The sequence below is a fragment of the Mycetohabitans endofungorum genome (genome assembly GCF_037477895.1).
Lineage (GTDB): Bacteria > Pseudomonadota > Gammaproteobacteria > Burkholderiales > Burkholderiaceae > Mycetohabitans.
This window is the reverse complement of sequence record NZ_CP132744.1, coordinates 1845490-1903160: the sequence shown is the minus strand read 5'-3', so window position 1 is coordinate 1903160 and position 57671 is coordinate 1845490. Positions and strand designations below refer to the sequence as shown.

At 60.5% G+C, this 57671-nt stretch carries 39 protein-coding genes, 3 tRNA genes, 3 rRNA genes and 8 pseudogenes (2 of these 53 only partly in view); 35 read left to right on the top strand and 18 right to left on the bottom strand.

Annotation, left to right across the window (positions count from 1 at the left end; translation table 11 throughout):
- Together RA167_RS08235 and RA167_RS08230 are read left to right on the top strand one after the other, a co-directional pair.
- A protein-coding gene (locus tag RA167_RS08235) for an ornithine carbamoyltransferase (protein ID WP_076785170.1) crosses the window boundary here: on the top strand, positions 1–56 show its 3' portion. Its footprint begins 154 nt before the window's first position; only the last 56 of its 210 coding nucleotides appear in the window; its start codon lies beyond the left edge, outside the window; the stop codon is at positions 54–56.
- Positions 57–90: 34 nt separating this feature from the next.
- A pseudogene (locus RA167_RS08230) lies at positions 91–267 on the top strand (gamma-glutamyltransferase); the annotation flags it as partial.
- Here RA167_RS08230 and RA167_RS08225 read toward each other — a convergent pair.
- Positions 234–365, bottom strand: a complete 132-nt coding sequence (locus RA167_RS08225; protein WP_217697085.1) for a CoA transferase — start codon at positions 363–365, stop codon at positions 234–236. The pseudogene RA167_RS08230 and the gene RA167_RS08225 overlap by 34 nt on opposite strands.
- 161 nt (positions 366–526) lie before the next feature.
- On the opposite strand from RA167_RS08225, the gene alaS reads away from it, so the two are divergent.
- Positions 527–3151 (top strand): alanine--tRNA ligase, encoded by a 2625-nt coding sequence (alaS, locus tag RA167_RS08220; protein WP_076785169.1) that lies wholly within the window; start codon positions 527–529, stop codon positions 3149–3151.
- Between the two features lie 80 nt (positions 3152–3231).
- On the opposite strand, the pseudogene RA167_RS08215 reads toward alaS, so the two are convergent.
- Positions 3232–3545, bottom strand: a pseudogene (locus RA167_RS08215) (LysR family transcriptional regulator); the annotation flags it as partial.
- A 177-nt stretch (positions 3546–3722) separates the two neighbouring features.
- Here RA167_RS08215 and RA167_RS08210 point away from each other — a divergent pair.
- From RA167_RS08210 to RA167_RS08190, 5 genes are all read left to right on the top strand, one after another.
- Positions 3723–5000, top strand: coding sequence for a YbfB/YjiJ family MFS transporter (locus RA167_RS08210; protein ID WP_083705969.1), 1278 nt, complete (start codon positions 3723–3725; stop codon positions 4998–5000).
- Positions 5001–5309: 309 nt separating this feature from the next.
- Positions 5310–6257 carry a branched-chain amino acid ABC transporter permease gene (locus RA167_RS08205; protein WP_076787272.1) on the top strand — a complete coding sequence of 316 codons (948 nt, stop codon included), beginning with the start codon at positions 5310–5312 and terminating at the stop codon, positions 6255–6257.
- Positions 6254–8515 (top strand): ABC transporter permease subunit, encoded by a 2262-nt coding sequence (locus tag RA167_RS08200; RefSeq protein WP_083705968.1) that lies wholly within the window; start codon positions 6254–6256, stop codon positions 8513–8515. The genes RA167_RS08205 and RA167_RS08200 overlap by 4 nt, the downstream gene beginning before the upstream one ends.
- Positions 8512–9222, top strand: coding sequence for an ABC transporter ATP-binding protein (locus RA167_RS08195; RefSeq protein WP_076785168.1), 711 nt, complete (start codon positions 8512–8514; stop codon positions 9220–9222). Before RA167_RS08200 ends, RA167_RS08195 begins: the two co-directional genes overlap by 4 nt.
- 146 nt (positions 9223–9368) lie before the next feature.
- Positions 9369–9599, top strand: a complete 231-nt coding sequence (locus RA167_RS08190) for a sulfurtransferase TusA family protein (RefSeq protein ID WP_076785167.1) — start codon at positions 9369–9371, stop codon at positions 9597–9599.
- Between the two features lie 37 nt (positions 9600–9636).
- Here RA167_RS08190 and galU read toward each other — a convergent pair whose 3' ends face one another.
- Together galU and RA167_RS08180 are read right to left on the bottom strand one after the other, a co-directional pair.
- Positions 9637–10518, bottom strand: a complete 882-nt coding sequence (gene galU / locus RA167_RS08185; protein ID WP_076785166.1) for a UTP--glucose-1-phosphate uridylyltransferase GalU — start codon at positions 10516–10518, stop codon at positions 9637–9639.
- A 105-nt stretch (positions 10519–10623) separates the two neighbouring features.
- A complete protein-coding gene (locus RA167_RS08180; protein ID WP_076785165.1) occupies positions 10624–13485 on the bottom strand; it encodes a valine--tRNA ligase in 2862 nt (953 codons plus the stop codon).
- Positions 13486–13692: 207 nt separating this feature from the next.
- Between RA167_RS08180 and RA167_RS08175 the strand changes: the two genes are divergently transcribed.
- On the top strand, positions 13693–16068 hold the full coding sequence (locus RA167_RS08175; RefSeq protein WP_076785164.1) for a UvrD-helicase domain-containing protein: 2376 nt from the start codon (positions 13693–13695) through the stop codon (positions 16066–16068).
- Positions 16069–16219: 151 nt separating this feature from the next.
- Here RA167_RS08175 and RA167_RS08170 read toward each other — a convergent pair whose 3' ends face one another.
- The 3 genes from RA167_RS08170 to RA167_RS08160 form a co-directional block, all read right to left on the bottom strand.
- Complete coding sequence (locus tag RA167_RS08170; protein ID WP_076785163.1) at positions 16220–17014, bottom strand: BPSS1780 family membrane protein; 795 nt, start codon at positions 17012–17014, stop codon at positions 16220–16222.
- A gap of 10 nt (positions 17015–17024) precedes the next feature.
- Positions 17025–17993: a homoserine kinase gene (locus tag RA167_RS08165; protein ID WP_076785162.1), complete on the bottom strand. Its 969-nt coding sequence runs from the start codon at positions 17991–17993 to the stop codon at positions 17025–17027.
- 93 nt (positions 17994–18086) lie between these two features.
- Entirely contained in the window at positions 18087–18479 is a 393-nt protein-coding gene (locus tag RA167_RS08160; RefSeq protein WP_076787268.1) for a hypothetical protein, read from the bottom strand.
- Between the two features lie 255 nt (positions 18480–18734).
- On the opposite strand from RA167_RS08160, the gene RA167_RS08155 reads away from it, so the two are divergent.
- Positions 18735–20240, top strand: coding sequence for an AMP nucleosidase (locus tag RA167_RS08155; protein WP_076785161.1), 1506 nt, complete (start codon positions 18735–18737; stop codon positions 20238–20240).
- A 384-nt stretch (positions 20241–20624) separates the two neighbouring features.
- Here the strand turns inward: RA167_RS08155 and RA167_RS08150 are convergent, their stop codons facing one another.
- Positions 20625–21335 (bottom strand): hypothetical protein, encoded by a 711-nt coding sequence (locus RA167_RS08150; protein ID WP_139336977.1) that lies wholly within the window; start codon positions 21333–21335, stop codon positions 20625–20627.
- A 277-nt stretch (positions 21336–21612) separates the two neighbouring features.
- Positions 21613–21879 (bottom strand): annotated as a pseudogene (locus tag RA167_RS08145) (IS30 family transposase); the annotation flags it as partial.
- 70 nt (positions 21880–21949) lie between these two features.
- Here RA167_RS08145 and RA167_RS08140 point away from each other — a divergent pair.
- Positions 21950–22303 (top strand): annotated as a pseudogene (locus tag RA167_RS08140) (IS110 family transposase); the annotation flags it as partial.
- A gap of 72 nt (positions 22304–22375) precedes the next feature.
- On the opposite strand, the gene RA167_RS08135 reads toward RA167_RS08140, so the two are convergent.
- Complete coding sequence (locus RA167_RS08135) at positions 22376–23125, bottom strand: TIGR00730 family Rossman fold protein (RefSeq protein ID WP_076785160.1); 750 nt, start codon at positions 23123–23125, stop codon at positions 22376–22378.
- Between the two features lies 1 nt (position 23126).
- On the opposite strand from RA167_RS08135, the gene polA reads away from it, so the two are divergent.
- On the top strand, positions 23127–25901 hold the full coding sequence (gene polA, locus RA167_RS08130) for a DNA polymerase I (RefSeq protein ID WP_076785159.1): 2775 nt from the start codon (positions 23127–23129) through the stop codon (positions 25899–25901).
- Positions 25902–25962: 61 nt separating this feature from the next.
- The gene (locus RA167_RS08125; protein WP_076787266.1) at positions 25963–27414 is read left to right on the top strand and encodes an NAD(P)/FAD-dependent oxidoreductase; all 1452 of its coding nucleotides are present in this window, start codon (positions 25963–25965) and stop codon (positions 27412–27414) included.
- Positions 27415–27426: 12 nt separating this feature from the next.
- On the opposite strand, the gene RA167_RS08120 is transcribed toward RA167_RS08125, so the two are convergent.
- The gene (locus RA167_RS08120) at positions 27427–28296 is read right to left on the bottom strand and encodes a sulfurtransferase (RefSeq protein ID WP_076785158.1); all 870 of its coding nucleotides are present in this window, start codon (positions 28294–28296) and stop codon (positions 27427–27429) included.
- A 107-nt stretch (positions 28297–28403) separates the two neighbouring features.
- Entirely contained in the window at positions 28404–29510 is a 1107-nt protein-coding gene (locus RA167_RS08115) for an aromatic ring-hydroxylating oxygenase subunit alpha (RefSeq protein WP_076785157.1), read from the bottom strand.
- A gap of 261 nt (positions 29511–29771) precedes the next feature.
- Between RA167_RS08115 and RA167_RS08110 the strand changes: the two genes are divergently transcribed.
- The 4 genes from RA167_RS08110 to folE2 all read left to right on the top strand — a co-directional run bounded on the left by RA167_RS08110 (position 29772) and on the right by folE2 (position 33931).
- On the top strand, positions 29772–30044 hold the full coding sequence (locus tag RA167_RS08110) for an exodeoxyribonuclease VII small subunit (RefSeq protein WP_076787264.1): 273 nt from the start codon (positions 29772–29774) through the stop codon (positions 30042–30044).
- Complete coding sequence (locus RA167_RS08105) at positions 30041–30931, top strand: polyprenyl synthetase family protein (RefSeq protein WP_076785156.1); 891 nt, start codon at positions 30041–30043, stop codon at positions 30929–30931. Before RA167_RS08110 ends, RA167_RS08105 begins: the two co-directional genes overlap by 4 nt.
- A gap of 141 nt (positions 30932–31072) precedes the next feature.
- Positions 31073–32986 carry a 1-deoxy-D-xylulose-5-phosphate synthase gene (gene dxs, locus RA167_RS08100; protein ID WP_076785155.1) on the top strand — a complete coding sequence of 638 codons (1914 nt, stop codon included), beginning with the start codon at positions 31073–31075 and terminating at the stop codon, positions 32984–32986.
- 135 nt (positions 32987–33121) lie between these two features.
- Entirely contained in the window at positions 33122–33931 is an 810-nt protein-coding gene (gene folE2, locus RA167_RS08095) for a GTP cyclohydrolase FolE2 (protein WP_076785154.1), read from the top strand.
- Here the strand turns inward: folE2 and RA167_RS08090 are convergent.
- On the bottom strand, positions 33928–34059 hold the full coding sequence (locus RA167_RS08090) for a hypothetical protein (RefSeq protein ID WP_255710689.1): 132 nt from the start codon (positions 34057–34059) through the stop codon (positions 33928–33930). The two genes, folE2 and RA167_RS08090, sit on opposite strands and share 4 nt — an antisense overlap.
- Positions 34060–34171: 112 nt before the next feature.
- A pseudogene (tsaD, locus tag RA167_RS08085) lies at positions 34172–35188 on the bottom strand (tRNA (adenosine(37)-N6)-threonylcarbamoyltransferase complex transferase subunit TsaD); the annotation flags it as partial.
- 145 nt (positions 35189–35333) lie between these two features.
- On the opposite strand from tsaD, the gene RA167_RS08080 reads away from it, so the two are divergent.
- From RA167_RS08080 to RA167_RS08055, 6 genes are all read left to right on the top strand, one after another.
- Positions 35334–36557, top strand: coding sequence for an NAD(P)/FAD-dependent oxidoreductase (locus RA167_RS08080; RefSeq protein WP_255710690.1), 1224 nt, complete (start codon positions 35334–35336; stop codon positions 36555–36557).
- A gap of 106 nt (positions 36558–36663) precedes the next feature.
- Complete coding sequence (gene rpsU, locus RA167_RS08075) at positions 36664–36876, top strand: 30S ribosomal protein S21 (protein ID WP_013434742.1); 213 nt, start codon at positions 36664–36666, stop codon at positions 36874–36876.
- A 219-nt stretch (positions 36877–37095) separates the two neighbouring features.
- On the top strand, positions 37096–37545 hold the full coding sequence (locus tag RA167_RS08070) for a GatB/YqeY domain-containing protein (RefSeq protein ID WP_076785152.1): 450 nt from the start codon (positions 37096–37098) through the stop codon (positions 37543–37545).
- Positions 37546–37561: 16 nt separating this feature from the next.
- Positions 37562–39466 carry a DNA primase gene (gene dnaG / locus RA167_RS08065; RefSeq protein WP_076785151.1) on the top strand — a complete coding sequence of 635 codons (1905 nt, stop codon included), beginning with the start codon at positions 37562–37564 and terminating at the stop codon, positions 39464–39466.
- 261 nt (positions 39467–39727) lie between these two features.
- Positions 39728–41929: an RNA polymerase sigma factor RpoD gene (gene rpoD / locus RA167_RS08060; protein WP_076785150.1), complete on the top strand. Its 2202-nt coding sequence runs from the start codon at positions 39728–39730 to the stop codon at positions 41927–41929.
- A gap of 29 nt (positions 41930–41958) precedes the next feature.
- Positions 41959–42037, top strand: a tRNA-Ile gene (locus RA167_RS08055).
- A gap of 467 nt (positions 42038–42504) precedes the next feature.
- Here the strand turns inward: RA167_RS08055 and RA167_RS08050 are convergent.
- Complete coding sequence (locus RA167_RS08050) at positions 42505–42840, bottom strand: AfsA-related hotdog domain-containing protein (protein ID WP_083705966.1); 336 nt, start codon at positions 42838–42840, stop codon at positions 42505–42507.
- A gap of 1269 nt (positions 42841–44109) precedes the next feature.
- Here RA167_RS08050 and RA167_RS08045 point away from each other — a divergent pair.
- The 8 genes and pseudogenes from RA167_RS08045 to RA167_RS08010 all read left to right on the top strand — a co-directional run.
- Positions 44110–45642 (top strand): 16S ribosomal RNA (locus RA167_RS08045).
- 68 nt (positions 45643–45710) lie between these two features.
- Positions 45711–45787, top strand: a tRNA-Ile gene (locus RA167_RS08040).
- A 53-nt stretch (positions 45788–45840) separates the two neighbouring features.
- Positions 45841–45916, top strand: a tRNA-Ala gene (locus tag RA167_RS08035).
- Positions 45917–46177: 261 nt separating this feature from the next.
- Positions 46178–49062, top strand: a 23S ribosomal RNA gene (locus tag RA167_RS08030).
- A 109-nt stretch (positions 49063–49171) separates the two neighbouring features.
- Positions 49172–49285, top strand: a 5S ribosomal RNA gene (rrf, locus tag RA167_RS08025).
- Together the 16S, 23S and 5S rRNA genes with 2 tRNA genes alongside form the textbook arrangement of a ribosomal RNA operon.
- Positions 49286–49788: 503 nt before the next feature.
- Positions 49789–49935 (top strand): annotated as a pseudogene (locus RA167_RS08020) (IS66 family transposase); the annotation flags it as partial.
- A 245-nt stretch (positions 49936–50180) separates the two neighbouring features.
- A complete protein-coding gene (locus tag RA167_RS08015; protein WP_139336974.1) occupies positions 50181–51077 on the top strand; it encodes a hypothetical protein in 897 nt (298 codons plus the stop codon).
- A 330-nt stretch (positions 51078–51407) separates the two neighbouring features.
- Positions 51408–51659: pseudogene (locus RA167_RS08010) on the top strand (transposase); the annotation flags it as partial.
- Between the two features lie 71 nt (positions 51660–51730).
- On the opposite strand, the gene istB reads toward RA167_RS08010, so the two are convergent.
- Together istB and istA are read right to left on the bottom strand one after the other, a co-directional pair.
- Complete coding sequence (gene istB / locus RA167_RS08005; protein ID WP_139336973.1) at positions 51731–52516, bottom strand: IS21-like element helper ATPase IstB; 786 nt, start codon at positions 52514–52516, stop codon at positions 51731–51733.
- Positions 52517–52528: 12 nt separating this feature from the next.
- Positions 52529–54052, bottom strand: coding sequence for an IS21 family transposase (gene istA, locus RA167_RS08000; protein WP_076785148.1), 1524 nt, complete (start codon positions 54050–54052; stop codon positions 52529–52531).
- A 284-nt stretch (positions 54053–54336) separates the two neighbouring features.
- Here istA and RA167_RS07995 point away from each other — a divergent pair, with 284 nt between their 5' ends.
- The 4 genes from RA167_RS07995 (at position 54337) to RA167_RS07980 (ending at position 56834) form a co-directional block, all read left to right on the top strand.
- On the top strand, positions 54337–54876 hold the full coding sequence (locus RA167_RS07995) for a glycoside hydrolase family 108 protein (protein ID WP_076785147.1): 540 nt from the start codon (positions 54337–54339) through the stop codon (positions 54874–54876).
- 409 nt (positions 54877–55285) lie between these two features.
- The gene (locus RA167_RS07990) at positions 55286–55858 is read left to right on the top strand and encodes a lysis system i-spanin subunit Rz (RefSeq protein WP_076785146.1); all 573 of its coding nucleotides are present in this window, start codon (positions 55286–55288) and stop codon (positions 55856–55858) included.
- A gap of 215 nt (positions 55859–56073) precedes the next feature.
- Positions 56074–56460 carry a putative holin gene (locus RA167_RS07985; RefSeq protein ID WP_083705964.1) on the top strand — a complete coding sequence of 129 codons (387 nt, stop codon included), beginning with the start codon at positions 56074–56076 and terminating at the stop codon, positions 56458–56460.
- Complete coding sequence (locus RA167_RS07980; RefSeq protein WP_076785144.1) at positions 56457–56834, top strand: hypothetical protein; 378 nt, start codon at positions 56457–56459, stop codon at positions 56832–56834. Before RA167_RS07985 ends, RA167_RS07980 begins: the two co-directional genes overlap by 4 nt.
- A gap of 412 nt (positions 56835–57246) precedes the next feature.
- On the opposite strand, the pseudogene RA167_RS07975 reads toward RA167_RS07980, so the two are convergent.
- Positions 57247–57671, bottom strand: a pseudogene (locus tag RA167_RS07975) (IS5 family transposase) (it continues 382 nt past the right edge of the window).

The following is a 57671-nucleotide window of genomic DNA, read 5'->3' as shown; positions in this document are numbered from 1 at the left end:
CGCTGGGCACGGTAGTGGGTGCGGCCGCCGGTGGCCTGGTTGGCGCGGGCCATTGATGCGTGATCCGGGGTGATAAAAACGTAGTCCTTACTCCTCATGCGGGACGGCAAGCTCGCGCTGGTGATCGGCACGCCAGGCGGCTCGTGCGTCTTCACGTCCGTGTTTTAGGTCATTATCGACCTGTACGGCTTTAAGACGCCGGCCAATGAGACCATTGCCGCGATGCGCTTTCATCATGAGTTGTTGCCGCCGAACACGAACTTCTGGATCACATCCGCGCTGAAGTCCGCCACCGTTTGTGCGGACCCGGGATCGGCGAGCACGCGCGTCGGGGCCAATACGCGCAGGTAAGTCAGGGCTCCCATAAACCGAGCATGTCTCCTTGCAAGTGCAACGGTTGCAGCGATGATACGGGGGTGGGCCGGTACGCCCATCCCGTATAATCAATTGTTTAAACGGGCGCGTCCGTGTCCGGATTCACACCCGATGCGCTGGCGCGCCAGCGACAGACTACTCGAAGCACGCTATGAAAGCCGCTGAAATCCGCGAGAAGTTCCTGAAGTTCTTTGAATCGAAGGGCCATACGATTGTTCGCTCGTCGAGCCTGGTGCCTGCCAACGATCCAACGCTGCTATTTACCAATTCCGGCATGGTGCAGTTTAAGGACGTGTTTTTGGGCACCGAGACGCGACCGTACTCGCGGGCCACGACCGCGCAGCGCAGCGTGCGAGCCGGCGGCAAGCACAATGACCTGGAGAACGTCGGCTATACCGCTCGGCACCATACGTTCTTCGAGATGCTGGGCAACTTCTCGTTCGGCGACTACTTCAAGCGCGACGCGATTCACTATGCGTGGGAGCTGCTCACGCGTGTTTACCAGTTGCCGCCAGAGAAGCTGACCGTGACCGTCTACCACGAGGACGACGAGGCGTACGACATCTGGGCCAACGAAATTGGCGTGCCGCTCGAGCGGATCATCCGCATCGGTGACAACAAGGGTGCGCGCTATGCCTCGGACAATTTCTGGCAAATGGCCGAGACCGGTCCCTGTGGCCCGTGCTCGGAGATCTTCTATGATCACGGCCCGCAGGTGTGGGGCGGGCCGCCCGGATCGGCCGACGAGGAGGGCGACCGCTTCATCGAGATCTGGAACCTTGTGTTCATGCAATTTAACCGCGATGCGCAAGGCAACCTGACGCCGTTGCCCAAGCAGTGTGTCGATACCGGCATGGGCCTGGAGCGGCTCGCCGCGGTATTGCAGCACGTGCACAGCAACTACGAGATCGATTTGTTCCAACGGCTGATTGCCGCGGCGGCTCGCGAAACCGGCGTGTCGGATCTCGCGCACAACTCGCTGAAGGTGATCGCCGACCATATCCGCGCGTGCGGCTTCATGATCGTTGACGGTGTGATCCCGGGCAATGAGGGGCGCGGCTACGTGCTGCGCCGCATTGTACGCCGCGCGATCCGCCACGGCTACAAGCTGGGTCGCAAGCGCCCGTTCTTTCATCGACTAGTCGAGGATCTGGTCGGCGAGATGGGGACCGCGTATCCGGAACTGAAGGCGGCGCAGCAGCGCGTGACTGACGTACTGCGCCAGGAAGAGGAGCGTTTTTTTGAGACGATCGAGCACGGGATGTCGATTCTGGACGCCGCGTTGTCCGAGCTTGCGGCGCGCGGTGCGAAAGTGCTCGACGGTGAACTTGCATTCAAACTGCACGATACGTACGGCTTCCCGCTGGACCTGACAGCGGATGTGTGCCGTGAGCGGGGCATCGGCGTCGATGAGGTGGCGTTCGACGAAGCGATGGCGCGCCAGCGCGAGCAGGCGCGTGCGGCGGGCAAGTTCCGGATGGCCCAGGCGCTCGACTACACGGGCGGTAAGACGACATTCCACGGCTACGACAAGCACGTGTTCGACGATGCCAAGGTCGTTGCGGTGTATGCCGATGGCACGGCGGTGCCGTCGCTGCGGGCGGGCCAGCAGGGTGTGGTCGTGCTTGACCAAACGCCTTTCTATGCGGAGTCGGGCGGCCAGGTTGGCGACCAGGGGACGATCAGCAATGCGACGGTGCGCTTTGCCGTGTCCGACACGTTGAAGGTCCAGGCCAACGTGGTCGGCCACCACGGTATCCTCGAGCAGGGTGAGCTGAAGGTCGGCGATGTCGTCAGCGCCCGTATCGATGCCGAGCGGCGCGCCCGCACCGCACGCAATCACTCGGCGACGCACCTAATGCACAAGGCGCTGCGCGAGGTGCTGGGTCCGCATGTGCAGCAAAAGGGCTCGCTGGTCGATCCAGATAAGACCCGTTTCGATTTCTCGCACAATGCGCCGCTCAGCGACGACGAGATTCGTCGCATCGAGGCGTTAGTCAACGCCGAGGTGTTGGCCAATACGCCGGGCATCGCGCGGGTGTTGCCGTTCGACGATGCGGTCAAGTCGGGTGCGATGGCGCTGTTCGGCGAAAAGTATGGCGACGAGGTTCGCGTGCTCGACCTGGGGTTCTCGCGAGAGTTGTGCGGCGGCACGCATGTGCAGCGCACTGGCGACATCGGTTTGTTCAAGATCGTGTTCGAAGCAGGGGTGGCGGCCGGCATCCGTCGTGTCGAGGCGATCACCGGTGACAATGCGCTGCGCTATGTGCAGGACCTGGAGTCGACGCTCGCGGGGGCTGCTGCGGCATTGAAAGTCCAGCCGGCGGAACTGACGCCGCGCATCGCGCAGGTGCAGGACCAGCTCAAGGCGCAGGAAAAGGAGCTCGCACAACTCAAATCGAAGGTCGCGTCGAGCCAAGGCGACGAACTGGCGAGCCAGGCGGTCGACGTGGCGGGCATGCGCGTGCTGGCGGCTCAGCTCGAAGGCGCCGATGTGAAGACGCTGCGCGAAACGGTCGACAAGCTGAGGGACAAGCTCAAGCATGCCGCGATCGTGCTGGCGAGCGTTGACGGCGGCAAGATTAGCTTGATCGCCGGCGTGACGACCGACGCGAGCCAGAAGATCAAGGCCGGCGAGTTGGTCAACTTTGTTGCGCAGCAGGTCGGCGGCAAGGGCGGCGGCCGTGCGGACATGGCGCAGGCGGGCGGCACCGATCCGTCGAAGCTGTCGGCGGCGCTCTCCGGCGTCAGGGAATGGGTCCAGGCGCAGCTGTAAGCATGCTGCGGAAATAACCGCCGTGTCGCGGCGGCGGTGCGGTGGCGCTCACGCAGCGCGGCCCGCGGACGCAGTGGGGGCGGCAAGCGCGTTGCGGCAGTGCTCTCCATTGCTCCTAGCCGCAGCCTGCCGTGGGGACGCTCGTCGGCGAGCGCATCGCGTGCTTCGTCGGCCAGCGCAAGCAGGCGCTCGGCATAGTCGAGCAATGTATGGCCCGTCGGCGTCAGCACCAGCTTGCGACCTTCTCGAACGAACAGCTGCACGCCGAGTGCCTCTTCGAGCTGCTTGATCCGCGTCGTCACGTTTGACTGCACCCGATGCAGCTTCGCTGCGGCGCGTGTGATGCCTTTTCACGAACGACGGTGCGAAAGATCGACAACGCAGCAAGATCCATTGTTATTTTATGAAGATGTGAAATATCTGGATAATTCATTTTTTGAGATAGTGCGATACTGCTACGCTCGAATCGTCTCATTGGTTTTCCTACGGAGGTGTTGCCGTGTCCTTGTCCCATCCCGACCAGACTTCACCGTCTGCCGAATCCACGCACGCTCCGTGTGCCAGGGCAGCCATGCCGAGCCCGCTGCCGTCCCAAGCGCCGGACTCGCGCGTGGGCGGGCATCGGGTGCGGCCGTTGGCGCAGGCCCCAGCGGACACCGCGCCGGCATGGACGGCATTGGCCTGCGCGATGGCCCTCGCGGTGGCGCTTGGCGTCGGACGGTTCGCGTTCACGCCGCTGCTGCCGGTGATGCTGCATGACGGGCTGATCGACATCGCCGGCGGCGGCTGGCTCGCGTCGTTCAACTACGCTGGCTATTTCGTGGGCGCGGTGACGTGTGCGGCGCTGCGTGCGGACCCCGCGCGGATGATACGCGGCGGGCTCGTTGCTACGGTCGTGCTGACTGCAGCGATGGGCCTGACCGATGCGTTCTGGGCGTGGGCGGCGCTGCGCGCGATGGCGGGCGTGATCAGCGCATGGACGGTCGTGTTTGCATCGCAATGGGGCTTGCGGCAGCTGGCCCGTACCGGTGCCGTGCGCTGGAGCGGGGTGATCTATACCGGGCCGGGTGTCGGGATTCTGATCACCGGGCTGGCAACCCGTGCCGTGACGCACGACGGCGCGGCGACCGGCTGGCTGAGCTTTGCCTTGCTGTCGGCGGCGCTGTCCGCGCTCGTGTGGCGGCGATTCGCGGCCGAACGCCCAACGGGCGACGGCCGGATGGGGGCCACGTCCCACGGATCCGCGGCGTCTCAACTCGTGCCACCGTCACCGTCCATGCGCATCGCGCGTGCCGACGCGTACTGGTTGTGCGGGCTCTATAGCTTGGCTGGATTCGGCTACATCATGACCGCGACGTTCCTGCCGGTCATCGCGCGACAGGCGCTGCCCGCCGGCTCGCCATGGCCTGATCTGTTTTGGCCGGTGTTCGGGGCGGCGATTATTCCGGGCGCGCTGCTGGGCGCACGGCTGCCGGCACACTGGGACAATCGGCTGTCGCTGGCGATCTGCTACGTGATGCAGGCCGCGGGCATCGGGCTTGGCATCGCATTACCGACGCTCGCGGGTTTCGCGCTCGGTAGTTTGCTGGTCGGGCTGCCGTTCACGGCGATCACGCTGTTTGCGATGCGCGAGGCGCGCCGCCTGCACGGCGAAAGGGCCGCTGGACTGATGGGCTATGCGACCGCCGCCTATGGCCTCGGGCAGATCGCTGGGCCGCTGGTGGCCGCGCCGATCGCTGCGCGCACAGGATCGTTCTCGCCCGCACTCGGGCTCGCGCTGGCGGCGCTGTTGCTCGGCGCGGCCCTGTTGGTGGCGGTGGCCCGTGCGGCAGGGGCGCGCGAGCGCTAACCGGCCACGCGCCCACCGGCCCGTTGCATCGTTGGTCCGTTGCGTTGTTGGCCCGTTGCGTCGTCGGCGTGCGGCAGACAATGCACGGCGCGGCCAGGCGGCGCCTCAAAACCGATACAATAGGCGGCTCTTTCGCGCATTTCAAACGATGATGGGATCGACACCCGCAGGTGCGCTGGGCAGCGACTACCGGTATTGTCCGCGCTGCCGCGCCGAACTGATTGACCGACCCGTTGCGCGCGGTGCTCGAACCACTGGTTCGATAGCGGGGCGGCGGACGCGATACGTCGAATGCCCGCGGATTTAGCGATGCAATCGTTCGTTGTCGTATTGCTCAATGGCCTGAGCTATGGGTTGCTGTTGTTCCTGTTGTGTGCCGGGTTGACACTTGTGTTCAGCTTGATGGGCGTGATGAACTTTGCGCATGCGAGTTTCTACATGCTCGGTGCCTACATCGGCTACACGGTCGCGCGCTACGGTGGCTTTGCCGCCGCGTTGATCCTCGCGCCGGCCGCGGTGGCCGGCCTGGCTGCCGCTTTCGAGCTTGGCGTGCTGCGCCGCGTGCACCGTCACGGGCCACTTGCCCAGTTGCTGGCGACCTTTAGCCTGGCGTATCTGATCGCCGAGTTTGTGCAATTGGGATGGGGCCGCTCGCCGTTGCCCGCCGTCGTGCCGCAGTGGCTCGATGGCGCACTGGTGAATTGGCATGCGGTGGCATTCTCTCGTCTTCGCGCCTTCATGATGGCGATCTCCGCTGGCGTGCTCGGCCTCTGTGCGCTGCTGCTGCGGTATTCCCGCATCGGCCTGGTGATCGCGGCCGCGCGCACGCATCCGCACGCCGTGCAGGTGCTGGGCCATGACGTCGCTCGTGTGCAAACTCAGGTGTTCGCGGGCGGCGCGGCGCTTGCCGCGGTGGCCGGCGTGCTCGGCGGCGTGGCATTCGTTACGGATACGTCGATGGCCGAAACGCTGGGTTCGATCGTGTTCGTGATCGTCGTGGCTGGTGGAATGGGTTCGTTGGCTGGTACATTCGTCGCGTCGTTATTGTTCGGCATCGTGCAGACGCTGCTTGTCGGACTCGACATACGGCTCGGCGCACTGCTCCATTGGGTGTTGCCGATGGTAGGCGACGCCGGCGCATGGAGCCGTATCACGTTAGCACAGCTCGCGCCAGTGACGCCCTTTGTATTGCTGATCATCGTGTTGGCATTGCGTCCGGGCGGGCTAGTGCGTGGTCATGCGGAGCCGGACACATGATGACGCATCGCGAGACCCCGCGTGGCGTATGGCTTGACCGCAATATGCGGCGACCGCCGTGGGGTGGGCTGATATTGGCGACCGTGCTCACCGCGCTGCCGCTGCTGCCGCTGGCGCACGGCGAACCGAGCGGCGCGGCGCTGGCGCTCGCGTCTCAGGCGGCCGTGCTGATTGTATTCGCGCTGTCGTACGATTTGTTGCTCGGTCAAACCGGCTTGCTGTCGTTTGGCCACGCGATGTATTACGGCATCGGCGCGTTAGCGGCGGCGCGTGCGGCCAACGCGTGGGCATTGTCCGCGCCGTGGCTGCCGGTTGTCGGCGGCGCAGGTGCGGCGCTTGTGGCAGTCCCGGCCGGGTGGCTCAGTGCGCGCCGGGGCGGCGTGACCTTCGCGATGGTGACGCTAGGGCTCGGCGAACTGGTCGCAACTGCCGCGAGCACGGTGCCGGAATGGTTTGGCGGCGTGGGTGGCGTGATGATCGACCGCGGAGCCGTCCCGGGCTGGCTCGGTATCGATTTCGGTTCGACGCGTTCGGCCTACGGCCTGGTGGTCGCGGTCGCACTGGCCTCGTGCATGCTGATTGCCTGGTTATTGCGCACGCCGCTCGTGCGGGTAGCCAATGCGGTGCGCGACAATCCGCGACGGGCGGCATTCGTCGGCGTAGATCCATCGCGCGTGAGATGGGCGATGACGGTCATCGCCGCGTTTTTTGCCGGCGTCGCCGGCGCGCTGTCAGTGGTGACCTTTGAGATCGCCACTGCGGACAATGCGAGCGTTGCAACATGCGCGACTGTGTTGATCGCCGTGGTGATCGGCGGCACCGGCACGTTTGCTGGTCCTGTACTGGGTGCCGTGATTTATGTGTCGATCGCGAACGGCTTGGCGTCGATCACCCGCGCGTGGCCGATGTACGTTGGCTTCTTTTTCCTGTTCGTTGTGGTACTCGCGCCCGGCGGGCTGGTCGGTGCATGGTTGCATCGCCGGGTGTCGCCATCACTGGCAGACAGCCGGCGTGCGCGATGCGCGCTACCGGGGTTCAGCGGGCGACGCATGGCACGTGTTCTGGCAGTGCTTGGCATGCTGGCCGGCGGTATCGCTGTGATTCAGTCGGTTTATGCATGGCGATTCGGCGATACCGGCGCGGATATCAGTCCGGGCTGGCAGGCCGTCAATGGGTGGGGCATAGCGGTGGCCGGTGTGGTATTGATGGCGGTGTCGTCGTTCGCGCTGCGTGCCACGGTGCCGCGTTCGTCGCGCCGGGTTGCGGCGGGCTTGCGTTCGACCTCTGCTGCTGCGGCAGCCATGGCTTCGGCTCATGCTTCTTTGGCAGCGATGGCTTCAACCCATGCTTCTGCGGCAGCCACGGGGCCAGCCGTATCCGAAGTCACCGCACCAGTCATCGTCGCAGGCGCTGCCATCAGTGCGCAGGGGCAAGCAGCCAGTACGGCGAAACAAGTGAAACCAGTGGATCCCGTGCCGGCGATACGGCCGGAAGTGCCGAGCAGCCCGGCGCTCGATGTGACGCTGGACGACGTCCATGTCAGTTATCGCGCGACACCTGTGTTGCGCGGCGTGCGACTGCACGTGCAGGCCGGCGAGATCCATGCGTTGATCGGTCCGAATGGCGCAGGCAAGTCAACGGTATTCAACGTGCTCAGCGGCGTCACGCAGGTCGATCGGGGCACCGTGCGCCTCGACGATAGGGCGATCCGGCGGTTGGCGGCGCATCGGATCGCCCGCCTCGGCGTCGCGCGGGGCTTGCAGACCCCCAGCTTGTTCGCGCAATTGTCGGTACTGGATAATATGTGCTGTGCGATGCTTTGCCCGCGCGGCGGGCCGCTTTGTCGCTGGCTACAGCCTGCTGCATGGCGCGGTCTGCGTAAGCGCGCACTCGACTGGCTACAGGTGGTGGGCATGGGCGATGAGGCTAGCGCCCGTGCCGCGCAACTGAGCTATGCCCGACAACGCGCGCTTGAGTTGGCCATGGCCACGGCCAGTGGTGCACGACTGCTGTTGCTGGACGAGCCGACTGCCGGCATGAGCCGGGCAGAGGCCATCGAGGCGCTTGCCTTGATCCGCCGGATGGCAGACGGACGCACGGTCCTGCTAATCGAGCACGACATGGACATAGTGTTCGATCTTGCAGATCGGATTTCGGTGCTGGTCGATGGCGTGGTCATTGCCACCGGTACGCCGGCGCAGATCCGCGCCAATCCGAGCGTGCGCGAGGCCTACCTGGGCCCTGCGCGTGCGCCATGAGGCTCGACGTACGCCACCTGGAGGCCGGATACCAGGGCGTGCGAGTCATTCAGCACGTATCAATGCACGTGGACGGCGGAGAGATCATCGCCGTATTCGGCCGCAATGGCGTGGGCCGTTCGACGCTGGCCAAGGCCATCGTCGGTCTGGTTGAGCGGTGTGGCTCAATCGAACTCGATGGCATGCAGATCGGCACGCTACGCACCGTGGACATCGCCCGCGCCGGCGTCGGCTATGTCGCCGAGACCCGCGATGTGTTCCCGACATTGAGCGTCGCGCAGAATTTGCTGCTCGGCCTGCCGCGACGCGCACGGAGTCCGGCGGTGATCGAGTCGCTGTACGCGTTGTTTCCTCGCTTGCGTGTCCGTGCCGACGTGAAGGCGGGCGTGCTCTCCGGTGGGGAACAGCAGATGTTGGCCATTGCCCGCGCGTGGGCCGCGCAGCCCCGCGTGTTGATCATCGACGAGCCGACCGAGGGTCTCGCGCCGCGTGTTGTCGATGAGCTTGGCGTTGCACTGGCGACGCTGGCTGCGCGCGGCACTGCGATTGTGCTGATTGAGCAGCGTGCCGCAATGGCGTTGGAGCTGGCGCGACGCGTCTACGTGATGGGACGCGGTCCGTCGGGTTTTGGCGAGATCGTCTTCGCCGGTGAGCGCAGCGAGTTCGAGGCGACGCCGGCGATTGCTCGGCAATGGCTGTCGGTGTAGCGCCGCGCGAGTCGCAACGGCGGCATGGCGTGATAGCGCTGTAGCCTAGTCAGCATGCCGGCGATGTAGGCTGCCAGCGCCGTTTCCCGCTACAATTCATAGGCGGTGCGGACCCGCATCGCGTTTGAGCCAACGGTAGGGATTCGATGGAAGTCCACAAGGAAGTCGACGCGCGGGGGCTGAATTGCCCATTGCCGATTTTGCGCGCGAAGAAAGCATTGGCCGACATGCAGAGCGGCCAGATCCTGAAAGTGCTGGCGACGGATCCCGGCTCGCAGCGGGATTTCGCCGCGTTTGCGAAGCAGACCGGCAACGAACTGGTCGAAACCAGCACCGGCGCCGACAAGACATTCGTATTTCTGATGCGTCGGCGTTGAGCAAATGCACCGCAAGCTGCGGCGCCGTGCCGCGGCGTTAGCCTTCGAGTACCGGCGACCGGGTGCGTAAGTATTCGGCGAACTCGTCGCGAACCTCCGGGTGCTGCAGCGCGAACTCGACGGTTGCCTTCAGGTAGCCGAGCTTGCTGCCGCAGTCAAAGCGCGTGCCATGGTACTTGTACGCGAGCACCTGCTCGTCGCCGAGCAGCGACTGGATCGCATCGGTCAATTGCAATTCACCGCCCGCGCCTGGCTTCAGTGCACGCAAGTGACTGAAGATGCGCGGCTTGAGTACATAGCGGCCGACCACGCCAAAATTGGATGGCGCGACCTCCGGGGCCGGCTTCTCGACGATGCCCGACATCTTGACGATGTTGTCTTCCCATTCCTTGCCGTCGACGATGCCGTACGACTTCGTTTCCTCGTGCGGCACTTCCTCGATGCCGATCACCGAGCTGTGGTAGTGATCGAATACCTCGATCATTTGCTTCATCACGGGCGGGCGACCGTACAGTAGATCGTCGGCGAGGATGACCGCGAACGGGTTGTCGCCGACGAGCTTTTCCGCGCACAGCACCGCATGGCCGAGTCCGAGTGCCTCGGGCTGGCGAACGTAGAAGCAGTCAACGTGGCTAGGCTTGATCCCGCGCACCAACTCGAGCAACTTGTCCTTGCCGCGAGCCTCGAGTTCTGATTCGATCTCATACGACTTGTCGAAGTGATCCTCGATCGCGCGCTTGCTGCGGCCCGTCACGAAAATCATTTCGGTGATCCCCGCGGCAACCGCCTCCTCAACCGCATACTGAATCAGCGGCTTGTCGACCACTGGGAGCATTTCTTTCGGGCTCGCCTTGGTGGCCGGGAGGAACCGTGTGCCAAGACCTGCCACGGGAAACACTGCCTTAGTAACTTTGAGCATCTTCGATTACCCTGTTCGTTTCCGGTTGTACTACGTTAGCCCGAGATGGGGAAATGGATAGCGCGACAAGAATGATTGCCTCGCTATAGCCGATAACCCTGCACTTTATGCCGAAAGCCGCCCGAGTTGGGTGGTCAATTTTGCCAACATCGACTCAAAATCTGCCAATCTTTTGCGCTCCTGGTCGACGACGGCGGCCGGTGCGCGGGCCACAAAACGCTCGTTTTGCAGCTTCGCATTGCATTTGGCCAGTTCACCGCCGATGCGGTTGATTTCGCGGGTCAGCCGCTCACGTTCAGCGGCAACGTCAATCTCGACCTTCAGTACCAGCTTGTTCGAGCCGACAAGGGCAACAGGCGCGCCATGCGCCTGTTGGTCGAGCGCGGCTTCGTCTGCGAGCACCTGGACTTCCGACAACCGCGCAAGCGCTTGGGCATAGGGCGCGAATTCGCGCAGGCGCGTGGCATCGCCGGCCACCACCAGCGGCACGCGGGCGGCGGGCGACAGATTCATCTCGCCGCGCAAATTACGACATGCATCGACTACTGCCTTCAGTTCGGCAACCCACTGTTCTGCCCGCTCGTCGATCTTCGACGGCGTGCTGCGTGGATAGGGCTGCATCATCACGGAGGCGTCGCCGGCTGCGGTTCCGGCCGGATACCGACCCGCCAGCGGCGCGACTTTCTGCCACAACGCCTCGGTAATGAACGGCATCAGCGGGTGCGCGAGTCGCAGAATGGTCTCGAGCACGCTGAGCAGCGTGCGCCGCGTGCTGCGCTGCTGCGCCGGCGTGCCGGTTTGCAACTGAACCTTGGCCAATTCGACGTACCAGTCGCAATACTCATCCCAGACGAACTTGTAGATCGCGTTTGCAATGTTGTCGAAGCGATAGTCAGCAAAGCCCTTCTCGACGTCGGCCTCGACCCGTTGCAACAGCGACACGAGCCACCGGTCGGCGGGCGAAAAGTCGAGCGTGCCGTGCGGCCCGCAATCACCTTGGCATGGCACGATACCGCAATCATGCCCTTCGCAATTCATCAGCACGAAGCGCGTGGCGTTCCATAATTTGTTGCAGAAGTTGCGATAGCCCTCGCAGCGCGCCAAATCAAAGTTTACGTTGCGCCCGAGCGTGGCCATCGACGCCATCGTGAAGCGCAGCGCGTCGGTGCCGTAGGCGGGAATCCCATTCGGGAATGCCTTGCGCGTCTTTTGCTCGATCGATGCCGCCTGTTTCGGATTCATCAACCCGGTTACGCGCTTAGCGACGAGTGTTTCCAGGTCAATGCCGTCGACGATGTCGATCGGATCGAGCGTGTTGCCGCGGCTCTTGGACATCTTCTGGCCTTCGGCGTCGCGCACCAGGCCGTGCACATACACGGTGTGGAACGGCACTTTGCCGGTGAAATGGGTGGTCATCATCACCATTCGGGCGACCCAGAAGAAGATGATGTCGAAGCCCGTCACCAGCACCGATGAAGGCAGGAAGTGCTCGAGTTCCGGCGTCGATTGCGGCCATCCAAGCGACGAGAATGGCACGAGCGCGGACGAGAACCACGTGTCGAGCACGTCCTCGTCGCGCTTGAGCGCGCCGTTATAGCCCTGTGTGCGGGCCTGTGCCAGGGCGTTGGCCTCGCTATGCGCGACGAACACCCGACCATCGTCCGCATACCAAGCGGGAATCTGGTGGCCCCACCAGAGTTGGCGCGAGATGCACCAGTCCTGGATATTCTCTAGCCACTGGTAGTACGTAGTGGTCCAGTTCTCCGGCACGAACTTGATCTGGCCGTGGCGCACCACGTCCAACGAGGTTTGCGCGATCGACTTGCCCGGATGCAACGTACCTTCGGGCGCTGGCCGGCTCATCGCGACGAACCACTGATCGGTGAGCATTGGCTCGATGATGGATTGCGTGCGATCACCACGCGGCACGACCAACCGGTGCGGTTTGACCGACTCGAGTAAGCCGAGCGCGTCCAAGTCTGCGACGATGCGCTCGCGCGCGTCGAAACGGTCCAGCCCGCGGTAGGCGGCCGGTGCGTTGTCGTTAATCTTCGCATCGAGCGTGAGCACAACGATCTGCGGCAATCCGTGGCGTTGCCCGACCTGGTAGTCGTTGAAATCGTGCGCTGGCGTGACCTTGACCACGCCGGTGCCAAACTCGCGTTCCACATAGTCGTCGGCGATCACTGGGATCTCGCGTCCCACCAGCGGCAGTGTGACGCTCTTGCCGATCAGCGCTGCGTAACGCTCATCCTGCGGATGGACCATGACCGCGACGTCGCCGAGCATCGTCTCGGGCCGTGTGGTCGCCACGCTCAGGTGGCCTGAGCCGTCAGTGAGCGGATAGCGGATGTGCCATAGCTTGCCGTCCTCCTCTTCGCTGACCACCTCCAGGTCCGATACCGCGGTTCTCAGCTTCGGATCCCAGTTCACGAGCCGTTTGCCGCGGTAGATCAGCCCTTGCTGGTAGAGGCGCACGAACACGTCGGTGACGACGCGGGACATGCGCTCATCCATCGTGAAATACTCGCGCGACCAGTCGGTGGACGCGCCGAGCCGCCGGATTTGCCGCGTGATCGTGGAGCCTGATTCCTGTTTCCATTGCCAGACTCGCTCGACGAAGCGCTCCCGCCCCAGTTCGTGCCGTGATTGCTTTTGTGCGTCGAGTTGGCGCTCCACGACGATTTGTGTGGCGATGCCCGCATGGTCCGTGCCGGGCACCCACAACGTGTTCTCGCCGCGCATCCGATGGTAACGCGCCAATCCATCCATGATGGTCTGGTTGAACGCGTGGCCCATGTGCAGCGTGCCAGTCACGTTCGGCGGTGGCAGCTGAATCGCGAAGTCGGGCCGCTGTGGGTCTAAGGTTGCCTTCGCGTAGCCACGCTTTTCCCATTCTGGGCCCCAATACGCCTCGATCGTCGAAGGCTCAAAACTTTTTGCAAGCGTGGTATCGCTGTCGCTCATTGTCGAAATCTGCCGGAAAGACGGTGAAAATGCGGTGGAATAAATCGTCATAGTCAATTATAAGGGAGCCGGTGATGCGCCAGCGCCGGTTGCGCCGTCGCATGCTGCGGCACCTGTCGCTGTGGGGCTGCATGCCGTGCGCATCCTCCGCGTGCCCGGGCCGACTGCGGCCGTATAATGACAAGCTTGTTGTGACCAAGGCCGCTCATGTCTGATTTGCTTGCCAAACTGAATCCCGAACAATATGCAGCGGTGACGCTGCCGAACGAGCCGGCCCTGATTCTTGCCGGCGCGGGCAGCGGCAAGACGCGCGTGCTCATTACCCGCATTGCATGGTTGATCTCGCGCGGCGAGGCGAGCCCTGCCGGTATCCTGGCCGTCACCTTCACGAACAAGGCGGCGCGCGAGATGCTGATCCGCCTGGACGCAATGCTGCCGATCAATACGCGCGGCATGTGGATCGGCACGTTCCACGGATTGTGCAACCGGATGCTGCGCGCCCATTACCGCGATGCCGGGTTGCCGCAGGCATTCCAGATCTTGGACACGGCAGATCAGTTGTCGGCCATCAAGCGGCTGATGAAGGGCCTGAACGTCGACGATGAGAAATATCCGGCAAAGAGTCTGCAGTACTTCATCAATAATGCGAAGGAGCAAGGTTTGCGGCCTGAGCAGGTTGATGCGAGCGACAATTTCAATCGCAAATGCGTCGAGCTGTATGCCGCCTACGAGCAACAATGCCAGCGCGAGGGGGTCGTCGATTTTGCGGAATTGCTGCTGCGCTGCCATGAGCTACTGCAACGCAATCCGACGCTACGGGCACATTACCAGGCCCGTTTCCGGCATATCCTGGTCGACGAATTTCAGGACACCAACAAGCTGCAGTATGCGTGGCTGAAGCTGCTGGCTGGCGGGCATAATGCGATATTCGCGGTCGGCGACGACGATCAGTCGATTTACGCGTTCCGCGGCGCCAACGTGGGCAACATGCTTGATTTCGAGCGCGAGTTCAACGTCCGGCACCTGATCAAGCTCGAGCAAAACTATCGTTCGCACGGCAATATTCTCGATGCCGCCAATGCGCTGATCGCACACAATTCGAAACGGCTCGGCAAGAACCTGCGTACCGATGCTGGCCACGGTGAGCCGGTGCGGGTCTATGAAGCGACGACCGATTCGCAGGAGGCCGGCTGGATCGTCGAGGAAATCCGCGCCCTGATCGACACGGGCCTGTCGCGCGATGAGATCGCGGTGCTTTATCGCAGCAACGCGCAGTCGCGCGTGGTCGAGCACACGCTGGTTAATGCCGGGATTGCGTACCGGGTCTACGGTGGACTGCGCTTTTTCGAGCGTCAAGAAGTCAAACATGCGCTCGCGTACCTGCGGCTGATCGACAATCCGAGCGATGACACCGCGTTTGCGCGGGTGGTCAATTTTCCGACCCGTGGCATTGGCGCACGTTCGCTTGAGCAACTGGCTGATGCCGCGCGGCTGTACAACTGCTCGATGGCACAGGCAATTCCCTACGTGACCGGCAAGGCCGGCCAGGCGCTTGGCGGGTTTCTCGCGTTGATTGAGCGGATGCGTGGCGAGACCCGTGCGATGAGCTTGCCGGAGACGGTCGAGGCGGTGATTCGGCTCAGCGGGCTGGAGCAATTCTATGCCAACGAGCGTGAAGGTCAGGAGCGCATCGAGAACTTACAGGAATTAGTCAACGCGGCCAGCGCGTTCGTGTCCGAGGAGGGCTATGGCCTCGATACGCCGGCGCGCTCGATCCCGCTCGCGCCGGGCGCGGGCCGCGCTGCCGCGCTGCGGGGGCCGGACGAGGATGGCGAGCAGGCTGTACTGGAGGCGTCGCGCATCGACGCACCGGCGCAGAATCCCGAGCAGATGACGCCGCTTGCCGGCTTCCTGTCGCATGCGTCGCTCGAGGCGGGCGACAATCAGGCGCAGGCCGGCGAGCACGCGGTGCAATTGATGACGGTGCATGCCGCCAAGGGGCTCGAATTTGCCGCTGTGTTCATCACCGGACTCGAGGAAGGCCTGTTCCCGCATGAGAACAGCGTGACGGAACAAGATGGGCTCGAGGAAGAGCGGCGCCTGATGTACGTTGCAATCACGCGTGCCAAGGAGCGGCTCTATCTGTCGTTCGCTCAAAGCCGGATGTTGCACGGCCAGACGCGCTACAACGTGCGCTCGCGTTTCTTTGACGAATTGCCGGCCGAGGTGTTGAAGTGGCTCACGCCCAAGCTGGAGCCCGGTTCACGCTGGGGTCAGCGTGCCGGTTTCGGCGACAATGCTGGATGGGGCCGCGATTGGTTCGGCCGCAGCGTCCGGCGCGACGACGCGCCGTATGGCAATGCGCGCTTTGACGACGGGGCGCCGGCGCCGGCGTTCGCGGACCAGCAGCGCGCCGCGCAAAGCGGCTTCCGGATCGGCCAATCCGTCTTCCACGCGAAATTCGGCGAGGGCATGATCACCGCGCTGGAGGGGGGCGGCACGGACGCGAAGGCACAGGTCGCATTTAAGCGGCACGGCACCAAATGGCTTGCGCTCGCGGTTGCGAAACTGCAGTCAGTGTGACGAACCGGCAGAGGTGGGTACGACGGGCCCGGTGGTGAGTACGACGGATCGCAAGCGGTGAGTATCATGAATCCCAGCGGTGGTCGAACGGTGCCGTTGCACGGTCGCGCGACAGCACTGCGATGGGCGATGCTGCGAATGCCGCGACGGCTTATGCGGTAGGCGGCGGCCCGGCGTGCTGCTCGGCGCTGAAGCAGCCGCGATAGGTCGCGTAGAACGAGCAGTAAATCATCGTCCACAGGATCACGCTGACCGGCAACAGCGCGGTCAACGCGCCGCTCGTTAGGCCGAACACGCTCAGCACGAAACCGAGCACCAGCGACACGCCCATCACAATTGCGAACCACGTGGCTAGATAGACGAGGAACGCGCCGCGGTTGCGCCAGCAGGCCACGAAGCTGAAGAACATCGCCTTGACTGGCGGCACGCGATGCCAGGCGGTCAGCAGTGGCGCGAACCAGAACAGCATCATCGTCGGCACGTAGATGACGAAGCCGAGCGCGATACTGGAAAGGAACAGGCGACTGGAGGCGACGTCGTCATTCGGCTTCGCTTCGCTGACGACGGTTTTCAGCAGCGAGCCGCCGTCGATCAGCGACGTCAAGAACAGGCCCGCGGTGACTAGCACAAGGTAGATCAGCCCGAGTTGCAACAGCTGCCGCGCGACGCCGCCGCCATGCGCGCGAAAGCCGGTAAACAGCGCGAGCGGCAACACGTGCTTGCCGGCGATCACGTCGCGGCATGCACTCATGAACCCGACGGACAAACCCGGCACGAGTATCAGCCACAGCGCGGAGCCGACCACCGGCACATGCGCGACGAGCATCATCGAGAACAAATAGGTAAAGAAAATCGCCAAGAAGCTCAGCGGGTTCTTGCGGAACAGCCAGATGCCTTGGCGGAACCAGATATAGCCGGATTTCGCGGGTGCCTCGATCAGTCGCATAGCAGAGGAGTCAAAGCCACGGCAACGCGTCGGCGCCGATGCGCTCGCGCAACACACGCTCGAAATGAGCGGGGTCGTGCGGCTTGAGCAGGTGAGCGTCGCGTGGCAAGTAAAAGTCATAGAGTCGGGACAACCAGAAGCGCAACGCACCGGCACGCAGCATATCGCGCCAATGTTGCGTCTCGGCAGGGGTAAACGGTCGCACGGTGTGGTACGCGCGCAGCAACGCCTGGGTTCGCGCCTGGTCCAGGTGACCGGTGTCCAGGTCGACACACCAGTCGTTGACGGTCACGGCGACATCGAACAACCACTTGTCGCAGCCAGCGAAATAGAAGTCGAAGAGGCCGCCGAGCGTATCGCGCCCGTCGCGCAGCGCGAACAGCACGTTGTCGCGGAATAGATCGCAGTGGCATGGCCCGCCGGGCAGCGCTGCATAGTCGGGCGACGCGAAGAACGCCTGCTGATACGCTAATTCGCTGACCAGCAGCTGGTGCTGCGCATCGGTCACGTAGGGCAACACCGCTGGGACATTGTCTCGCCACCAGGGCAGGCCGCGCAAATTCGGCTGGTGCATCGGGAAATCTCGTCCGGCAACGTGCATCCGCGCCAGCATGTGTCCGACTTCGGTGCAGTGCGTAACCTGCGGCGCTAGCCGCGGCGAGCCGTCCAGCCGCGTCACGATCGCGGCGGGCTTGTCCATCAGTATGCCGAACAACGCGCCGTCGTCGCGGCGCATCGGGTCGGGCACCGGCACGTGATGCGCCGCTAGATGCCGCATCAATTCTAGGTAGAACGGCAACTCGTGTGCGGCAAGCTTCTCGAAGATCGTCAGCACGTACTCGCCAGTGGTTGTCGTCAAGAAAAAATTGCTGTTTTCGATTCCCGACGCAATGTCGCGGAAATCGATGATCTCGCCTATCTCGTAGTGCTGAACCCAGGCGGCGAGCCGGGCTTCGGGAACGGCGGTGAAAACGGCCATGCAGACGTCGTTGGACAGGTTCGAAGGCTGCCGCCAGTGGGGCGCGACAGGGGGGCGCGTGCGGCCGGCATCGCATGCCGGCCGCCGAGGCGGTCAGTACTTGAGTTGCAAGGACGGCAGCCGCGTGGACGGCTTGCCGCTCTCGTGCACTTGCGGTGAAACGTCCGGCGAGGCGCTCATCTGGTAGCGCGTGCCGAAGTTCGAATGGACCTGGATGTCGACCGGTTTGCCACGATCGCGATATTCGGTGATCGATGTGCCGTTCGGACTCTTTTCGTAAAAGCTCGGTGTGCGGGGCGCGTTGAATTCTACTGTCGAATGCGCGACGCCGGCCGGCCGGTTGATTGCCTTCAGATTCGGCAAGCCGACGGCCTCGTTCACATCCTGCGACGCGGCGGTGTCCGGCGTTGCCGCGGCGTCCGATTGTGGCGCGCTCGCCGCAGCGACCATCGTGGCAGCCAGTGCCAGGGTGGCCGCCACCAGCATGGTCGCGAACCGGGTCGCGCCGCGAGGGGTTGCGCCAAGCGCAGTGTGGAACGGCTTCATGACAATTCTCCGAGACGGTAAAGCGATTTTATCAAACCAGCGTGCGTCATAGGTGCCAGCGTGACGCCGTTGCCGCGTTTTTTTCGCGCCCCGCATCGCAGCCGTGTTTCGTGATAATGTGGATTGGCGCCGATCGGCACGGCCCTGTGCGCTCCCGCACCCAGGCTGTCGTGCCTGCTCCGAGGAAATCGAATAATGAATGTGATTAATGCGTCTGCCACGTTTTGCACCGAAGCTTTTGATGATCCCGCCGCGGCCGTCGAGCGGCTGTCCACCATTTATGATGCCAGCAGTGCATCGCTGCGCGATGCATTCGAACGGTATCGGCGCGGTGAACGTATCGAGGCGCATATCCGCGCCTGCTATCCGTTCGTGCGGATTCGCACGGACATCAATATGCATATCGATTCACGCCACTCGTATGGCTTCGTCGCGGGCCCCGGCGTCTATGAAACCACGGTGACCCGGCCGGACTTGTTCGCCGACTACTATCGCGAACAACTGGGACTGCTCGTGAAGAACCATAAGGCGTCGATCGAGATCGGGGTGTCGCGGCAGCCCATTCCGATTCACTTTGCGTTTGCGGAAGGCATCCACTTGGAGGGCGAGCTGGACGTGGACCGCTTACGGCAGATGCGCGACCTCTTCGACATGCCGGATTTGTCGCTGCTGGACGACCGCATTGTCAACGGCACGTACGAGACGCCGCCTGGTGAGCCGCATCCGCTGGCCCTGTTCACCGCGGCGCGAGTGGACTTTTCGCTGCACCGGCTGCGGCACTATACGGCGACGTCGCCGACGCACTTCCAGAACTACGTGCTATACACGAACTACCAGTTCTACATCGACCAGTTCGTCAAGCTTGGCCGTTCGCTGATGGCACGCGCCGACGATGCGCGCGAGCGCGCGTATCGCAGCGAATACGTCGCGTTCGTTGAACCCGGCGATGTGATCACGTACAACGCGAACCTGGGCGAGCAGCCGGAACAGGGGCTACCGGTGGCACGCATGCCGCAGATGCCTGCGTACCACTTGAAGCGCGCCGACGGCAGCGGCATCACGATGATCAATATCGGCGTGGGGCCGTCCAATGCGAAGACGATCACCGATCACGTTGCGGTGCTGCGCCCGCACGCGTGGATCATGCTCGGGCACTGCGCCGGTTTGCGCAATACGCAGCGGCTCGGGGACTACGTGCTCGCGCACGGCTATGTGCGCGAGGACCACGTGCTCGACGACGACTTGCCGCTGTGGGTGCCGGTGCCCGCGTTGGCCGAAGTGCAGGTGGCGCTGGAGCGGGCCGTCGCGCAGGTCACGCGGCTCGATGGTGCCGAGCTTAAGCACGTAATGCGCACCGGCACGGTCGCCACCACCGACAATCGCAACTGGGAACTGCGCGATCATCGCGAACCGGTGCTGCGGCTGTCGCAGAGCCGGGCGATCGCGCTCGACATGGAGAGCGCGACGATCGCGGCGAACGGTTTTCGCTTCCGCGTGCCGTACGGCACGTTGCTGTGTGTATCTGATAAGCCGCTACACGGTGAACTGAAGTTGCCGGGCATGGCGGATCGGTTCTACCGTGCGCAGGTGGACCAGCACCTGCAGATTGGCGTGAAGACGATGGAGCTGCTGCGCACCAACGGACTGGACCGGCTGCACAGCCGCAAGCTGCGCAGCTTTGCTGAGGTGGCATTTCAGTAGCAAAGCCTGATGAGGCGGGGAATTGGCGGCTTCGCCAACTGCTACTAACGGTTAAAGCCGTCGCTGTAAGCAATTCGCACATCAGGATACAACCATAATTTCGCATCATTGCCATTGCCCCAGCATGGATGTGCGGTGGCTCACGTGGCATCCCTTCGTCCGAATAGAAGCAAAGCGTCCAACTGAGAAATGCATGAACTGCACTTGGAAAGTTGGACGCCTACTGGCATTCACACACCAGACGACAAAAGCAATAATGGCTCAACGTTTGGCGTACCAATACATGAAGCTGTCGCCAAAGTACACGAGAGAGACCCGCTGTCGATATCTGGCGGACATTCGGTAAATAAGGTTACCACAAGCCAGATTTGGCAGGCCTATTAATTACTGCTTCATGCAAATTGCAAACCCTTGTAGATTATCACCTAGCGACTTGTCATGCATGCCACCGATCCACCATCCCGTCATGTCGCTAGTCGGTTGCGAAACGTCAAGTCCGACAGACATCCAAAAACCTCTACCGTCACTTGTTCCACCGGTTGGTTGTGCACCGCATTGGGGTGCCCATACGTTTCCGCCGCCACTTATAACTTGCCAGCCGGCTGGACACGAGATGATCAAATTGTCGACTCCACACGCATAGTCGGAGACAATTTGATATTGTGGAATTTGATGTTGCGGAAGTGAAACGGCCAGCCGCCACACACCGGATTGACAAAAAAGTGGTGTTCCATTGGCGTTCCTAGCTTGGCGACCGTTCTCAGGACATTTAGTGCCTTCTTCCACGACGTTTGTCACTTGAATGTCTTGAGCTTGCATTGTGCTATCCAGATAAGATTGTGCTGGCTTCCATATACCAGATTGACAAAAAAGTGGTGCTCCGTTGGCATTTCTTGCTTGGCGACCATTTTCAGGGCATCCAGCGCCTTCTTCCACGACGTTTGTCACTTGAACATCTTGGACCCGTATTGTGCTAGTTTGATTTGGGATAACCATAGAGTATCCTTCAGTATCAACGTCCCCGACATCGGACCAAGCTGACGATGCCACAAGCGAGAACAAAAGCACCAAAATAAGTTTGATTGTTTTGCGCATGGTTAACCTCACCTCTGCAAAGAAGTTTACTAATTCACAATTTGAACGGTCCCATAAAACGAGTGGTCCCGCAAAAAATATAGCTTATTCCCAGTCAAACTACAATTTTTAATTAAATGGCTTATGGGTGAAACAATAATGCAAAATCATGGATTATTATTGCAATAGATTTTGTAAGGTCGCTTAAAGTTAGGGATTTTGACATTGCCAGCTTCGCACTGGCGGGTTCAACCGGGGAATGCAGCAACGATGCTGGCGTTTAATTTATTTGCTGGCCTCATGAACCCAATGTCTTTCTGAGTCGCTGATTCAATTGCAAAGCGATATTGTTCAGATCGCCTCGCGAGTAGCCGGCCAGGCTGGTGCCTTTGGAAAAGTACTGTCGAGGCAACCCGTTGGTATTCTCATTCTTGCCTCGCTGCCACGGGCTTTGTGGATCACAGAAGTAGACCTGCGCGTCGATCGCAACTGCGAATTGCTTGTGCTATGCGAGTTCCATGCCTTGATCCTATGCGACCGATTTGCGCAGTTCCGCAGGCAGCTTTCCCCACCTGCCAGAGAGTTATGCCCAGTGGGGTTACGCTAAACAGATTCATCAACTGGAGGCCTATGTCATGCAAGACGTGGCGATCATTGGAATTGATCTCGGCAAGCGTTCATTTCACCTCCACGGGTAGAATAAATCTGGCCTGGCTTGCTTCGCAAGAAGGTGTCGCGTCAGCAACTGATCAAATTCTTCAGTAACTTTCACGCCTGTATCGTAGCAATGGAAGCCTGCGCAGGGGCCCATTACATGGCTCGGGAACTGACTGGTTTCGGCCATTAGGTCAAGCTTATTTCGTCCCAGTTTGTCCGCCCCTTTGTAAAATCAAACAAAAAACGATTTCGTCGACGAAGCGATCTGTGAAGCTGCCTCACGACCAGCCATGCGATTTGTGACGCCAAAGACGGAATCACAACAGACGTTGTAACCCACTGATACCAAAAAGAAGTGCAGCTTCAAGCTGCGCAGCTTTGCCGAAGTCGCGTTCCAGTAGCGCCTACAGGTAGAACATTCGGTCTTCATCGCTCTTGGCCGGAGGCTGTGCACCTTCGGCCGGCGCCCGCTCCTCGTAGAATGCGAGCACGGCCTCGAGCACCTTGTCCGGCTCGTCGATCACCTGCATCAAATCGATGTCGTGTGGGCCGATCAGCCCCATCGGTTCAAGCGCGTCGCGGAACCAGTCCAACAGACCTTTCCAGAACGTGGAGCCAACCAGGATAATCGGCACATGGCGCGATTTTTTCGTCTGGATCAGCGTCAGCACTTCCGCGAGCTCGTCGAGCGTGCCAAATCCACCGGGCATCACGATCACCGCGTCAGAATTTTTTACGAACGTGACCTTGCGGGTGAAGAAATGTCTGAAGCGCAGCGAGATGTCCTGATACTGGTTGCCGCTTTGCTCATGCGGCAACTCGATGTTCAGGCCGACCGAAGGCGCCTTGCCCGCGTGCGCGCCTTTGTTGGCGGCTTCCATGATGCCGGGGCCGCCGCCGGAGATCACTGCAAAGCCGGCATCGGACAGCTTGCGGGCAATCTGCATGGCGAGCTTGTAGTATGGCGAGTTCGGCTTAAGCCGGGCAGAACCGTAAATGCTGATGGCCGGGCGGATTTCCGACAGGTACTCGGTCGCCTCGATAAACTCTGCCATAATCGTGAACATCTGCCACGATGCGCGGGCCTTCTTGGCTGTCGCGCGCTCTTGATCTGCGAGTGAACGCAGACTCGGAATCACTTTTCTCTTGGTCATAATGCTTGAAAATCAGAACCTCGAAGGCAAGACCCTGCTATTGGTCGATGGTTCGAGCTATTTATACCGGGCCTACCATGCGATGCCGGACTTGCGCGGGCCGGACGGTGGTCCGACGGGTGCGCTGTACGGTCTCATCAACATGATGAGGCGATTGCGTCGCGACATTCCCGCAGAGTATAGCGCGTGCGTGTTCGATGCGAAGGGCAAGACGTTTCGCGACGACTGGTATCCGGACTATAAGGCGCACCGCCCGCCGATGCCCGAGGACTTGTCCCGTCAGATCGAGCCAATCCACGTCGCGGTGCGCGCGCTCGGCTGGCCGCTGCTGATGATCGAGCGCGTGGAGGCCGACGACGTGATCGGCACGCTGGCGGTGCGCGCTGCGCAGGCTGGCATGAACGTGGTGGTGTCTACGGGCGATAAGGACCTCGCGCAACTGGTGAACGAGCGCGTCACGTTGATCAACACGATGACCAATGAGCGGCTCGACCGCGACGGCGTGATCGCGAAGTTCGGCGTGCCCCCCGAGCGTATCGTCGACTATCTGACGTTGATCGGCGATACCGTCGACAACGTGCCGGGCGTGGATAAGTGCGGACCGAAGACCGCGCTCAAATGGCTCGCACAGTATCAGACGCTGGACGGTATCATCGAGCACGCGAACGATATCAAGGGCGCGGTTGGCGACAACCTGCGTCGTGTGCTCGCGTTCCTGCCCACCGCGCGCCGGCTCGTTACCGTGCATACCGAATGCGACTTGTTCCCGCAAGTGCAGTCCATAGCCGAGTCGCTGCAGGCACGGGCAGAAGCTAAGGACGAATTGCGCGACATTTATTTGCGGCACGGCTTCAAGACGTGGTTGCGCGAGCTCGATAGCGAGGCCGGGCCCGACATGTTCACGGCCACGGCCGACGGCGGGGTCGCGCTCGGCCCCGGCGTGGTCGAGCCGGCGCCGGCGACCGACATCGAGCGACAGTACGAAACCGTCAATGCATGGGAGCAGTTCGAGCGGTGGCTGACGGTGATCGAGGCGGCGCCCCTCACGTCGTTTGACACCGAGACCACATCGCTGGACCCGATGCGCGCGCGTATTGTCGGCATATCGTTTGCGACCGATCCCGGGCGCGCCGCATATATTCCGCTCGCGCACCGCGGGCCGGATCATCCGGTGCAACTGCCGCGCGACGAGGTGCTCGCGCGGCTCAAGCCGTGGCTGGAGAGCGCCGCACATAAGAAGGTTGGCCAGCATCTGAAGTATGATGCACAGGTCTTGGCGAATCATGGCATCACGCTGGCCGGCATTGAGCATGACACGCTGCTCGAATCGTATGTGCTCGAATCGCACCGTCCGCACGACATGGACAATCTCGCGACGCGGCATCTCGGCGTAAAGACGATTAAGTACGAGGACGTCGCCGGCAAAGGTGCGGCGCAAATCGGCTTCGACGAGGTCTCGGTGGACGTGGCCACCGAATATTCCGCCGAGGATGCCGACATCACGTTGCGGTTGCACCAGGTGCTATATCCGCAGATCCAGGTCGAGAAAGAGCTAGACTACGTTTATCGATCGATTGAGCTGCCGACGGCGCGCGTGCTGCAGATCATCGAGCGCAACGGCGTGCTGATCGATAAAGACCGGCTCGTTGCGCAGAGCAACGAGCTTGGCATCCGGATGCTGGAGTTGCAGGCCGAGGCGTATGCCCTAGCTGGCGGCGAGTTCAATTTGAATTCGCCGAAGCAGATCGGCGAGATCTTCTTCCAGCGGTTGCAGTTGCCGGTGGTCAAGAAGACCCCGTCAGGCGCGCCGTCCACCGACGAGGACGTATTGCAGAAGCTCGCCGAGGACTATCCGCTGCCGAAGGTGTTGCTCGACTACCGCGCGTTGACCAAGCTCAAGTCGACCTATACGGACAAGCTGCCGAAGATGATCAATCCGGACACTGGCCGCGTGCATACCAACTATGCACAGGCAGTAGCCGTGACCGGGCGGCTTGCGTCCAATGATCCGAATCTGCAGAACATTCCGGTTCGCACGCCGGAAGGGCGGCGTATCCGTGAAGCGTTCATCGCGCCGCCGGGCAGTAGCATCGTCTCGGCTGATTACTCGCAGATCGAGTTGCGCATCATGGCGCACATCTCGGGCGACGCGTCGCTGATGGCGGCCTTCGAGCACGGCGAGGACGTGCACCGCGCGACTGCGTCGGAAATCTTCGGCGTGACGCGGCAGGAGGTCACGAGCGAGCAGCGGCGCATCGCGAAAGTGATCAATTTCGGCTTGATCTATGGCATGAGCGCGTTTGGCCTTGCATCGAATCTGGGCATTGCGCGCGACGCGGCCAAACTTTATATCGACCGCTATTTTGCTCGCTATCCGGGGGTCGCGCGGTATATGGACGAGACGCGGATGGAGGCGAAGTCGCGCGGTTTCGTCCAGACCGTGTTTGGTCGCCGGCTGTGGCTGCCGGAGATCAACGGCGGCAATGGCCCGCGCCGTCAGGCCGCCGAGCGCGCCGCGATTAACGCGCCGATGCAAGGGACCGCGGCCGATCTGATCAAGCTGTCGATGATCGCTGTGCAGGATTGGATCGAGCGCGCGCGCGTGAAGTCGCGATTGATCATGCAGGTCCATGACGAATTGGTGCTGGAGGTGCCCGACGATGAATTGGAGATTATCCGCGCCAAGGTGCCCGAGCTGATGTGTTCGGTCGCTCAACTCAACGTGCCGCTGGTCGCTGAATTGGGTGCGGGTGCCAACTGGGAGGAAGCGCATTGACGCCGGGTGGTCCGGCGTTGTCGGCGCCATGCGAATGACGGTTAACGACGGAGGTATCGGCATGCATCGGATCATTGTGGTCGGCGGCGGCGCTGGCGGATTGGAACTGGCTACGCGGCTCGGCAACCGGGTCAGGTCGCAGCGCGTCAGCGTGGTACTCGTGGACCGCTATCCGACCCACATCTGGAAGCCGTTGTTGCACGAAGTGGCGGCCGGCAGCATGGATCCGTTTACGCACCAGATTGAGTATGCGGCGCAGGCGCGCTGGCACGGTTTCGAATTCCAGCAAGGCGAGTTGCTTGGGTTGAATCGCACCGCAAAGACGATTCGCGTGAGCGCGGTGCGCGACGAGGATGACATCGAGCTGCTGCCTGAGCGCACGCTCGCCTACGACACGCTGGTGATCGCAATTGGCAGTACCACGCATTTCTTTGGCGTAACCGGCGCCGCGCAGCACGCGATCGCGCTCGATACGGTCGCGCAGGCAGAACGCTTCCGACGCCGTCTGATCGCCGCGTGCATGCGCGCGCAGCGGCCGCTGTCCAGCGCTGACGTGGCGGCCGACGGTACACCCGCGGCCGCCGTGCCGCACCCGCAAGCGGTGGGGCACGGGCCTCTGCCCGGCGGCGCTGCCAGCCCGGCGTACGGCGGGCCGGCCAGCGCTGCACATGGCGGGGCGGTCAGTGTTGCGCAGGGTGGGGCGGTCAGCCCGCGGATCCAGATCGCGATCGTCGGCGGGGGCGCCACCGGCGTCGAGCTGTCGGCCGAACTGCGCAACACGGCGCATGTACTGGCCGCGTATGGTTTGCACAAACTCGATCCCGTCACCGACATCGGCATCGTGTTGATCGAGGCCGGCCCGCGGATCCTGCCGGCGTTGCCGGAACGCGTTTCAGCCGCAACGGCGGCGCTGTTGCAACGGCTCAACGTCTCGGTGATGACCGGTGAAGCGGTATCGGAAGTGCGTGTCGGCGAGGTCGTCACGGGCAGCGCAAAGGTGTTGCGCGCCGATTTGACCGTGTGGGCGGCCGGCATCAAGGCGCCGCCGGTGCTCGCGTTGCTTGATGGGCTGGCCATCAACAAACTCGGCCAGCTGGTCGTGCGTTCGACGTTGCAAACCGAGAGCGACGACGACATTTTTGCGCTTGGCGATTGCGCGGCATGCCCGTGGCCCGAGGCCAAGCGGACGGTGCCACCCCGTGCCCAGGCGGCGCACCAGCAAGCGAGTTTCCTGCTCAAAGCGCTGCGTGCGCGTCTGGACGGGCGCGCTTTGCCCACCTATACGTATCGCGACTTCGGCTCCCTCGTCTCGCTGGGCCACAACGCAATCGGTAATTTGATGGGTGGCCTGATCGGCAAGAGCCTATTCGTCGAGGGGCTCTTTGCGCGATTCATGTATCAATCGCTGTACCGGATGCATATTGCCGCATTACATGGCTATGGCCGGATGCTACTCGACATGCTGGCGCACGGGCTGCGGCGCACCACGCGGCCGCGGGTCAAGCTGCACTGAGCCCGTGGCCAATCAGGGCTGCGCGCCGGTGGCAACAGGCCTGGCCGGGTCCGCGACCCATTCGCTCCAGGACCCGGCGTACAGGACCGCGCCGTGCAATCCGGCGATTTCCATCGCAAGCACATTGTGGCACGCGGTGACGCCGGAGCCGCAGTACAGAATCGTGTGCTCCGGCGCAGTATCGTCGAGCAACGAGCACAATTCGTCGCGCAACGTGTGGGCGGGCTTGAAGCGGCCGTCTGCGGCGAGGTTGTCTTTGAAAAAGCGATGGCGAGCGCCCGGAATGTGGCCGGCGACCGGATCGATCGTCTCGTTCTCGCCGCGATAGCGGTCCGGCGCCCGAGCGTCGAGCATCCGGCACGCGGCCGCGTTCATCTGTTGCTGCACGCCATGGACGTCGATGCTGATCGACAGCGGCTGCGATGGTGTGAACGTGCCGGGGGTGATGGCCGGTATCGCGTTGTCCAACGGCTGCCCGGCGGCTTGCCACGCCTGCAGCCCGCCATCGAGCAACGCCACCTCCTCGTGGCCCAGCCAGCGCAGCAGCCACCACAGCCGTGCGGCGAACATGCCGCCTTGCGCGTCGTAGGCGACTACCTGTACGCCGCGGCTCAAGCCCCGCTGCGCGAGCCGGCGTGCGAGCGTCTCACGTTCAGGCAGCGGATGGCGCCCGTTGGTGCCAGTCTTTAGTCCGGACAGGTCGCGGTCGATATCCAGGTACTGTGCCCCCGGGATGTGCGCAGCGTCATACGCGGCCGCGCCGGCCGACGTGTCGGCCAAATCGAAGCGGCAGTCGAAAATGAGTGTGGTTACGCTGGGTGTGGCGAGCCGGGTGGCCAAATTCTCGGTGGAAATCAGCGTGGTGTAGCGATGCTGCGGCATGGCGAATCTCCTGGCGAGGCGGTCATGACATCGACCTTGGGCGAGCTAACCCTAGTCTAAACAAAAAAGCCGGATCTTAGTCCGGCTCGACTAGTCGCAAGCGTGTGTCAAATCGTGCCGAGCTCGCGACGCAGGAACTCGTGGAAGTGCTGCATGCCGTCTTCCATCGGGCTTTGGTACGGCCCCACTTGGGATTCGCCGCGTGCGAGCAGCGCGCGACGTCCGGCATCCATTCGCTCGGCGATCTCGTCGTCCTCGACGGCGGTCTCCAGATAGGCCGCGCGCTCGGCTTCAACCATCTCGCGCTCGAACAGCGCCACTTCCTCCGGATAGTAGAACTCGACGATGTTCGTCGTGCGCTGCACGCCGCGCGGGATCAGATACGACACGATGAGTACGTGCGGGTACCATTCGATCATGACGTTCGGGTAGTACACCATCCAGATCGCACCGAAATCCGGTGGCGCGCCGTTGCGGAACTTTAGCAACTGGTCGTGCCACTTGCGGTATGTCGGCGAACCCGGATTCGCGAGGGCGCTGTGTACGCCGACTGTCTGCACGCTGTACCAGTCGCCGAACTCCCATCGCAGATCATCGCACGAAACGAAATTACCGAGTCCAGGATGGAACGGGACGACGTGATAGTCCTCGAGATAGACCTCGATAAACGTCTTCCAGTTGTAGTTGCACTCGTGGACTTCGGTGTGGTCGTACAGGTACCCGGAAAAGTCGAAGTGGCTCGCCGGGCCCAGGCGCGCGAGATCGCTTGCGACGTCCCGGCCGTTGCGCTCGAACAGCATGCCGTGCCAGGACTGCAGTGGCGTGGCGCCCAGGTTCAGGCACGGATTGTCTGAAAAGTGCGGCGCGCCGAGCAGCTCGCCGCCCAGGTCGTATGTCCAGCGGTGCAGCGGGCAGACAATGTTCTCGACATGCCCGCGACCGTTGAGCATGATGGCCTGCCGGTGCCGGCATACGTTTGACAGCAGTTCGATACGACCGTGCGGATTACGCACCAGTAGACGGCCCTCATTCTCTGCGGGCAGCGCAAAATAGTCCCCCGCTTCTGGCACCATCAGTTCATGGCCGATGTAGCGTGGACCGCGTTTGAACAGGACGTCGAGCTCGCGTGCGAGGAGCGCCTCGTCGAAATAGGCTGAAACAGGCAGCTGGCCGTGAATAGACTTGAGCTGCAGAGCATTGCTCAGATTGGACATTCCCACTCCCGTGCAGACGTGAAAGCAGTGAACAACCCAACCATCGAAAAATCGATTTAGGGAAACTCAAGATTATACCCGCTCCGAGCAAACGGGGTATCTAAATCTTTGATCCGGATCGTATTTATGACGCGAACCCGCGTCATCGGAGTATATTTGCCGGCCCGGCGTATTCGGCGCGCAGCACGCTGAGGCCGCATTCGCTGCCGGCCGGCCGGCGTTTGCCGTAAAATAGGTGACTTGCCAGAACACATGTGCATGATGCCCAACACCGCTTCCCAAGCCCCTGACGGGGCAGATGTCCCGTTGCCGGACAATTACGAAACAGCGCTCGGCGAACTCGAGTCCCTGGTCGAGCGAATGGAAGGGGGCGCGTTGAGTCTCGAAGCGTCGCTTGCGGCATATCGTCGCGGTGCAGCCCTTGTTGCGTATTGCCAACAGCAGCTCGAGAAAGTCGAGCAACAGGTTCGCGTACTCGATGGCGAGACGCTCAAGCCCCTCGATCCAGCGATTGACGACGGAGAGTGTGCATGAGCGCCACGGCATTTGACGAATGGGTACACAACGTACTAGTGCGAACCGAAGCGGCGCTCTCGGCGGTGCTGCCGCCGGCGGACGTCGAGCCGATGCGGCTGCATCAGGCGATGCGCTATGCGGTGCTGGACGGCGGCAAGCGTGTGCGCCCGATGTTGTGCCACGCAGCGGGCCAGGCGCTGGGCGCGCCTGCTCAGCGGCTTGACGCGGCGGCCTGCGCGCTCGAGTTGATTCACGTGTACTCGCTGGTTCACGACGATTTGCCGTCGATGGACGACGATGATATGCGTCGCGGCAAGCCGACGGTGCACGTGCAGTACGATGAGGCAACAGGGTTGCTCGTCGGTGATGCGCTGCAATCACAAGCGTTCATCGCGCTCGCCTCGGACGCGCTCGACGCGCACCGGCAGGCCGCGTTGATGCGCGAACTCGCTTGCGCGAGCGGCTCGCTCGGCATGGCGGGCGGGCAGGCGATCGATCTGGCGAGCGTGGGCATGCGGTTGTCGCGGACGCAGTTGGAGACGATGCATCGGATGAAGACCGGCGCGCTGCTGCGCGCGGCGGTCAAGATGGGAGCGCTGTGCGGTGACGGACTGTCGGCCGACATCGAGGCCGGGCTCGATGCGTATGCGAAGGCGGTGGGTCTGGCGTTCCAGGTGGTCGACGACATCCTGGATGTGACCGCCGACTCGGCCACGCTTGGCAAGATAGCCGGTAAGGATGCGGCCAACGACAAACCGACCTACGTATCGATCATCGGGCTGCAGGCGTCGCGGGAACTCGCGGCGCAGCTGCGTCGCGACGCGCGTGCGGCGCTTGCGCCGCTGGGCGAGCGTGGGCTACGGCTTGCGCAAATCGCTGACCTGGTAGTGGAGCGTGTGAATTGAGCTGACGCGCCGGCGGCGGGCGTGGCGTGGCGCCCGCGATCGCAGCGGCGGCCCGCCTGGTGGCCGGCGACATACAGCGCGACACACATTGGCCAGGAGCGTCGGCGTATGCGCCGCAGAATTGTCTGGAATGGAACGACGATGTACGACTTGCTGAAAACCATCGATGACCCCGCCGCTCTGCGGCGCCTAGAACGCCGGCAGTTGCAGCCATTGGCCGATGAGCTGCGTGCCTTCGTGCTCAACAGCGTATCGCAGACGGGCGGCCACCTGTCATCGAATCTCGGCACGGTCGAACTGACCATTGCACTGCACTATGTGTTCGACACGCCGGCGGACCGGATCGTTTGGGACGTCGGCCATCAGACCTATCCGCACAAGATCTTGACCGGACGGCGGGACCAGATGAGCACGCTGCGCCAACTTGGCGGCATCTCGGGCTTCCCGCGCCGTTGCGAATCGGAGTACGACACCTTCGGCACTGCGCATTCGAGCACGTCGATCTCGGCGGCGCTGGGCATGGCCGTTGCCAGTCAACTCAAGGGCGAAGACCGGTATGCGATCGCGGTAATTGGCGACGGTGCGATGACCGCCGGCGAGGCATTCGAGGCACTGAACAACGCCGGCGTGTGTGAGGACATCCCGTTATTAGTGATCCTGAACGACAACGACATGTCGATTTCGCCGCCGGTTGGGGCACTGAACCGGTACCTCGCGCGGCTGATGTCAGGCAAGTTCTATGCGACCGCGAAAAAAGGCGTCGAGCGGGTGCTGCGCCACGCGCCGCCGATGCTGGAGCTTGCGCGCAAGCTTGAGGAGCATGCAAAGGGCATGGTGGTGCCCGCGACGCTGTTCGAGGAATTTGGCTTCAATTACATCGGTCCAATTGATGGACACGACCTCGATTCGCTGATTCCAACGCTACAGAATATCCGTGGCTTGCGTGGCCCTCAGTTCCTGCACGTGGTGACGAAAAAAGGCCAGGGCTACAAGCTGGCCGAGGCCGATCCGGTGCTGTACCACGGTCCGGGCAAGTTTAATCCGGATGAGGGCATCAAGCCTGGCGGCGCCGCTAAGAAAACCTACACCAAGGTCTTCGGCGAATGGCTGTGCGATGCGGCGGAACTGGACCCGCGGGTGGTGGGCATCACGCCGGCGATGCGCGAGGGCTCGGGGCTGGTGGAGTTCGAGCAGCGCTTCCCGCAACGCTATTTTGACGTGGGCATTGCCGAGCAGCACGCGGTGACCTTCGCCGGCGGGTTGGCGGCCGAAGGGTTGAAGCCGGTGGTGGCGATCTACTCGACGTTTCTGCAGCGCGGCTACGACCAGTTGATCCATGACGTGGCGTTGCAGAACCTGCCGGTGATGTTCGCGCTGGACCGCGCGGGGCTGGTGGGCGCGGACGGGGCCACGCATGCGGGCGCCTACGACATGGCGTACCTGCGCTGCATCCCGAACATGGTCGTAATGGCGCCGGCCGACGAGAACGAGTGCCGGCAGATGCTGCACACGGGCTTGCAGCTTGACGGGCCGAGCGCGGTGCGCTATCCGCGGGGTACGGGGCCTGGAGTGGCCCCGCAAAAGCGGCTGAGCGCAGTGCCGGTGGGCAAGGGGGAGATCCGACGGCAGTCGCATGCGCCGGCCGGCCACCGGGTGGCGATCCTGGCGTTCGGCTCGATGCTGACGCCGAGCCTGACGGCGGCGCAGGAGTTCGACGCGACGGTGGCGAACATGCGTTTTGTGAAGCCGCTGGACGAGGCGCTCGTGCGGCAGCTCGCCGACACGCATGAGCTACTCGTGACTGTCGAGGAAGGAACATTGATGGGCGGCGCCGGCTCGGCGTGCATCGAGTCCCTACAGGCGGCAGGGGTAAACCGACCGGTATTACAATTGGGCCTTCCCGACCGTTTCGTCGACCATGGCGATCCGGCGAAGCTGCTTGCCGCATGCGGTCTGGATGCGGCGGGAATTGCCAGCGCGATCCGCGAGCGCTTGTCAACCGTGGAACGGCAAAAGCACGATGGCAACGCGAAAACGACCAAGCTCGTCGCATAGGCCGTGACCGCAACGGCCGTTGCTGTTTCTCATGTAGAATCTGCACGAGCGGCATGGGCCATCCGGCCGGGCCGCCTGTGCTGGCGCTCCGGTGCCGCCATGAACTGAGGCGTGCGCCGGTGTCAAGGAATGCCAATGAACCAGATGAATCCCGCTTTTTTGATGCCTGATGTGCAGAGCACGCCGGATACCCGGCAGATCCCGATCCAGCGGGTCGGCATCAGAGCGGTCCGCCATCCGCTGACGGTGAGGACTGCGCAAGGCGATGTGCAACCGACAGTGGGATCCTGGAATCTTAACGTGCACCTTCCTGCCGAGCAGAAGGGCACGCACATGTCGCGCTTCATCGCGCTGCTGGACCAAGCGCAGACGCCGCTGGACATCGCGCATTTCCGCGCTATGCTGGCGACCATGCTCGAGAAGCTCGAAGCCACGGCGGGTCGAATCGAAGTCACATTTCCCTATTTCATCCGGAAAACGGCGCCTGTATCCGGTGTGCAAAGCCTGCTTGACTATGAAGTGACGCTCAGTGTCGACGCACGCGACGGTGCCACACGCCTATTCACCAAGGTGCTGGTGCCGGTGACCAGCCTGTGCCCGTGCTCAAAAAAGATCTCTCAGTATGGCGCGCACAATCAGCGTTCACATGTGACGATCGCCGCCGAATTGGCCGATGACGTGCCGGTTGAGGACCTGGTGCGGATGGCCGAGGAAGAGGCATCGTGTGAGTTGTGGGGGCTGCTGAAGCGTCCCGACGAGAAGTTTGTCACCGAGCGGGCGTACGACAACCCGAAGTTCGTCGAGGACTTGGTGCGCGATGTTGCGCAGCGGCTCAATGCCGATCCGCGGATCGTCGCCTATGTGCTCGAAGCCGAGAATTTCGAATCAATCCACAATCACAGTGCGTACGCGCTGATCGAGCACGACAAGCGGCTTTCCGGCTAGCCTGCTTGCCCGACATCGACATCGACATCGACATCGACATCGACTCGGGCATCGGACGCCCGTGGCACGGCGTGCGTCGCGTCGGTGGTGAACTCGCGCCACGAATGCGGCGCGGGACGAAGGTTCACGGATGCACGGCGAACGCTGTACCGGCCCCTGCGCCCAAGGCTACGCCGGTGGCTGCCGTGGTGTGACGTCGGCAGTGGCCGAGGCGCTACGCTGGTTGTTGTCCAGGATCGTGATGGCACTCAGGTCCCAACGCGGCTTAACAGTGAACGCATACGACGTATTGGCCGCCGCGGGATTGCGTTGCAGGCGTAGTGCGCCCGCGAGCGCGATCATCGCGCCGTTATCGGTGCATAGTGCGAGGTCGGGATAGTACACGTCGAAGCCGCGCTTGGCGGCAGCGGCACACAGCGCTTCGCGTAACTGGCGGTTCGCGCCGACCCCGCCGGCCACGACGAGCCGCGTCATGCCTGTGCGCTTGAGGGCGGCAACGGCTTTCGCGACCAGTACGTCGACGGCGGCATCAACAAAGCCGCGTGCCAAATCGGCTTTTGCCTGTTCGCAAGCGTTCGAGCCGATTCGGCTCAGATGCGTGAGAACCGCTGTTTTCAATCCACTGAAGCTGAAGTCTAGGTCGCCCGAATGCAGCATTGGGCGGGGCAATTCGACGGCGCCAGGCGTGCCGAACTCGGCCAGCCGCGAAACTTCCGGGCCTCCCGGGTAGTTCAGTCCGAGCAATTTTGCGGTCTTGTCGAACGCTTCACCGGCCGCATCGTCCAGTGTTTCGCCGAGCGTCTGGTAGTCGCCGACATCGGCTACCCGCATCAGTTGCGTATGGCCACCGGAGACCAACAGCGCAACGAATGGAAAGGGCGGTGGCGTTTGTGCGAGCAACGGCGACAGCAGGTGTCCCTCGAGATGGTGAATGCCGATTACCGGCTTGCCGAGCGCCAGCCCTAACGCATTCGCGATGCTGGCTCCGACGAGTAGCGCACCGGCGAGCCCCGGCCCCTGCGTGAATGCGATTGCATCGATTGCGGTGCGCGCCACCCCGGCCTGCTGCAACACCTGCTCAAGCAGTGGCAGCGCGCGCCGAATATGGTCGCGTGACGCGAGTTCTGGCACCACGCCGCCATAGTCGCGGTGCATGGCGATTTGCGAATGCAGTGCGTGTGCAAGTAGCCCGCGCCGGCTGTCGTACAGCGCGAGCCCGGTTTCATCACATGAGCTTTCGATACCGAGGACGAGCATGAGAATCGGACAAAAAGGTGATCGAGCCGGATGCGACTTCGTTTGCGCCACCGGCTTGCCAGATGGCTGGCACGGCGCATGACCCCCGCAACGCAATCAATTAGTATAACAGTGCGGCCGCTAACGTAGCTGGCAAGTCGGTAGAATGCGCGCCATGGAACACTTCGATATCGCCGTAATTGGCGCCGGCGCTGCCGGCATGATGTGTGCGGCTGTGGCCGGCCAGCTTGGGCGGCGTGTCGTGCTGATCGATCACGCACCGCGCGTTGCTGAAAAAATCCGGATCTCCGGCGGCGGGCGGTGCAATTTCACGAACCTGTATGCGGACTGGACCCACTACTTGTCCGAGAACCCGTCGTTTTGCCGCTCCGCGCTCGCCCGCTATACACCGCAGGATTTTCTAGCACTGTTGCGCGCCCATCGTGTTCGGTGGCATGAAAAGCACAAGGGGCAACTTTTTTGCGATGACTCGAGCGAGACGATTATTGACGTGCTCAAACGCGAATGCAGCGCCGGCGGTGTCACGTGGCGCCATCCATTGCAGGTTGCGGACGTGGCTGTCGATACGATGGGGTTTGTGCTGGGCACGCATGCCGGCGCGCTGCGCGCACGGGCGCTCGTGGTGGCAACGGGCGGGCTGTCGATTCCGAAGATTGGGGCGAGCGACTTCGCGTATAGGCTCGCTAAACGCTTTGGTCATAAGCTTGTCGAGCCGCGTCCAGCGCTGGTGCCGTTGACCTTCTCCGCCGCACGCTGGGCGCCGTATGCGATGCTGGCCGGGATATCGATGACGGCACGCGTATCGACAGGCGGCGACAAGCGGCGTGCCGAGTTCGTCGAGGACCTGTTGTTTACGCATCGCGGACTGTCCGGCCCCGGTATTTTGCAGATCTCCAGCTATTGGAACCCAGGGCATGCGGTGTCGATCGACCTATTGCCGTCGTTTGACGTGGCCGGCGCACTGCTTGACGCAAAAGCCGCGTCGCGCCGGCAATTAGCGAACCAGCTCGCTGAATGGATGCCGGTGCGGCTTGCGCAGTGCTGGGCGATCCAGCACCACCTCCCGCCCCAGGCGCGGCTGGCCGATATTGCTGACAAGGCACTGCGTCAACTGGCCAGCGGGCTCCAGCAATGGACGTTGACGCCGGGCGGCACCGAAGGCTTTCGCAAGGCCGAGGTCACGCGTGGTGGCGTCGACACCCGTGAACTATCGTCGACCACGATGATGAGCGAGCGGATGCCGGGCCTATACTTCATCGGCGAGGCGGTGGACGTGACCGGATGGCTGGGTGGGTATAATTTCCAGTGGGCATGGTCATCCGGTGTCGCGGCGGGCCAGGCTGCTGCTGCCGCTGTTGCGCAACGTTAGCCGGACGCTGAGGGCGCAGAATTGTCTGCACGCACATCTGCTATACTGGCACACCTTTGGTGTATGTTGGTGGGATGTGTCCCTTTTTTCATACCTTCGACTGGACATGACGACGATTCGCGTTAAAGAGAATGAGCCTTTTGAAGTCGCGATGCGCCGCTTCAAACGCACGATCGAAAAGAACGGGTTGTTGACCGAATTGCGTGCGCGCGAGTTTTACGAGAAGCCGACCGCGGAGCGCAAGCGGAAAAAGGCGGCGGCGGTCAAGCGCCATTTTAAGCGTTTGCGCAGCCAAATGCTGCCGAAGAAGCTCTACTGATCTAGTATCGCGCCGGCGCGGCAGCCGGGTTGGCGCGATCATCTCGTGAACCTGCACCGCGTGTGCGTGCAGGGCTACTGCTGTGGCAGGCGCTGATGGGACCCGCGTTGCTGCGCAGACCCGCTTGTGGATCGTGTCCCAAGCGGGTTTTTGTGTTAAACGTCGGTTACTGCATGTCACAGTTCCATAGGCGAACCTGGGCCGTTGATGGCAATACGCATGAGCTTGAAAGACCGTATCAATGATGACATGAAAGCTGCGATGCGCGCCCGCGACAGCGAGCGGCTCGCAACCATCCGCCTGCTGCTAGCTGCGATCAAGCAGCGTGAGGTGGACGAGCGCACGGCGCTGGACGACACGGCGATCGTGACGGTCGTCGACAAGTTGATCAAGCAGCGCAAGGATTCGATTTCGCAGTTTCAGTCCGCCGGCCGCGAGGACCTGGCCGCGAAGGAATCGGCGGAACTCGTGGTGCTGCAGCAGTACATGCCTGCCCAGCTGTCCGAGGCCGACGTCGCCGCGCAGGTGCAGGACGCGATTGCGCAAGCGGGCGCGGCCGGTCCCCAGGACATGGGCAAGGTCATGGCATTGCTCAAGGGCAGGCTCGCGGGCCGTGCCGACATGACGACGGTTTCCGCGCAAGTGAAGGCGGCCTTGTCGGCGAAGTAGCGTTGCCAGGGCGACCGTGATTCCGCACTCGTTCCTGCAAGACCTGCTAAACCGCGTCGATATCGTCGACGTGGTGGGGCGGTACGTGCAGTTGAAAAAGGGCGGGGCGAACTTCAGTGGGCTGTGCCCGTTCCACAACGAAAAGAGTCCCTCGTTCACCGTCAGTCCGACCAAGCAGTTCTACCATTGCTTCGGCTGTGGCGCGCACGGCACTGCGATCGGTTTCCTGATGGAACATGCCGGCTTGACGTTTCCCGAGGCTGTCGATGAGTTGGCGCAGTCCGTTGGACTCACCGTTCCACACGAACCCGCGCCGGGTGTATATGGCGGTGGGAGCCCGCCCGGATTGAGGGACGGCACCGATCCGCCGCCTGCCCATCCCGGCACGGCGCGCGCGCTCGTCGACATCATGCAGATCGCGGCCGACTACTATCGCAAGCAGCTTCGGGGCGCGCCGGACGCGATCCAGTACCTGAAGGGGCGGGGCTTGACCGGCAAAATCGCGCTGCGCTTCGGATTGGGCTATGCGCCGGATGGCTGGCAAAACCTCGAGGCAGCATTCGCAAACTATCGCGACGATGCGCTGCTCGACGCAGGTCTGGTGATTGTCAGTGACAAGACGTCGAGCAACGGCGAAGCGCGCCGCTACGATCGCTTTCGCCAGCGCATCATGTTCCCGATCCGTAACGTACGCGGACAGGTGATCGGCTTTGGCGCACGCGTGCTCGATGGCGGCGAGCCGAAGTATTTGAATTCGCCGGAAACGCCGCTATTTAACAAGGGAACCGAGTTGTACGGCCTATTCGAGGCACGTCTTGCGATCCGCGAGAAGGGTTTCGTGCTGGTCGTGGAAGGTTACATGGACGTCGTTGCACTGGCGCAGTTGGGCTTTCCGAACACGGTGGCGACCCTGGGCACCGCGTGTACGCCGGTGCATGTCCAAAAACTGATGCGGCAGACCGACACGGTGATCTTCAGCTTCGACGGTGACGCGGCGGGGCGGCGTGCCGCGCGGCGAGCGTTGGACGCGTGCTTGCCGCACGCGGCGGACAATCGTACGATTCGCTTTCTGTTTCTGCCCGCGGAGCACGATCCGGACAGCTATATCCGTGAGCACGGCGTGCAGGCATTTGCGGAACAAATCGGGCGGGCAATGCCGCTGTCGCAGTTCCTGCTCAATGAGGTGCTGGCGGACAAGGAGATCGACCAGCCGGAAGGACGAGCCAAGGCCTTATATGACGCCAAGCCACTGCTGCAGGCACTGCCGCCCAACGCGCTGAGGGCTCAGATTCTGCACATGCTGGCGGATCGGCTCTCGACGCCCGTCGAAGAAGTGGCGCAGTTCTGCGAAGTCGGCTCGCGCACCGCGCCCGCGGTGCGCGGTACGCCGGCACGTGCCGATCGTCGTCGCGTCACCGGCCACGAGCATCGAGCACTACGCAACGTAATCATGTATCCGCGCATTGTCGCGATGCTCGATGTGCAGGATTGCGACACGCTGGCCACGCTTGCCCGGCAGGGGGCCTTGTTTGCCGAGACGATCGCGCATGCGCGGCAACTGGGGGACGCGGCAGAGTATCGGCTGCTAAAGGACTTGCTGCTTAATTCTCCGAATGCGCCGACGTATGAGGAAATCTTCCGGGAAATTCTGGTCTATGATGAAAACGTGCGTGATTTGCTGCATGCGCCGCCGGACGACGACAGCGCGCAGCGGCGCGATGAGCAGGAGCGGATCGCGGCTGACGAAGTCAGGGCGGTTGTCGCGAAGATGCGTTATGACGCTTGCTGCGAGCGACTTGAAATTTTGTCTCGGCAGCCAAAACTGGAAGGAGAGCAGGCCAGGGAGTTTGCCGAGTTGTCGCAGCGGCGTGCGGAACTGAAGCGTCGGGTCGCGGCATCGGTGCTTGGCGGAGGGGCTTGACCACCGTGCTATAATTGAAGGTTTTTAGCGGAGTTGTTTCCGGGCGACGTCGAATAGAGCGGAATTGCCATGGCAAAGACCAAGCGGAAAAAGGGGTTGGATTAGGTTGGAAGCGCAGGTCGGTGACGGTAAAGGCGACCGGTCCGCGGCGAAACAGGCCCCTTCTCGCATGTGGCGCGCCGGCGAACATCGCGCGATCCGGCCAGCGGGAAGCGACGACGCGGTCCTGCTCGATGGCGAAGTCCGTCGAGCAGGCTCGTGATGTGCGCGGCCGAGAAGTTCCCGAAGCGGGTAAGTCGGCAGGTCGCGGCCGCCGGGCAGCAGCCGGATAGCCGCACTGAGAGAGTATCCACGGTTGAAGCGGCGGCCGTCGAAGAGCCGCAAGTCGAGACCAGAGCCGTAATGGCGACATCCATGACGAAAAAGCTGAACGAAGTACCAGTTGATGAGGAAGCGGGCCAAGTCGATGAGTCGGCCGGCTCGGCCGCGCCGGTGAAGGGTGGCGAGAAGATCAAGGCGCGCGATCGTAGGGCCAAGGAAAAGGCGCTGCTGAAGGAGGCGTTCGCGTCTCACCAGCCGGGTACCGCCGAGGAGCTCGAGGAGCGCCGCTCGAAGCTGCGCGCGCTGATCAAGCTGGGCAAGGAACGCGGCTTCCTGACGTATGCTGAAATCAACGATCACCTGCCGGACAATTTCGCGGAAACCGAGGCGATCGAGAGCATCATCAGCACGTTCAACGACATGGGCGTGGCGGTCTATGAACAGGCACCCGATGCGGAAACGCTACTGCTCAACGACAACGCGCCGTCGGTGTCATCCGACGACGAGGTTGAAGAGGAGGCCGAAGTCGCGTTGTCGACGGTGGACTCCGAATTTGGCCGTACGACCGACCCGGTGCGCATGTACATGCGCGAGATGGGCACTGTCGAACTGTTGACGCGAGAAGGCGAAATTGAGATCGCCAAGCGTATCGAAGACGGCCTAAAGCACATGGTTCAGGCGATTTCGGCGTGCCCGACGACGATCGCGGACATCCTTGCGATGGCCGAGCGGGTCGCCAACGATGAAATCCGCGTGGACGAACTGGTCGATGGCCTAATCGATCCGAGCGCGGAGGATGCGGACGGCTTTAGCGCGTCGGATGCGGACGAGATCGAGTCGGAAGCTGACGACGCCGACGAAGGTGACGAGGAAGAGGAAGAAGAGGACGAAGGGGCAGGAGCGGCCGCGGCCAGCGCCGCGCAGCTCGAGGCGCTAAAGCGTGCGTCGCTGGAGCGCTTTGCGCTAATCAGTGAGTGGTTCGACAAAATGCGTCGCGCGTACGAGAAGGAGGGCTACAAGTCCAAGTCGTACCTGAAGGCGCAAGAGGCGATCCAGGCCGAGTTGATGTCGATCCGGTTTACCGCCCGCACGGTCGAGCGGCTGTGCGATACGTTACGCGCGCAGGTTGACGAGGTGCGTCAAGTGGAGCGCCAGATCTTGCATATCGTCGTCGACAAGTGCGGGATGCCGCGCGCAGAATTCATTTCGCGCTTCCCGAGTAACGAGACCAACCTAGACTGGGCCGAGCAAATCGTCGTCGAGGGGCATCCGTACAGCGCGGTGCTCGAGCGCAATATCCCGGCGATTCGCGAACAGCAGCAGCGTCTGATTGACTTACAGGCGCGCGTCGTGTTGCCACTGAAGGACTTGAAGGAAACCAACCGCCAGATGGCGGCTGGCGAGCTCAAGGCGCGGCAGGCCAAACGCGAAATGACGGAGGCCAACTTGCGGCTGGTCATTTCGATTGCGAAGAAGTACACGAACCGTGGCTTGCAGTTCCTGGATTTGATCCAGGAGGGCAATATTGGCCTGATGAAGGCGGTTGACAAGTTCGAATATCGGCGGGGCTACAAGTTCTCCACGTATGCGACGTGGTGGATTCGTCAAGCGATTACGCGGTCGATCGCGGACCAGGCGCGCACGATTCGGATTCCGGTCCACATGATCGAGACGATCAACAAGATGAACCGGATCTCACGGCAAATTCTGCAGGAGACGGGGCTCGAGCCGGACCCGGCCACGCTTGCTGAAAAAATGGAGATGCCGGAGGACAAGATCCGCAAGATCATGAAGATCGCGAAGGAACCGATTTCGATGGAAACACCGATCGGTGACGACGACGATTCTCACCTGGGCGATTTCATCGAAGATAACAATACGGTGGCGCCGGCCGACGCGGCATTGCACGCGAGTATGCGAGATGTTGTGAAGGACGTGCTAGACTCGTTGACGCCGCGCGAAGCAAAAGTATTGAGGATGCGCTTCGGCATCGAGATGAGCACAGACCATACGCTCGAGGAAGTCGGTAAGCAGTTCGACGTGACGCGCGAGCGGATCCGACAGATTGAGGCGAAGGCGTTGCGCAAATTGCGACATCCGAGCCGCTCGGATAAGCTGAAATCGTTCCTTGAAGGCAACTGAGCTTCATTTTGCCTCATAATGATTGATTCGGGCCTCTAGCTCATGCTTGGTTAGAGCAGCGGACTCATAATCCGTTGGTGCCGTGTTCGACTCACGGGAGGCCCACCAATATCTACGCGGGCTTGCGCGCATGTCACGCAGCCCGCTTTTTTTATGGTAGGGAAATTTTGTCCGATCCGCGTGATGGCATTCCTTAAAGATTCTGTGGCCAGATAAGCGTAGTGCTGCGTGCTAGCATGTGATTGATGCGCGAGGTCCTGTCCGCCATGCTGCGCGATGACAAATTTACCAATTCAAGTCAGCCCTGAACGGTTGAGGAAAGGCATAGGGACATCCTCCAGCCTGCCGCCATTACACAGGGAGGCCGACGCTTATTGTGCTGGTGCGCCGCAGGCGTGCCAATACGGCGGGTTGCATGAAGCTCCACCGCACATCCATTGTGCCAACTCGTAGCCCGGCCTGGTGTCACTCGGTGTGTGCCTGTAAGCTCGACAGTGACCGCTTGCGATAGTATTTCTCAACCACCGTGAAATGCATGGCAAACGGAGCGGATAGTTCGGCAAAACGCGCATAGCTCACGTTAAATTGTCAAGCACGAAGGCCATCCCAAAAGGAGCCTCGTAGAACATGTGAGACACTGCAGTGCAGGCTTGTCGCGTTGCTTCGACAAGCATCAGGCCCGGCACATGGTCGATTTCATGCTCGAAGAAAAACGGATGGTCTGGTTCAATGATCAATGGAGCAACGAACCGATCCTGCCCATCTCCGGCAGCCGGTATCGGAATTATTCGTTCCACGAAAACATGTCTGAGTTCCGACTTATGAACCAGACGACGCTGCAACCGGCGCCGGCTAGCACTATCGATTTCGTAACGCTCATCCAAAGGGGGGCGCGGGACGTTGTTATTCATTTGAAGTTCTTTACTACAGGAATGGGATCAGTATCTGTAAGGGAGTAGGCACAGCTGCGTCGGCCAATGCGGGATGAACTAGCGCATTAAGCTAATTCGTGCAACTACGCGTTGGGCAGCGCGTCCGCCGAAGGTATAACGGACGATGTGCCTAACATCGATACCGTACGTCCCTGCGTTACTAACCGGCTCTTGTTGATCGAACACTAGCGCGCACGTTTGGCGAAAAGATGTTGCGTGCGTACTGCACGATCACAACCATGGCTGGGAAATGGGGCACGTAGTCAAGCGTGGCGTTCAGAACAGCGTATCGGCCTCGATACTGAAACGCATCCGGCGTTATCTTGTCAGCTTGTGCATGCTGCGCGCGCTCGAAGCGCTAGGCGCCACACTGAAACGTCTCGAGCAAGGGGCAGCTCAATGTTGGAAAGGCCCGAAACGGTTGCTGAGCGAGGAATTCACCACGCACGAAACCCGGCGTATCCAAGATCGTGACTCGATGGCCAAGGCCGGGCCCGAAGGTAACCTGATACAGCAATTGAACACAGCCACCACATCTTCGCCACGGAGCGTGGCACCCACAACAAGAGCGCAAACACTCGCACATGCCATCAGGACTACCCAGCGCGATGCCAGCGTGGCGGCAGCAAAACGTGCAATAGCAGCGAATGTCTGGGGTGCGATGGCTGCCCCAGTTTGCGCCGCCGCATGAAATGGGGAGGCAAGCGGCGTGCTGGGGCGGGGGTATGGGGCGTTGTGCTACGGGAGGGGCGCGCAAGGCGACAAAAAGGGGGGGCGCTGAAAAAATATTTGCTAGCTCTTGTGGTGAGCGTGCTATTGGCCTATGATTCGCACCCTCGCTGCAGGCAGTAGCGGGGCCGCTGAAGGGGCAAACGCAGCGGGCGGGGTGGGCAACGGGGTGTGAGGCGATCAGCATCGCACCGGAGTGGTAAAAAAGTTGTTGACGCTTCGCAAGATTGTGTTCATAATCTCGTTTCTCTGCTGCTGATGCAGCGACGCGATGCGGGAGCCGAGGCCAGCTAGGTTGAGGCGAAGCGGTTGCGATGCTCTTTAACAAGTAACAGCCGATAAGTGTGGGTACTTGATGGTGCAGGCGTGCTGCACCCGGGTGGTAAAAGCCGGGTGGGGCGATGCGAAAGAATCATTAAGTCTCATACGAAATGAAGGTGGGTTTTGAGAGAATCGAAACCTGTCAACGTTTTGAGTTGAGCGACAGGGTCCTTTGTGGCCCGAACAAGTAACAGGTTTGAACTGAAGAGTTTGATCCTGGCTCAGATTGAACGCTGGCGGCATGCCTTACACATGCAAGTCGGACGGCAGCGCGGGCTTCGGCCTGGCGGCGAGTGGCGAACGGGTGAGTAAGACATCGGAACGTGTCCTAGAGTGGGGGATAGCCCGGCGAAAGCCGGATTAATACCGCATACGCTCTGAGGAGGAAAGCGGGGGACCCGTAAGGGCCTCGCGCTCAAGGGGCGGCCGATGGCAGATTAGCTAGTTGGTAGGGTAAAGGCCTACCAAGGCGACGATCTGTAGCTGGTCTGAGAGGACGACCAGCCACACTGGGACTGAGACACGGCTCAGACTCCTACGGGAGGCAGCAGTGGGGAATTTTGGACAATGGGGGCAACCCTGATCCAGCAATGCCGCGTGTGTGAAGAAGGCCTTCGGGTTGTAAAGCACTTTTGTCCGGAAAGAAAACGGCCTGGCGAATAACTAGGTTGGATGACGGTACCGGAAGAATAAGCACCGGCTAACTACGTGCCAGCAGCCGCGGTAATACGTAGGGTGCGAGCGTTAATCGGAATTACTGGGCGTAAAGCGTGCGCAGGCGGTTTGCTAAGACCGATGTGAAATCCCCGGGCTCAACCTGGGAACTGCATTGGTGACTGGCAGGCTAGAGTATGGCAGAGGGAGGTAGAATTCCACGTGTAGCAGTGAAATGCGTAGAGATGTGGAGGAATACCGATGGCGAAGGCAGCCTCCTGGGCCAATACTGACGCTCATGCACGAAAGCGTGGGGAGCAAACAGGATTAGATACCCTGGTAGTCCACGCCCTAAACGATGTCAACTAGTTGTTGGGGATTCATTTCCTTAGTAACGTAGCTAACGCGTGAAGTTGACCGCCTGGGGAGTACGGTCGCAAGATTAAAACTCAAAGGAATTGACGGGGACCCGCACAAGCGGTGGATGATGTGGATTAATTCGATGCAACGCGAAAAACCTTACCTACCCTTGACATGGTCGGAACCCTGCTGAGAGGTGGGGGTGCTCGAAAGAGAACCGGCGCACAGGTGCTGCATGGCTGTCGTCAGCTCGTGTCGTGAGATGTTGGGTTAAGTCCCGCAACGAGCGCAACCCTTGTCCTTAGTTGCTACGCAAGAGCACTCTAGGGAGACTGCCGGTGACAAACCGGAGGAAGGTGGGGATGACGTCAAGTCCTCATGGCCCTTATGGGTAGGGCTTCACACGTCATACAATGGTCGGAACAGAGGGTTGCCAACCCGCGAGGGGGAGCTAATCCCAAAAAACCGATCGTAGTCCGGATTGCAGTCTGCAACTCGACTGCATGAAGCTGGAATCGCTAGTAATCGCGGATCAGCATGTCGCGGTGAATACGTTCCCGGGTCTTGTACACACCGCCCGTCACACCATGGGAGTGGGTTTTACCAGAAGTGGCTAGTCTAACCGCAAGGAGGACGGTCACCACGGTAGGATTCATGACTGGGGTGAAGTCGTAACAAGGTAGCCGTATCGGAAGGTGCGGCTGGATCACCTCCTTTCTGGAGCAAGAAGTCTGCGCTTCAAGTACTCACGCTTATCGGCTGTGAAAGTCACAGGGACAGACGAAGGGTCTGTAGCTCAGTCGGTTAGAGCACCGTCTTGATAAGGCGGGGGTCGTTGGTTCGAATCCAACCAGACCCACCACGCGAGTCTGGTGTGCGCCACGAGCGCTGCGCGCAGCGCGGCCCGAACCCAAGGGGGGCATAGCTCAGCTGGGAGAGCACCTGCTTTGCAAGCAGGGGGTCGTCGGTTCGATCCCGTCTGCCTCCACCACTGCTCAATCGCGAGCGCTCCCAAACGGAGTGTTGGCGATTGACCCGTGGGTCAAGCAGTGCAGTATGGCTGTGACGTTCTTTAACAATCTGGAAAAAGAAGCAGTAATGTCTATTGGACGCGTCTTGAGATGGGCGCAGAAGATAGACGGGTAGTGATTGAAAGTATTGTTTTGAGTGATCTGAAAAGACGCTTGGAAGATACGGCACAACGCGAAAACTCAACCTATAGCCGGTGCGTTGCAAGACGGACTTGTTATAGGGTCAAGCGAACAAGTGCATGTGGTGGATGCCTTGGCGATCACAGGCGAAGAAGGACGCGGTAGCCTGCGAAAAGCTGCGGGGAGCTGGCAAACGAGCTTTGATCCGCAGATGTCCGAATGGGGCAACCCGGCCCGTATGGGTCATCCGTGACTGAATCCATAGGTCACGTGAAGCGAACGCGGCGAACTGAAACATCTAAGTAGCCGCAGGAAGAGAAATCAACCGAGATTCCCAAAGTAGTGGCGAGCGAAATGGGATCAGCCTGTACCATTTAGCCTCTAAGTTAGCCGAACGCTCTGGAAAGGGCGGCCGTAGCAGGTGATAGCCCTGTAGGCGAAAACTCAGATGTGGAACTAGGGGTACGACAAGTAGGGCGGGACACGTGAAATCCTGTCTGAAGATGGGGGGACCATCCTCCAAGGCTAAATACTCGTGATCGACCGATAGTGAACCAGTACCGTGAGGGAAAGGCGAAAAGAACCCCGGGAGGGGAGTGAAATAGATCCTGAAACCGCATGCATACAAACAGTCGGAGCCTCGCAAGGGGTGACGGCGTACCTTTTGTATAATGGGTCAGCGACTTACGTTCAGTAGCGAGCTTAACCGGATAGGGCAGGCGTAGCGAAAGCGAGTCCGAATAGGGCGAACAGTTGCTGGGCGTAGACCCGAAACCAAGTGATCTATCCATGGCCAGGTTGAAGGTGCGGTAACACGTACTGGAGGACCGAACCCACTAACGTTGAAAAGTTAGGGGATGAGCTGTGGATAGGGGTGAAAGGCTAAACAAACTTGGAAATAGCTGGTTCTCTCCGAAAACTATTTAGGTAGTGCCTCGTGTCTCACCTTCGGGGGTAGAGCACTGTCATGGTTGGGGGGTCCATTGCGGATTACCTCGCCATAGCAAACTCCGAATACCGAAGAGTGCAATCACGGGAGACAGACGCCGGGTGCTAACGTCCGACGTCAAGAGGGAAACAACCCAGACCGCCAGCTAAGGTCCCTAAAATTGGCTAAGTGGGAAACGAAGTGGGAAGGCGAAAACAGTCAGGAGGTTGGCTTAGAAGCAGCCACCCTTTAAAGAAAGCGTAATAGCTCACTGATCGAGTCGTCCTGCGCGGAAGATGTAACGGGGCTAAGCCAGTTACCGAAGCTGCGGATGCGCACGTTAAGTGCGCATGGTAGGAGAGCGTTCCGTAAGCCTGCGAAGGTGCATTGAGAAGTGTGCTGGAGGTATCGGAAGTGCGAATGCTGACATGAGTAGCGATAAAGGGGGTGAAAGGCCCCCTCGCCGTAAGCCCAAGGTTTCCTACGCAACGTTCATCGGCGTAGGGTGAGTCGGCCCCTAAGGCGAGGCAGAAATGCGTAGCTGATGGGAAGCAGGTTAATATTCCTGCACCGTCGTTAGATGCGATGGGGGGACGGATCGCGGAAGGTTGTCCGGGTGTCGGAAATCCCGGTCCCTGCATTGGAGAAGGCGCTTTGGCAAATCCGGGCGCGTAATTCAAGGGTGTGGGGCGAGCGGCGTTTAAGCTGCGAAGCAATCGGAAGGGGTCCCAAGAAAAGCCTCTAAGCTTCAGTCTAACGAGACCGTACCGCAAACCGACACAGGTGGGCGAGATGAGTATTCTAAGGCGCTTGAGAGAACTCGGGAGAAGGAACTCGGCAAATTGGTACCGTAACTTCGGGATAAGGTACGCCCTGCTAGCTTGACTGGCTCGCGCCAGAAGGGTGAAGGGGTTGCAATAAACTGGTGGCTGCGACTGTTTAATAAAAACACAGCACTCTGCAAACACGAAAGTGGACGTATAGGGTGTGACGCCTGCCCGGTGCCGGAAGATTAAATGATGGGGTGCAAGCCCTTGATTGAAGTCCCGGTAAACGGCGGCCGTAACTATAACGGTCCTAAGGTAGCGAAATTCCTTGTCGGGTAAGTTCCGACCTGCACGAATGGCGTAACGATGGCCACACTGTCTCCTCCCGAGACTCAGCGAAGTTGAAGTGTTTGTGATGATGCAATCTACCCGCGGCTAGACGGAAAGACCCCATGAACCTTTACTGTAGCTTTGCATTGGACTTTGAACCGATCTGTGTAGGATAGGTGGGAGGCTTAGAAGCGCGAACGCTAGTTTGCGTGGAGCCGTCCTTGAAATACCACCCTGGTTTGTTTGAGGTTCTAACCTAGTGCCCTGAATCGGGCACGGGGACCGTGCATGGTAGGCAGTTTGACTGGGGCGGTCTCCTCCCAAAGCGTAACGGAGGAGTACGAAGGTACGCTAGGTACGGTCGGAAATCGTGCTGATAGTGCAATGGCATAAGCGTGCTTAACTGCGAGACCGACAAGTCGAGCAGGTGCGAAAGCAGGTCATAGTGATCCGGTGGTTCTGTATGGAAGGGCCATCGCTCAACGGATAAAAGGTACTCTGGGGATAACAGGCTGATACCGCCCAAGAGTTCATATCGACGGCGGTGTTTGGCACCTCGATGTCGGCTCATCTCATCCTGGGGCTGTAGCCGGTCCCAAGGGTATGGCTGTTCGCCATTTAAAGAGGTACGTGAGCTGGGTTTAAAACGTCGTGAGACAGTTTGGTCCCTATCTGCCGTGGGCGTTGGAAGTTTGAGGGGGCCTGCTCCTAGTACGAGAGGACCGGAGTGGACGAACCTCTGGTGTACCGGTTGTCACGCCAGTGGCATCGCCGGGTAGCTATGTTCGGAAGAGATAACCGCTGAAAGCATCTAAGCGGGAAACTCGCCTCAAGATGAGACTTCCCCGGGGACGCGATCCCCTTGAAGGGTCGTTCAAGACCAGGACGTTGATAGGTCGGGTGTGTACGCGCAGTAATGCGCTCAGCTAACCGATACTAATGGCCCGTAAGGCTTGATCCTATAACTGGTCCGTTTTACCGTTGTGCCGTCCTCGACGACATAATCCTACCGGCTGCTTCTTGTTCCAGATTCGCTGGCGCGCCCCGCCGCGCGACAGCTCCCCCTTTTGCCTGATGACCATAGCGAGTCGGTCCCACCCCTGCCCATCCCGAACAGGACCGTGAAACGACTCCACGCCGATGATAGTGCGGATTGCCCGTGTGAAAGTAGGTAATCGTCAGGCTCCCCCCTTGCCCCCCAACGCCCGCTTCCCTCCCCGAAGCGGGCGTTGGGCTTTGCGGCCCACCGCTGAGTACGCCTGCTCGTGCACAGCACTGCAATGGTGCCGTGCACCGCCTGGACCGAGTGGGGTGGCCCCCCTCGCTGCAGTGCCACCTCGTATGGACGAGCTTGACCCAATCAGTCGCGCCGTCCCCCACGCCCCTCGTCATTGAAGTCATCGCTCGCGTGATGCAACCCGCTCGGGCCCAGTGCGGGCCCCGCGGTGCGATGCGTGCTAGTTCCTGTGCCGAGAAACGAGATGAGATGACGTGCTTCGTATGGTGCGGGTTCATTTCGCAAAACGCATCTGGCCTTGCCGTGCCATCGGCACACTGGGTAACGCGCAACGTGTTTACGATGCGGCGCGTTTTTTCAACTTTGTATGGTCGGTTGGATGCTGGGAGCCATATGAGTTGACAGGCTCGCGTACGGTTCTGGAAGCGCGTGGGGATGAGATTCCCCTGCGCGACTCGCTTGCCATTGTACCGTCAAGAACGCATCTTCGAGCGCGCGGGTCTTACCATCGCTCAATCAACGCTGGGTCAGTGGGTTGGTGTTTGTGGTGTGCGGTTGCAGCCGCTGGTCGATGCTGCCAAGCGGATCACGAAAAAGACCGATTGTACTGAAAGTTGGTCCAAATTTACTTTGTGCGCAACAATGTGCATACCTGGCACGCGAACATTAAAGTGCCATATCCTATGCAGCGGTATAGTTTAGCCTATGCGCGTACCATTTCACTGTGTGTTGAAATCGACGAACGGGCTAACTTGCTCAATGTGAATCGGGCTGGAGCCGGTGGGCGAGCAACTCTTCATCGACTTGTGTGTCAAGCGTAGCGGATCCATGAGGAGCGGAAAATGAAAACAAACGTCGTTCAGCAGGACGCAGTGCATCAATCCTCGCGCCGCTCGAGTAGGCGGTTATCCGAGAGGGGGGACGAGTCAACGCAGACATTTAAACTAGCATCAATTCAAGCCGCGTTGGCTAGACTTTCGTCTGCTTCGCAAGCGAAACACGACGGTGAACAAATTCCATATCAACAATTGGCAGCGGTCTTTCAAGAGGGGGATATTGTCTATGGTCTGGATGCGCCAAGAAAGCGCGCACTGGACACGTTAAAGCAAGCCGGGTTTAATAACTTAGACCAAGGCAGCGGCGGCACGCAAAAGCGGGACGCGCTGCCGCTTAAAAGAATTCTGATTCAAAATGACTTGACAAATGCGGTATGGGATCCACTGGATAAGCCCTACGTTTACCAGTCTGACAAGCGCATCAAAAAGACGTTAGCTGATGCCCAGCGAGGTATTGCATTCAAAAAATTTTTGTCCCGCCACCCCCGCTACAATGTTGCTAGCGAAGTGACACCAAGCCAGCAATTAACGTTAGAGGCGAGTAAGGCGTTGTGGAAGAAAACCAGTAAGGCGGGGCTTGAGTACCAGTTGCTGGTCAGGCAAAAAAACATTCACTTTATTGTGGACGACATTGATGAAAATCTCAGTGCGGTAGCAAGCAAGATAGGGCATGGGACCAGTATTACATCCAGTGAACTGAGATGGCTGTATCGGCATCAAAAAACCGAGCAGGTCAAGCAGCGTGTGCGGTTTTGGAAGGAGAACAGAGAAGTCCCGCATGATGAGATATTTAACTCGAAAAAATGGCGATTTGGTCCTGATTATGAGCAAATGTACCGGCCCAAGCAAAGTTACTGGCATGCTAGCTGGTTGACCAGTGCCCGTCCGCCCAGGCCAAAGTGAACCGTCGTCGATCCGTCTGCGTTGGAATCGGTGATGTTGAGGTTGGGAAACGCCGGTAGGCCGACCTTATTACGGGTAATCGTAACTTTTGCGCAATTTATGGCAGTTTTATCATAAAAATTTTATAGAATAACAGTCCAAAAAATCTTCAATGGCGTGCAAGCCGTGAAGCTGCTTAGTCTGCTGCGAGCGCCTCTCTAAATCATTACCGCTAGGGTAATCCCCCAAAAAACCGGTGGGAACAGAAGTAGAATTTTCTCGTTAAGGGAGTTCTACGCAATGAAAAAGTCGAGATTCACGGACAGCCAGATCATCGAGGCCTAGAAGCGGGTGGAGCCCGGGCTGGCTATGCCGGATCTTTGGCGGGAACTGGGTATCAGCACGACGCCGTTTTACAAGTGGCGCTCGAAGTTTGGCGGTATGGACGCATCGCTGATGGCACGGATGAAGGAACTGAAAGCGGAGAATATCTGGCTGCGAAGATAGTCGTTAAGGAGAAATTCAAGGCCGAGTTGGTTGCGCAGGCACTCGCAAAAAAGGGTGAAGCCATCTCGCCGCCGCGAGATGGCTCAGTGGTCGGTGCGTATTTCGGCGAACGTGACCGCCGATTTCGGGAACGTGACCGATTCGGTAGGTCTGGGCGTTGCGCGGTGTCAATTGTAGATTTCCTTGCTAGTTCTGTTCGCGTTCGGGCTCCAGTAGGTTGGGTTTCGGGGGGCTTTTCTGAGCGATTCGCCGGTGAGCGTGATCCGGTGATGACGCTGCATGAGGCGATCTAGCATCGCGTCGGCGATGGTTTCGTCGCCGATCCAGCCATGCCAATGTTCAATCGGTAATTGGCTGGTGACGATGGTCGCCTTGCCCGCTGCGCGCTCGTCGATCATCTCAAGCAAATCGTTCCGAACCATCGCGTCGAGGGGAGCCATTGCCCAATCGTCCAGTACCAGCGCATCAACGCGGGCGACCTGTAGCAACCATTTGGTGAAGCCGCCGTTGCCGTGCAGGACGCGCAGTTCTTCGTTCAGACGCGGCACGCGCAGATACAACGCCGAGTGTCCACGCCGGCAGGCGTATTGCGCAAGCGCGCAGGCAAGCCACGATTTGCCAGCACCCGTTGGGCCGCTAATGAGTAGGCTGTAATCGGCTTCGACCCAGTCGCCGAGCGCCAGGCTCATGAGCGAGCGCGAATCCACGCCCCGGCCGGCGCGCGTGTCGAGATCTTCAATGGCGGCCTGCGGATACTTCAGGCGCGCATGCTTGAGCAGTCGTGTGCGGCGCCGATCATCATGCCAACTGACCTCTCGGTCGACCAGCAGCGATAGCCGTTCCGCGAAGCTCAGGCTGGCCGCACCAGGCTGCATCATTTGTTCTTCAAGTCCATTTGCGAATCCGTCGAGCTTCAGGGCGCGCAGTTGTGTCAATGTCTGTTGCATCATCATGGCCAGTTCTCTTCATTGGTAGTAGCTGGGGCCGCGCACGTGCGCGTGACTCGGGCTGGTCCAGTTGGCAGGCGTTGCCGCCACGGCGCGATCGCGGTTATTTATCAGGGTGTCGCGCACATGGCGGTAGCGATGCACGCCCAGTTCCAGCGCGAGCGCACACGCCGCTTCGAGACGCTCGCGACCATATCGAGGAGAGAGCGAGGGCAATCCGAGGCACGCCCGGTAGCCGTGTTCTGGATGGCGTTGCTCCTGCAGTACTCGGGTGACGAGCACGCCGGTTGCCGCGCCGATCTGCTGTCCCCAATGAATGAGCCGCTGCGGCGTCCATTCAAGATGAGCGCGGTGTGCCGCTGGCATGTGCTCGATGACGGTGGTGTAGCCGCCCGCGCGATCACTGCGGGCGTGACTGGCAACGCGGCGGCCGCGATGTAATAGTTCGACGGCGCCCGCGGTGATGCGCGCATCGAGCTTGAGGCCGACCAGCGCGTGCGGCACGCTGTAGCAGTGTTTGTTGATCTGGACGTGATAGTCGATGTGAACCGTCACCGTCTTGAAGCGCGCCAGCTCATAGGGCTGCACCGGCAGCGGCTGCAGAGCCGGCGCGTCCAGCTCGGCGAATGCACTGGCACGACATCCGGGCAGCTTCTGGAACAAACGCTCGTTCAAGTTCTTGAGCAACGGCCGGATCGCGTCGTCAACCGACTGGACCGATACGAACCGGTGATGACGCAGGCGCGCCATAATCCAACGCTCTACGACTTGGAGCGCAACTTCTACCTTCGATTTGTCTTGTGGACGATACACGCGTGCAGGCAGCAACGAGGTGCCGTAATGGCGCGCGAAGTCCAGCACGGTGTCGCCGACACGAGGCTCGTAACAGTCGGGCTCGGCAATCATCGCGCGCGGGTTGTCCGGCACAATCAGTTGCGGCACACCACCATAGAAGGTCAGTGCGCGTGCAATGCCGTCCAACCAGTCATCCATCGTCTCGGCCGGCGTCGCGCATGCGAACGTGTAGCTCGAGGCGCCCATGGCAGCCACGAATACGTGCGCGCGGCGTCCGGCGGTCAGCGGCAACGTGGGTCCGGCGAAGTCCACGAACAGCTTTTCGCCGGCGCGATGAATCTGACGCATCGAGCGCTTCAGGCGTTTCGCGAATGCCTTGTAGTGCTCGCAAAACTGCGTATAGCGGTAGGTTTGCCGATCGGCGAACTCCGCCTGGTATTGCTCCCACAGCAGTGTCAGCGTCACGCCTTTGCGGCGCAGTTCTTGATGGATGCGCCCGTAATCGGGCTGGGCGTAGGCCGCTGGTCCCGTGGGCTTACCGAGCAACCGTCTCTCGAGCTCACCTTCATCCATGTCGCCGGCACTTGCCCAGCCCAGCCCAGCGGCGCTCGCCAGTCCGACGTACTTCGTGACCACGCCTTTGGAAATGCCCAGCGACGCGGCGATCCGATCGTGCGAGAAGCCGCCGTCGAATTTAAGTCGTAAAACGTCCTTGATCATGCGCATGTTCATCCGGTGCGCGGGCATGCTCTCTCCGGGCAAAGCCGGCGAGCATAGCCCGCGTAGTTGATGTCATGCGCAACGCCAACCCTGCCTTCTGGTCCGCTCGGTCACGTTCCCGAAATCGGCGGTCACAATCCCGAAACGGCCGGTCACGTTCGTCCGAAATACGCAACAAACGGGACTGGTATCTGTCGCATTCGATAGTTTTGTTTTTTGAACAGCTTATCGCTTAAACCCATCCACCTGTTGACCTAAGTGAATTTTTCAAGAAGGATGCGTATGGCGATCTTATTAAGAGGAGCAAAGCCATGACGGCGTTTGATGATGCATTTGAAAAAACGGTGGCTCGAGAAGGGGGCTACTCCAATCATTCTGACGATAGCGGCGGCGAAACGTCCTATGGTATTACTGAGGCGGTGGCGCGAGCAGAAGGGTATTTGGGTCCGATGACCTTGTTGCCCTTAGCAACCGCCAAAGCCATCTATCGGCGTCGCTATTGGGAGCAGCTGCATCTGGAGGACGTTGCCACACTATCGGTGCCGATTGCGCTTGAATTATTTGATACCAGTGTCAATATGGGCGCGCAGGTGGCAGTACAGTTTCTGCAGCGTGTGCTCAATGTGTTCAATCGTCGGCAGGCCGATTACCCCGATATGATGGTAGATGGTTTGATAGGCCTCAAAACAATCGCGGCGCTCAAAGCTTTTCTGGACAAACGCAAAGAGCCAGGGCAAGTGGCGCTTCTCAAGGCACTCAATAGCTTACAAGGGGCGCGTTACATTGAGCTGGCAGAGAGACGAGAGAAAGACGAAGCATTCGTGTTTGGCTGGGTAATGAACCGACTATGAAAGGTACTTCCCGCCCCAAGCTATTTATTTCAAAATTAGATGCAATACGTAGTAATATTCTATGATTTTTTCATCGTTGTGAGAATCGCTACGTATCCGTAACAATGCCATAGTCGCACTTAATTGAGCGATGTCAAGTGTATTGTTTCACGGCGGCTTGTTTTTAAAGCATAGTCGCTGTGCCTACATTGCTAATTCTTTCAATGATGGCGGTTTAAGTCATGATCCGTTTGGGCAATGAGATAAATGCGGTATATAGTGTTTTTGCCTTTTTCAGCCCGTCTAGCGTTCCGGCTACATGAGCGCATGGGGTGGATTTAGCATACGGGCAGGAGCAGAAACCTTTGTAAGATAGTAGGCGACGTGCCTTAGACGGGGAACACAGCTGCCCCGAGTCAGGGAGAGTGCAATGCAGCACTTGCTGAGATGGATCGCATCCTATGGTGTTCTATTCATTGTAGGGATTGCCTTGGGTTGGAGCATAAGCTCGGTCATCGCTGGTAGACGGCTGGCTGAAGAACAAACTGCGCGAGCCCGGGACCATGAGCAGCATGCCGAACAAATGAAAGCGATTTCAGACGCAGCTTTGGCCGCGCAACAGAAAGCGACCGCTATGCGTGAGGTCCAGGTCCGCCGGATTGAAACGCTGGATGCACAACTGAGTCAGGAGCGTCAAGCCCATGAGAATGAAAATCAACGTTTGCGCAATGCTCTTGCTGCTGGTACTGAGCGGCTGCGTGTCGCCGTCGTCAACTGTTCAACCCGTAGCCGTGACGTGTCCGACTTTGCCTCCACCACCGGAATGGGCAATGGTTCCCCCACCTACGCAGACCTCGACCCAGCGGTTGCAGAACGCGTTTTCCGGGTCGCTGACGACGACCAGCGAGAAATAGATAAGCTCAAGGCCTTACAAGCTTACGTGTGCGCGGTGCGGCCTGAAACCGCAGAGTGTCCCGTGACCGTTCAGTCGGCGGTACCATGACAAAACGTCTTGAACGATTGGTCATCAAAGGAGGTATCCACGCAAGTCTGTAGTGTAAATTCAAGCGTACGGTGATCGAGCAACCACGTAAGCGAAATGCGTTGGTTGCCCAGATGGCCAGCCCAAACAATGTCCATGCGATACAGTTGTAAGCATAGCATGCACGGTCTGATCAACTGGATGCCGGATGCGCGAACATATAGCAGAGGTATAGCATGACGTGGTGGTTTGAACTATTGCGTGTGCCTTCCGTGTTCAGTTCAAGGGCCTGGACACAGGATGACCTAACCCTGATAAGTGGGGTAGTGTGCGGTGCATTGATATTTTTGCTGCATAGTCGTGAGCCGTCGTGGCCGCGCAAGATAGCATATTTCGGCGTATCAGTGATTGGCGGATTTTCGGTGACCTCGTCAGTGCAGCAGTACGTGGGGCTACCGGAATGGCTTGCCGCGTTTCTGTCTACGGCGGCGATCGTGACACTGGCCAATACACTGCTGGATTGGTCAGAGAAAATAGTACCGGAACTGTTGACTCAGTTGACCTACCGGATCATTGGGAGTACGCCTGTTAATGACACTAAGAATAGCGAGTTAGAAAAATGATAAAAGCGGCAATAGCGTACTTCAATGCCTACAGCGTATGGGACTTGCTACTGCTGTGGATGAATGGGGTATTGGCAAGTGCGATTTTTCTGATTTTGTTGTTTGCCTTTAGTGCGTCAGTACCCCGGCGCAGTCCGTTGAATTGGTATGAACGAGCGATACGATTTTGGTTGGTCGCGGTGTATGGCATTTTGGCGGTACGTGTCTGTGCAGGATGGTATTCCACACCGGTGGAACCGACGCATGTGGCGGTCAATGCCTTGGTGCTGAGTTTTGTGATGATGGCGCGTGGAGATGTTGGCGTCATCACCGAGGCGTTGCGTCAAACGCGCAAGACACGCCGGAGGGTATTAAGCGAGCGTAAGCAGCCGTAGCGAAGCTTTCTTTGATTCAACACAATCGATGAGGGCAGATCTTGCGGTTGGTTGAATCGTCCAATTATTCGGTATACGAGTTGACGGTATTGGGAGCGCACCTGTCGGCGCTCTTTCGCAAAACTCGCCGGCATGAATTCAGTACCGCACTGCGCGCTGCTCCAATGCCATGATGGGCGCAATCGCTCGGATTGCCATGCCGCTTCGATGATAGCGCGGGATCGATTCATAGCGCGTGAGCCGCGCTTGTTGCTCTTTCGTTCGCGACGTTGGTGCCACGCCAGGCCAATTCGATTGCCGGCAATGCGAAACAAGTGTACTCGTAATCGAGCGAGCATGCAACGTCGCGGATATGCCGCTGGCAGCGGCCGAGCGCACGCTCAATGACATCGCCACGATTCTTTAGAGCGTGTTATGCACTTGGCAAGATAGGCGCGGCATGAACGAGCATGAGCATGGCAAAGACGACGAAATGCAAGCCGACGAGCGTTTCAGGCAAACGCTCGTCGTCGCGAGCGAGTCTTCGCAAGCGATTGAGCCATCCAAAACTGCGTTCGACGACCCATCGGCGCGGCAGCAGGATAAAGCCCTTCCTTGCCTCTGGCCGTTTGATAACCTGCAATTCGATGCCTTTATCTTGCGCGGCTTGTGCAGGCTCTTCTCCTATATAACCTTAGTCGGCAAAGGCAAGCTTCACGCTCTGCCCGCTCACAAGTTGCCCCTCTTGTGCCAACAGCGGAACCTGCGCGCGCGCTTGCTCATTGACCGGCGTGACATGAACCGCCAGCCAATGCCCGAGCGTATCGACGGCCATATGCACGTTGCTTGCCCGTTTGC

Coding starts and splice junctions, on each gene's coding strand:
- RA167_RS08225 (WP_217697085.1), bottom strand. CDS start 365: ATGGGAGCCCTGACTTACCTGCGCGTATTGGCCCCGACGCGCGTGCTC.
- alaS (WP_076785169.1), top strand. CDS start 527: ATGAAAGCCGCTGAAATCCGCGAGAAGTTCCTGAAGTTCTTTGAATCG.
- RA167_RS08210 (WP_083705969.1), top strand. CDS start 3,723: ATGCCGAGCCCGCTGCCGTCCCAAGCGCCGGACTCGCGCGTGGGCGGG.
- RA167_RS08205 (WP_076787272.1), top strand. CDS start 5,310: ATGCAATCGTTCGTTGTCGTATTGCTCAATGGCCTGAGCTATGGGTTG.
- RA167_RS08200 (WP_083705968.1), top strand. CDS start 6,254: ATGATGACGCATCGCGAGACCCCGCGTGGCGTATGGCTTGACCGCAAT.
- RA167_RS08195 (WP_076785168.1), top strand. CDS start 8,512: ATGAGGCTCGACGTACGCCACCTGGAGGCCGGATACCAGGGCGTGCGA.
- RA167_RS08190 (WP_076785167.1), top strand. CDS start 9,369: ATGGAAGTCCACAAGGAAGTCGACGCGCGGGGGCTGAATTGCCCATTG.
- galU (WP_076785166.1), bottom strand. CDS start 10,518: ATGCTCAAAGTTACTAAGGCAGTGTTTCCCGTGGCAGGTCTTGGCACA.
- RA167_RS08180 (WP_076785165.1), bottom strand. CDS start 13,485: ATGAGCGACAGCGATACCACGCTTGCAAAAAGTTTTGAGCCTTCGACG.
- RA167_RS08175 (WP_076785164.1), top strand. CDS start 13,693: ATGTCTGATTTGCTTGCCAAACTGAATCCCGAACAATATGCAGCGGTG.
- RA167_RS08170 (WP_076785163.1), bottom strand. CDS start 17,014: ATGCGACTGATCGAGGCACCCGCGAAATCCGGCTATATCTGGTTCCGC.
- RA167_RS08165 (WP_076785162.1), bottom strand. CDS start 17,993: ATGGCCGTTTTCACCGCCGTTCCCGAAGCCCGGCTCGCCGCCTGGGTT.
- RA167_RS08160 (WP_076787268.1), bottom strand. CDS start 18,479: ATGCTGGTGGCGGCCACCCTGGCACTGGCTGCCACGATGGTCGCTGCG.
- RA167_RS08155 (WP_076785161.1), top strand. CDS start 18,735: ATGAATGTGATTAATGCGTCTGCCACGTTTTGCACCGAAGCTTTTGAT.
- RA167_RS08150 (WP_139336977.1), bottom strand. CDS start 21,335: ATGCGCAAAACAATCAAACTTATTTTGGTGCTTTTGTTCTCGCTTGTG.
- RA167_RS08135 (WP_076785160.1), bottom strand. CDS start 23,125: ATGACCAAGAGAAAAGTGATTCCGAGTCTGCGTTCACTCGCAGATCAA.
- polA (WP_076785159.1), top strand. CDS start 23,127: ATGCTTGAAAATCAGAACCTCGAAGGCAAGACCCTGCTATTGGTCGAT.
- RA167_RS08125 (WP_076787266.1), top strand. CDS start 25,963: ATGCATCGGATCATTGTGGTCGGCGGCGGCGCTGGCGGATTGGAACTG.
- RA167_RS08120 (WP_076785158.1), bottom strand. CDS start 28,296: ATGCCGCAGCATCGCTACACCACGCTGATTTCCACCGAGAATTTGGCC.
- RA167_RS08115 (WP_076785157.1), bottom strand. CDS start 29,510: ATGTCCAATCTGAGCAATGCTCTGCAGCTCAAGTCTATTCACGGCCAG.
- RA167_RS08110 (WP_076787264.1), top strand. CDS start 29,772: ATGCCCAACACCGCTTCCCAAGCCCCTGACGGGGCAGATGTCCCGTTG.
- RA167_RS08105 (WP_076785156.1), top strand. CDS start 30,041: ATGAGCGCCACGGCATTTGACGAATGGGTACACAACGTACTAGTGCGA.
- dxs (WP_076785155.1), top strand. CDS start 31,073: ATGTACGACTTGCTGAAAACCATCGATGACCCCGCCGCTCTGCGGCGC.
- folE2 (WP_076785154.1), top strand. CDS start 33,122: ATGAACCAGATGAATCCCGCTTTTTTGATGCCTGATGTGCAGAGCACG.
- RA167_RS08080 (WP_255710690.1), top strand. CDS start 35,334: ATGCGCGCCATGGAACACTTCGATATCGCCGTAATTGGCGCCGGCGCT.
- rpsU (WP_013434742.1), top strand. CDS start 36,664: ATGACGACGATTCGCGTTAAAGAGAATGAGCCTTTTGAAGTCGCGATG.
- RA167_RS08070 (WP_076785152.1), top strand. CDS start 37,096: ATGAGCTTGAAAGACCGTATCAATGATGACATGAAAGCTGCGATGCGC.
- rpoD (WP_076785150.1), top strand. CDS start 39,728: ATGTGCGCGGCCGAGAAGTTCCCGAAGCGGGTAAGTCGGCAGGTCGCG.
- RA167_RS08050 (WP_083705966.1), bottom strand. CDS start 42,840: ATGAATAACAACGTCCCGCGCCCCCCTTTGGATGAGCGTTACGAAATC.
- RA167_RS08015 (WP_139336974.1), top strand. CDS start 50,181: ATGAAAACAAACGTCGTTCAGCAGGACGCAGTGCATCAATCCTCGCGC.
- istB (WP_139336973.1), bottom strand. CDS start 52,516: ATGATGATGCAACAGACATTGACACAACTGCGCGCCCTGAAGCTCGAC.
- istA (WP_076785148.1), bottom strand. CDS start 54,052: ATGCCCGCGCACCGGATGAACATGCGCATGATCAAGGACGTTTTACGA.
- RA167_RS07995 (WP_076785147.1), top strand. CDS start 54,337: ATGACGGCGTTTGATGATGCATTTGAAAAAACGGTGGCTCGAGAAGGG.
- RA167_RS07990 (WP_076785146.1), top strand. CDS start 55,286: ATGCAGCACTTGCTGAGATGGATCGCATCCTATGGTGTTCTATTCATT.
- RA167_RS07985 (WP_083705964.1), top strand. CDS start 56,074: ATGACGTGGTGGTTTGAACTATTGCGTGTGCCTTCCGTGTTCAGTTCA.
- RA167_RS07980 (WP_076785144.1), top strand. CDS start 56,457: ATGATAAAAGCGGCAATAGCGTACTTCAATGCCTACAGCGTATGGGAC.